Here is a 54,356-nt window from a genome sequence, read left to right as displayed (position 1 = left end):
TGCTCTCTCGCTCACGTCGTCGCTCTCGTTCGGAGGTTGGGAGGGCGGAAGCGGCCCGTCGAGGCAGCCGTGCGTTGCCTTCTGCCGCATGGGATGCCGCTCCTGTGCCGCTCCTGCCGCATCAGCCGTCTCTCGGGCCGCTTCCGTCCCTTCAGTTGCCGCCGGAGGGGGAAGGGTTGCCGCGAGTGCGAGATTCTTTGCGCGCCGATTTTTGTGCGCCGAGGTGGGTTCTCGAGCCGCTGATCACTCAGGCCGTACGGTCGCCCGCCACAACTCCGCTGCCTCGCCCGCCACTCCGGGTGCCGTCAGCAGCAACGGCTCGTTGTACGCCGGGAGTTGTGGCAGCGCCACCGCGCCCGCCTCCGTGGCGATGAGGAGGGCCGGGAGGCTGTCCACGGGGTGGAACTCGCCGATCGCGGTGGCGGAGGCGCGGCCCGCGGCGACCTGGGCCAGGGAGAGGGCGGTGGAGCCCATGACGCGGACGGTGCAGTGGCGGGCGGAGAGTTCGGCGAGGAGGGCGTCCATGCCGGGCCAGTGCGCGTGGGCGGCCCATTCGGTGAGGAAGACATGGCCGGTGAGGGTGGTGTGGTCGGCGGCGTGGGTGGGGGCGCCGTTCAGGTGGGCGCCCCTGCCGCGGGCCGCCGTGAAGATCTCGCGGCGCCACGGGTCGGCCACGACGCCCAGGAGGGGGCTGCCGTCGGGGGCGGCCAGGCCCAGGGAGAAGGAGCACCAGCCGATGCCGTGCGCGTAGTTCGTCGTACCGTCGACCGGGTCGATCACCCAGTGCGGGGCGTCGGCCGCGCCTTCGTGGACGCCGTGTTCCTCGCCCTCGATGCCGTAGGAGGGGAACTTCGAGCGCAGCAGCGACCGTACGTACCTCTCGATCTCCTCGTCCGTGTCCGTGACGATGTCGGCGGGGCTCGCCTTCTCCCGCACCGGACCGTCCGCCGCGCCACGCGGACGGCGGATCACCTCCGACGCCCACTCGGCCAGCTTGGTCGCGACGGTCAGGGCGTGGTCGAGGTCATCGGTCACGGTTCGCTCGCTGTTCTTCGGTTACGTCTCTATGGGCGTTCGGATGCGTCTTTATGGGCGTCGGTCGTGAGGAAGGATCGCACGGCCACGTGCAGGCGTTCCGGCTGGTCCAGATGTACGTCGTGAGCCGCGGCCGGGATCACTTCGAGGACCGTACGGGCCGGGCGGCGGGCCCGCATGTCGCTGTGGTCGCGTGCGGGCATCGTGCCGTCGGCTCCTCGGATCACGAGCGCCGGGCAGGTGATCCGGCTCCAGTCGTCCCAATACTCGTGGTCGGCCAGTTCCGTCACGGCCGCGATCATTGTGTCGCGGTCGACCCTCGGGTACCAGCCGTCCTCCCGCTCCTCCACGTTCGCCGCCCACGCCTCATGACCGAAGAACGCCCGGACCGCGGCCGGCGAGCGGAACGGCGTCGGCCAGCTGTCCAGCCAGGCCCCGATGCGGGAGGGCAGGTCCGGGGCCGGGCCGCCGGGGCCCGCCTCGATGAGGATCAGGGACTTCACGGGGGTGGGGTGCGCGGCGGCCAGCAGCATGGCCGTATGTCCGCCCAGGGACTGGCCGATCAGGGTCACGGGAGCCAGGGAGAGCTCCTCGATCAGCGCCACGGCGTCCGCGACGCAGGCCGCCCGGCTCATCGTCGGCGGGCGGCGCGTGCTCGCGCCATGGCCCCGGGCGTCGTACGTCACCACCCGGCGGCCCTCGTCCAGCAGCCGCCGCGCCAGGTCGTCCCACTCGCCCATGTGGCCCGCGAGGCCGTGCAGGAGGAGTACGGGGTCGGAGGCCTGCGGGGTGGGCGACGGGTTGTGGTCGCGGTAGGCGATGCGGGTGCCGTCCGGGGTGGTGAGCGTCTTCAAACGGGTTCCTCTGTTCCTTTCGGATCCGTCAGTCCGGTGGTGTCAGAGCCGCCCTGCCGAACAACAGGGCGTAGCCCGGCGGGAGATGGCGGACGATGCGGTCGACCAGGTCCTCGCCGGCCAGCCGCGGCAGCACGCTCAGGACCGAGCTCACGTCCCAGCGGGCCGTCGCCGGGGTCGCGCCCTCTATGCGGGCCGCCACCGACTCCACGAACTCCGCCGCGGTGAGCGGGCGCGTGACCGGGATCTGGGAGGCGACCACCCGGGCGGCTTCCTCGGGGAGGGCCCGGGCGAGGTCGACGCGTTCGTCGCCGATGACATGGCCGCCGAGGGCGGAGAGGACGATGCGGGTGACGCGTTCCGCTTCCGCGGTCGTCGTGTACTGGCCGGCGTCCCGTACCTGGTCGATCAGTTCACGCCATGCGAGGCTCGTTCTCGGAATCGTCACGCTGGGTACCGACGTCACGCTCATCGTGCGGGCTCCTCCGGGGCGGGCAGGGGCGGTGCGTCCCGCAGGCGGGTGCGGGGACCGGGGCCTGCGGGACGCTTCTCCTGGATCTTGCGCTTGGATCCTCGGTCAGCTCCTCAGCTGCTTCCGATCGCTGCCGCCGCTGATCTGGATGCGGCGCGGCTTGGCCTGTTCGGCGATCGGGATCTGCAGGGTGAGCACGCCGGCGTCGTACGAGGCGGCGATGCGTTCCGTGTCGAGGGTGTCGCCGAGGAACAGCTGGCGACTGTAGGTACCCGTGGAACGCTCGGCGACCAGCATCTCCGCGCCCTCGGGGGCGGGGGAACGGCGCTCGGCACGGACGTTCAGGACGTTGCGTTCGACGTCCAGCTCGATCGTCTCGGGGTCGATGCCGGGCAGGTCGAAGTGGACGATGAAGTCGTCCCCGGAACGGTAGGCGTCCATCGCCATCGCGGGGCGGGTGTCACCGAAGACCTGCTGCGCGAGGCGATCGAACTCGCGGAAGGGGTCGGTGCGCATGAGCATCACGGGTCACTCCTCTCATCAGGCGCTGCGGGTGCGATGCCCTACGGCTTCTTATATAGCTCCCGGGAGAAAACTTGACAAGCCTCGACTCAGGTTCACGTATTCACGCAGCGTGCGGGTTAGCCTCGCTCCATAGCGGTCGTGAGCGGTTGGAGGCAGGCATGGCGAAGGTTCCCAGTGCGGTGGTCGCCGCGAGCGGGCTCGTCGGCGGGTACGGCGTGGCGCGGTGGACCAGGAAGCGGGAGCTCGGCGGTGCGGTGCTGGCCGTCGCCGGGGCCGCGGCCGCGCTGCAGTGGCGGCAGCAGGCCGGCGGGAAGGCCGCCGGCGCGCTGACGGCCGCCTATGTCGCCGGTTTCGCCGGTTCCCACCCGCTCGCGAAGAAGGTGGGCGCCTGGCCTGCCGTCTTCGGTGTCGCGGGGGCCGTGGCCCTCGCCTCGTGGGCGGTCGCGGACCGGCGGGGCTGACTCACGGTGGGGTGAGGCGGTACAGGGCCGAGCCATGCGCCGGCAACTCCGCGTGGAGGCTGTGGCCGTCGTGGGCGATGTCCGTGTGGGTCCACAGTTCGCGGATGCGGTCGCCGGGCCGGGCGCCTATGGAGCCGAGCGGCACGGTGACCTTCTCCGGGCTGTCCGCCAGCGAGAACACGGCCGCGTAGCGCGTACGTCCGTCGGTGTCGTCGGCGGTCCACAGCACGAGGTCCCTCTCCCGCAGCACCTCGCGGTTGCCCCTGCTGTGCCACAGGACGTCGAGCGCCTCGTCGTTCGTGAGCAGGGCGATGGTCTCCGCCGGGCTGGTGGGCAGATCGCCGCCCATCATCAGGGGGGATCGGGAGATCAGCCACAGGCTCAGCAGGCTGATCTGCTCGTCGTGGGTGAGACGGCAGAGGCGGTCCTCGCCCCGCTCGGCCCGGATGCCGACGCGGCCGAGCGGCAGCATGTCGGCGTCGGCCCAGCCACGTTCGTCCTGCCAGGGTGCCCACCTGGCCATCCGGCCGAACTGCGCCTCCACGTCCTCCCACCGGTCCCACAGGTCGTCGCAGACCCTCCACATCGTGGCCGTCTCCCGCAGATGGCCGAGGTGGGCGAGGGAGACGTCCGTACCGGGTGACAGGCTCAGCTCGATGGGCCGGCCGCTGCGGGCGATGGCCTCGGCGTAGGCGGAGATCTCCCGCTCGTGGTACGGGAAGAGCATGTCGTCGGCCTTGATGAAGTCGACGCCCCAGCGGGCGAATTGGGCGACCTGGCTGTCGTAGTACGCCTGGGCGCCCGGGTGGTCGTGATCGAGGCCGTAGTTGTCGCTGTTCCACGGGCATACGGAGCCGGTGTCGGCGATCTCGTCGGCGGTGAAGGCGGTGCCCGCGACGGGCAGCCGGGCGGCGACGGCGCGGCGCGGGATGCCGCGCATGATGTGCAGGCCGAAACGCAGGCCCAGCCGGTGCACGCGCTCCGCGAGCGGCCCGAATCCGGCGCCGCCGGCCGCGGACGGGAACCGGTTCGGGGCGGGGAGTTGACGGCCGTGGGCGTCGAGGACGAGAGGGGCGTCGGGGTTGTAGCCGTGGGCGCGGGCCGTGGGCTCGTACCACTGGATGTCCACGACGACGGTGTCCCAGCCGTGCGGCAGCAGATGCTCGCGCATGAACTCCGCGTTGGCGAGGACCTCTTCCTCGGTGACGGTGGTGCCGTAGCAGTCCCAGCTGTTCCAGCCCATCGGGGGGCGCAGGGCGCGGTCGGGGAGGGGGCGACGTGCGGGGTGGGTCATGGTGAACGGCTCCTGAGCGGGTGCGACGTCAGTGAATGTGGCTAGGCCTGGTGACTCAGTACATTCACTACCCGCCCGTTCGGATCCCGGACGAAGAAGCGTCGTACGCCCCACTCCTCGTCCCGCAGCTCCCGTACGATCTCCGCGCCCGACGCCGCCACGCGCGCGTACACCGCGTCGACGTCCTCCACCTCCACGCTCAGGTCGGAGACGACGGGTGCGGTGCGCTCCTCGGTGAAGAGGCTGATCTGGGCGGTGGGGTTGGCGGGGGACGCGAGCGTCACCACCCAGCCCATGTTCATGACCTCCTCGAAGCCGAGGAGGCCGTAGAAATCACCGCCGGCCTTCATCGCTTCCTCGGACGCGACCTGCACGTTGGGGACGATCCTGCGAATGGTCATCGGACGCTGCTCCTCATCGGCGTCGGTTTTCTGTTATCGCCCACAGTCTCCTCCCGTCTCCTGACCGTCCCCAGCCGCAGGCACGCGAGGAATGAGTCACGTGACACGACAGATCAGCCGCCGGAGCATGCTCAAGGCCGCGGGTGCGGCAGCCGGAGCGACCGGTATCGGTACGGCCGCGATCCCCACCCCCGCAGCGGCGGCCGGCGCCTACGCGCACCCCGGCCTCCTGCACACCCGTACCGACCTGGCCCGTATGGCGGCCAAGGTGAAGGCGGGTGCCGCGCCCTACACCGCCGGATTCGCCAAGCTGACCGCCAACCGCCACTCGCAGAGCGGCTGGACGGCCAACCCGCAGGCCACCGTCATCCGGGGCGGCGAGGGCCAGAACTACGCGACCCTCTACAACGACATCCACGCCGCCTACCAGAACGCCCTGCGCGGCCACATCAGCGGTGACGACGCGCACCTCGACACCGCCGTGGCGATCCTGAACGCCTGGTCGGCCAAGCTCACCGCGCTCGGGGGCAACGCCGACCGTTTCCTGGCCGCCGGCCTCTACGGCTACCAGTTCGCCAACGCCGCCGAACTCGTCCGCGACCACCCCGACTTCGAGCTCGCCCGCTCCCAGGAGATGCTGTCCTCGGTCTTCGCATCGGTCAGCGACGACTTCCTCGTCCGGCACAACGGCGCCGTCATCTCCAACTACTGGACCAACTGGGACCTCACCGCCATGTGCTGCGTCCTGGCCGGCGGCCTCTTCTGCGACGACAAGGCCCAAGTCGCCCGTGCCGTCGAGTACTTCAAGCACGGCGAAGGGCTCGGCTCCATCAAGAACGCCATCCCCGTCGTGTACGACGACGGACTCGCGGAATGGCTGGAGGCGGGCCGCGACCAGGGGCACGCGCTGCTCGGTGTCGGTCTGATGGGCACGTTCTGCGAGATGGCGTGGAACCAGGGGATCGACCTGTACGGCTATGACGACAACCGGTTCTTCAAGGGCGCGCAGTACGTGGCCAAGTGGAGCATGGGCGGCGACGTTCCCTACACCGCGAACACGCGGGCCAAGGGAGCCATCAACGGGTGGTCGGGCAGCGAGACCGTGACTGAGGCCGCGCCCGTCGATCCCGCGTCGACCCGTCCGATCTGGGCGATGATCGCCAACCACTACACCAAGCGGCGGGGCATGTCCGCGTCCTACCTCACCCAGATCGCCGCGAAGTCCGCGCCGGAGGGCGGCGGCGGGGACTACGGTCCCAACAGCGGGGGCTTCGACCAACTGGGCTTCGGAACGCTGGCGTTCACGCGGGACAGGTCCGAGGACACGTCGGCGTCCCCGAGCCCGTCGGCCACGGCGTCCCCCTCCGCCTCTACATCCACTCCCGCGGCCGGCTCGGACCCCCAACCGCAGGGATCGGCGGGATCGGCAACACCGTCCGCGTCACCGGCCTCCGACGGGGATCTCGCCGCCACGGGCTCCAACGAGGTCGTCGGCTGGACCGCCGCCGCGGGGGTCGCCGCGGTCGCCGGGGGCGTGCTGTTCATGCGCCGGCGTGACCAGGTCCGGCGCGAGAGCCAGTAGTCACCCGGCACGGTGGCTGAGGTGGGGTGGGTCGCGCGGCCCGGCGCTGACGGGGTGCCGCCTGCGCCCACCCGTGCCGCCCTAGGCGGCACGAATGCCCGCAGCTTGGCGGGACGGTGGCCCGCAGCTACAGCGGAGGCGCCCAGTCCTCCCCCTCCCGGCGGAACGCCCGGCCCACCGTCGCCGCGACCAGCACCCCCGCCGCGATCACCAGACTGAAGAAGGCCCAGGCCAGCGGCCAGGCCCCGGCGAAGCCGTCGGGCGGCCCGGGGTGGGTGCGCAGCGAGATGTACATCAGGGTCACGGGCGGGGCGGCGACCAGGACGAGAGGCCAGGCCAGGTCGTCGCGGTGGCCGAAATACGCCGCCAGGAGGAGCAGGGCGACGGCCAGGAGGATCACGCCCACGCCTGTCACCGGCGTCGTCTCATGCGTGGAGCCCGGGCCCTGCACACGGTTGCGCAGGTCCCACGGGATGCAGACCAGGTACGCCGCCGCAGCGAGCCCCGCGCCGAGCGCGCGGGTCAGCCAGCGTTCCGGCCAGGAGCCCGTCCGCAGAGGGCTCAGCAGCTTCTCGGTCTTCTCGGTCATGCATACGAGGGTTCTCCCCCGGACCGGCGTTCGACAGAGTACGCGTACTCAGACGTACGTACTCAGACAGCGCCCCGAAGGGGCGCGGGGCTGTATCAATATGCGGCTCCGCCGCGTGGGCGCGACCAGCCACGACGGCGCCGCAGCGGACCTGCGTGCCCATCGCGGCGCTTCCAGCGGAGCGCTTACGCCCCGACCACCCGCGTCAACGTATAGATCAGCAGCCCCGCCAACGACCCCACCACCGTGCCGTTGATCCGGATGAACTGCAGATCGCGCCCGATGTTCGCCTCGATCTTCCGCGTCGTGTGCTCCGCGTCCCACCCGGCGACCGTGTCGGTGATCAGGGAGGTGATCTCCTTGCGATACGTGGAGACGACGTACACCGCGGCCCCCTCCACCCAGCTGTCGACCTTCCCCTGCAGCCGGGACTCGCCCGCCATCCGCGCCCCGAGGGACAGCAACGAGGCCCGCACCCGAAGCCGCAGCTCACTGCGCTCGTCCTCGGCCGCCGAGACGATCATCGAGCGTACGGCGGTCCAGGCGGACGCGATCAGATCCTGGACCTCGCCCCGCCCGAGCACCTCCCCCTTCAGCCGCTCGACACGCGCCCGCGTGTCCGTGTCGGACTGGAGGTCGGACGCGAAGTCGGTGAGGAAGCGATCGAGCGCACCCCGCGCCGGATGGGACGGCATGTCCCGCATCTCGGTCACGAACCGCAGCAGCTCCTTGTAGACCCGCTCACCGACCTTCTTGTCGACGAACCGCGGCGTCCACCCAGGAGCCCCGCCCTGCACCGCGTCCATCACCTGCTCGTCATGCAGCACGAGCCAGTCATGTGCACGCGCGACGACAAGATCGACGACTCGCTTGTGCCCCCCGTCGGCGACGACCTTCTCCAGCATCTTCCCGATACCGGGCGCGATCTCCTGCGCATCGGCCCGCCGCGTGATCGCCTCCCCCACCACGGCCTGCACATCGGAATCCCGCAACACGGTCAACGCACCCCGCAGCGCGGCGGACAACTCGGCGGTCACCCGATCCGCATGCTCCGGCTCCGCAAGCCACGCACCCAGCCGGCTCCCGATCCCGACGGCCCGCAACCGCTGCCGTACGACGTCCTGGGAGAGGAAGTTCTCGCCGACGAACTCCCCCAAGGAGACGCCCAGCTGATCCTTCTTCGTCGGGATGATCGCGGTGTGCGGAATGGGCAGCCCGAGCGGGCGCCGGAACAGAGCGGTCACAGCGAACCAGTCGGCGAGCGCGCCGACCATGCCCGCCTCGGCAGCCGCGGCGACATACCCCGCCCAGGGACCGGCACCCTCGCCCGCGGCCCACTTCGCCAGGACGTACACCACCGCCACGAACAGCAGCAGCCCGGCAGCGGTGAGCTTCATCCGGCGCACCCCGCGCTGCTTCTCCTCGTCCGCGGCGCTGAACGTCGTCATCGCGCGCGCGGCGGCGGCCGGGACGCCCCGGTTGCCGGCAGCCCCGGGACGGGCATGCTGCTCTACATCAGCAGCACCCGTTTCACCCGGTTCATCAGGTTTGGTACGTTCCATCCACTCCACCCGTTCGCGGCCCCTCGTACTCCTCATTGTCCCTTCCTGACCGACTCCCGGAACGGAACAAGAGTTCCCGCCGTCTGTACGGACGAGGGAACCTCAGGGAGAAATCAGGGTGGCGGAACGGGGGGCCTGTTCCACTACCTCCCTACCCATGCCTCATCATGGGTGATGATCACATCGGAGCCTCGGGCTCCCAATCCACCCGAGGAGTCACGCACCGCATGGCCAGGAAAACCGGTTATGCCTTGCTTGCCGCGATCGTCGCCCTGATCGTGGCGCTTTCGGCTGCCATATATGTCGGCGCCGCCGTCGGTGACGGCAGCGGCGGCAGGGAGAACCTCGCAGGATCCCGTACCCCACGCAGCCCCGCCGAGCCCGCCTCCACCGGCACCTGGGTCGGCACCTGGTCCGCTTCCCCGGTCGGCGCCGAGCCCGGCACGGAGATCACGGGCCTGGCGAACCGTTCGGTACGCAACGTCGTGCACACGAGCGCGGGCGGCACCTTCGCCCGGATCACCCTCTCCAACCTCTACGGCCAGTCCCCGCTGACGATCACGCACGCCTCCATCGCCGTCGCGGCCGGCGACGACACGGCAGCGGCGGACGCCGGGACGATGAGCAGGGTGACCTTCAACGGCAGCACCAGCGTCGTCGTACCGGCCGGGCAGCAGACGATGAGCGACGCCGTCCGCATCACCGTCCCGAACGACAGCGACGTACTGGTCACCACGTACTCCCCCACCGCGACCGGCCCGGTCACCTACCACCCGCGCTCACGACAGATCTCGTACGCCGCCCAGGGCGACCTCACCGAGGACGTGACCGGTGCCCCCTACACCCAGCAGGTCGAGTACTGGCGCTATCTGACCGCCCTCGACGTGCTGAGCAACGAGTCCAACGGCACGATCGTCGCGTTCGGCGACTCGCTCACCGACGGCGTCGGCTCCTCCACCGGCGCCAACAACCGCTGGCCCGACCTCCTTTCGGACCGGCTCCGCGAGGCCGCCGAGGACGGCGACGACGTGCCGCGCTACAGCATCGTCAACCAGGGCATCGGCGGGAACCAGGTCCTCGCCAACGGATTCGGCCGCCCCGCCGAGAACCAGGCCGGCCTCATCCGCTTCGACCGTGACGTCCTCAGCCGCACGAACGTCAAGGTCGTCATCATCGACCTCGGCGTGAACGACATCCTCCGCAACCGCGGCCACGCCGACCCCGACGCGATCCTGGGCGGCCTGCGCGCCCTCGTCCAGCAGGCCCACGCGCGCGGGCTGAAGGTCATCGGGGCGACGCTGATGCCGTTCGGCGGGCACATCGGCTACTCCGCCGAGCGGGAGAGCGTACGCCAGACCATCAACGCCGAGATCCGCGCGGGCCACGTCTTCGACGCGGTCGTCGACTTCGACGAGGCGGTACGAGACCCGTACGACCCCCGCAAGTTCCGCCCCGACTACGACTCCGGGGACCATCTGCACCCCAGCGACAAGGGGTACGAGCGGATAGCGGCCACGTTCAACTTGGACGACCTGAAGGGCGGCGCACCGGCCAAGCTGTAACCCGCGGGCATGCGTGCCGCCTGGGGCGGCACGGGTGGGCGCGGGCGGCACCCCGTCAGCGCCGGGCTGCGCGACCCACGCCCGCCCAGCGCCAACGCCGGGCAACTTGCGGCGCCGGCTCAGTCCTCCCCGCGCCGACGCCGCTCCCGCCGCTCCTCGCGCCGCTCCTCATGCAGGTCGTGCATCAGGCTCCGATGCCCGTCCAGCATCCGCCGATGAGAGTCGTGCGCGTCGTGCATGTCGTCCCGCACGGACTCCCGCAGCTCCCGCTTGGACGCCTTCCGGTCCAGCCGCTCCTGCCGCCGTTCCTCCCGCAGTCGCTGCTTCTCGGCCCGGGTCAGCTTGCGCTCGACGCCCACTCCGCCCCAGAAGGCGAACCCGTTGACGATGACACGAGGCGCCCCGGGCTCCCCGGGCACGCCCTCCTCGCGCTGGTCGAAGCCGCCCATGATGCCGATCCCGCGGACGACGACCTCGACACCGGGCGGCACGATCACACTCATCCCGCCCATGATCGCGATGCAGTTGATCTCGACCTCACGGTCCGCGAAGTTCGCCTCGCGCAGATCGATCTCACCGCCGCCCCAGAAGGCGAAGCAGTTGAACCGCCGGGGCACGGTCCAGCGCCCCTTGCGCTGGAAACCGGACATCACGGCGACGGCCCACGTGGACGAGCCCTCCCCGCCGACGATCCGCTGGTCCCAACTCCCGTCGCCCTCGGGCTTCTTGACCATGTCGATGGTCGGCGGGGTCACCCCGGCGGCGGGCAGGTCACGGGTGATCGGCGTCAGTTCGCCGTACGTCCGTGCCTTGTACGTCGCGTCCAGCCGCTCCTCGAACTCCGTCATGTCGAGCCGCCCCTCGGCCAGGGCGTCCCGCAGTACCTCGGCGACTCGTTCACGATCGGCGTCGGAAGCACGCAGTTCCGGGGCATCGTCCGTCATATCCCTCAGCCTACGAGTTCGACGGCCCGGACACTATGCGGCCGCCCGGTCCGCGTACATCCGCGCGATCACTGCCTCGATGTCCGGCTCCCGCACCGACAGGTCCACCAGCGGATACTCCGCCGCGATCCGCGCCACCAGCGGCGCCGCCGACTCCGACGCCGGGAAGGCGAGCCACTGGCGGGGCCCTTCCACCCGTACGACCCTGGCGGGCGGCGCCTCGATCGGCGGGAGTTCCCGCTCCAGGTCCACCACCAGGGTGCGTTCGCTCTCCCCCGCCTCGTGCAGGCCGGCGAGCGGGCCGTCGTACATCAGGCGCCCGTGGTCGATGACCATCACGCGGGAGCACAGTTGCTCGATGTCCTGGAGGTCGTGCGTGGTCAGCAGGACCGTGGTGCCGCGCTCGGTGTTCAACTCCCGCAGGAATTCCCGCACCTTGGCCTTGGAGATGACGTCGAGGCCGATCGTCGGCTCGTCGAGGTAGAGCACCTCGGGGTCGTGGAGCAGGGCCGCCGCGATGTCGCCGCGCATGCGCTGGCCGAGCGAGAGTTGGCGTACCGGTACGTCCAACAGGGCGTCCAGTTCGAGGAGTTCGACGCAGCGGTCGAGGTTCTCGCGGTAACGGGCGTCCGAGATCCGGTACATGCGGTGCATCAGACGGTACGAGTCGATCAGCGGCAGGTCCCACCACAGCGTCGTACGCTGCCCGAACACCACCCCGATCCGGTGGGCGAGACGCGTGCGCTCACGGGACGGATCGATCCCGGCGACACGCAGCCGGCCGCCGCTCGGGGTGAGGATGCCGGTGAGCATCTTGATCGTGGTGGACTTTCCGGCACCGTTCGGACCGATGTAGCCGACCATCTCGCCGCGCGCCACGGAGAAGGTGATCGAGTCGACCGCCCGCACCTCACGCCGTTCGCGTTTGAGGAAGCCGGCCTTCTTGCGGACGACGAAGACCTTCTCGACTCCGTCGAGCTCGATGAAACCCTTTGTCACTGGCCCTAACTCCCTGTACTCCGGTACGAACGAAGCCCCACTCGCCACGCCACACCCGCCAGCGCACAGCACACTCCGGCGGCGAGCGGCGACAGATACGTCACCCACGTCGGCAGGTCGAGCGGATACGGCCGCCCCAGCACATAGGACGCGGGCAGCCAGTTGACGAAGGCGAGCGGCACCATGAACGTCACCCCACGCACCAGGTCCTTCCCGAACAGCGTCGGGGGGTACTGCAGCAGCGTCGTGCCGCCGTACGTGAACGCGTTCTGCACCTGGGCGGCATCCTGCGCCAGGAACTGGAAGGCCGCGCCCGCGACGAAGATCGCCCCGAAGATCACCGCGCCGCTGACCAGCATCACCGGCACCAGCAGCACCTTCGGCGCACTCCAGTCGACATCGACGGCGAACAGCGCCCAGCCCAGCACCAGCGACCCCTGGATGACCCGGCCGAACCGGCGCAGCGGGAACTGGTCCGCGGCGACCTGGGCGAGCACCGGAACGGGCCGTACCAGCAGGGTGTCGAACGACCCGTCGCGTATCCGGGTGCCCAGGCCCTCCGACGAGCCGAGCAGCAGGTCGGTGATGCCGAACGCCGTCACCGACAGGCCGTACAGAAAGGCCACCTCGGGCAGCGTCCAGCCGCCGAGCGAGTCGACCTGTGAGAACATCAGCAGGATGCCGACGAAGTCCAGGCCGGACAGCAGCAGGTTGCCGAAGACCGTGACGACGAAGGACGCGCGGTAGGTCATGCCGGCCCGGATCCACATCCCGGCGATCAGCAGGTAGGCGCGCACCCCGTCCACCAGGCGGCTCGTCTCACCCACCCTGCACCACCACCCTCCGCGTAGCCGCCGACTGCAAGAGCCGCCCCGTTGCGAGCAGTGCCACCGCCCACGCCGCCTGGAAGGCGAACGCCCCGAGCGGGGCGGTCTCCCCCATCAGCACATCCGCCGGGATCTGCAGCTGCGCGGCCCACGGCAACGCCTGGACCACGTCACCGAGCGCGTCCGGGAAGGCGTTCAGCGGCAGTGTCATGCCCGAGCAGAAGATGCCCGTGACCATCAGGGCCTGCATGACACCCCTGGCGTCCATGAGCCAGAACACGCTCAACGCCGCCAGATAGCGGATCCCGAAGCTGACGACCGCCGCCAGCAACAGCGCGACCAGGAACGCCGCCCAGGTGCCGGCGTCCCCCGGCAGGGCCATCGGGAAGAACAGCGCACCGAAGACGAACGGGATCACGCCCCGTCCCGCCAACTGGAACAGCATCCGCCCCAAGTCGCTCGCCAGCCACCACAGTTGGAGATCGGCCGGCCGGTACAGATCGACCGCGATCTCACCGGTGCGGATGCGTTCCATGAGCTCGGTCTCGAAGCCCCCGCCCTGGATGGCCAGCGCCGCGAACAGCGCCTGCCCCAGCCACACATAGGTCACGGCCTGCGCCTGGTCGTACCCGCCCAGATCCGGCCGCTCGTCCCACAGCGCCAGATACGTGTACACGAGGATCAGCCCGAACACGGTATTGGTGAAAACCCCCGCCGCCGTGGCCACCCGATACGTCGCGTACCGCCGGAAACTCCCCGCCGCCACGGCCGCGTACAACCGCACCGAGCCCACACCCACGCCCTCCTCGCCCGCGCCCGGCGCCGAAGCGCAGGAGCCTAGTGCGCCGTCGACGCGGACTGCCACGTATTTTCCGGGCCCGACGCGTGCCGAGGTCGGGAACTGATCGGCGCGTGCGGCAGTCTTCAACAGGGGGACACAGAAGACGTACGAGGCGTACGGGAACGTACGACGTAAAACAGGAGTCCGTGCACAACATGAACGACCAGCCACAGCCGCACCAGCCGGACCCTGGCAAGAAGCGTCCCAAGCGCACCGGTTGGCGCCGGCTGATCCCGACCTGGCGCATGGTGCTCAGCACCTGCGTCATCGGAACACTGCTGCTGGTCGGCCTGTTCTTCCTCGGCTACTCCCTGGTCAAGATCCCGCCCGCGAACGCGCTCGCGACCAAGCAGAGCAACATCTACCTCTACGCGGACGGCAGTCAGCTCGCCCGCGACGGCGAGGTCAACCGGGAGAACGTCACCCTCGCGCAGATCTCCAAGGCCGCTCAGCACTCCGTACTGGCCGCCGAGGACCGCGACTTCTACTCCGAGTCCGCGATCGACCCCACGGCGATGGTCCGCGCCGCCTGGAACACGGCGACCGGCAAGGGCAAGCAGTCCGGCTCGACGATCACCCAGCAGTATGTGAAGAACTACTACCTGGCCCAGGAACAGACCGTCACCCGCAAGGTGAAGGAGTTCTTCATCTCGATCAAGCTGGACCAGGAGGAGAGCAAGGACGACATCCTCCAGGGCTACCTCAACACCAGCTACTTCGGCCGCAACGCCTACGGCATCCAGGCCGCCGCCCAGGCCTACTACGGCATGGACGCCGACGACCTCGACGCCGCCCACGGCGCCTACCTCGCCGCCCTGCTGAACGCGCCCAGCGAGTACGACGTCGTCGCCCACCCCGAGAACAAGGCCGCCGCCGAGGGCCGTTGGCGGTACGTCCTCGACGGCATGGTCAAGGAGGGCTGGCTCAGCAAGGCCGACCGGGCGGGCCTGAAGTTCCCGATGCCGAAGGAACAGACCGTCTCGACCGGCATGTCCGGGCAGCGCGGCTACATCGTCGCCGCGATCAAGGACTACCTCACCCAGAACAAGATCGTCAGTGCGGAGGAACTGGACGCCGGCGGCTACCGCATCACGACCACCCTGCAGAAGTCCCGGCAGAACGCCTTCGTGAAGGCCGTCGACGACCAGTTGATGTCCAAGCTCGACAAGAAGAACAACAAGGTCGACACCTACGTCCGCGCGGGCGGGGCCGCCGTCGACCCCAAGACCGGCAAGGTCGTCGCCATGTACGGCGGCATCGACTACGTGAAGCAGTACACGAACAACGCCACCCGCCGGGACTTCCAGGTCGGCTCCACCTTCAAGCCGTTCGTGTTCACCTCCGCCGTCGAGAACGAGTCCGTCACCCAGGACGGCCGCCCCATCACCCCGAACACGGTCTACGACGGCACCAGCGAACGCCCCGTCCAGGGCTGGAGCGGCGCCTACGCCCCCGAGAACGAGGACGACGTCAACTACGGCGACATCACCGTCCGCACCGCCACCGACAAGTCCGTCAACTCGGTGTACGCGCAGATGGCCGTCGACGTCGGCCCCGACAAGGTCCGCCAGACCGCGGTCGACCTCGGCATCCCCGGCAGCACCCCCGACCTCACCGCCACCCCGTCCATCGCCCTCGGCCCGGCCACCGCCAGCGTCCTCGACATGGCGGAGGCGTACGCGACCCTCGCCAACCACGGCAAGCACGGCACGTACACCCTGATCGACAAGATCACCAAGGACGGTGCGGACGTCGTGGACCTGCCCAAGCGGTCCACCCGGCAGGTCGTCACCCGCGAGGCCGCCGACACCACGACGTCGATGCTGCAGAGCGTCGTCGACAACGGCACCGCCACCGCAGCGCAGGCCGCCGGCCGCCCGGCGGCGGGCAAGACCGGCACCGCGGAGGAGGACACGGCCGCCTGGTTCGCGGGCTACACCCCCGACCTGGCGACGGTCGTCTCCGTCATGGGCCAGGACCCGGTCACGGCCGCGCACAAGCCCCTGTACGGCGCGATGGGCGAGCCCCGTATCAACGGCGGCGGCCCGCCCGCCGACATCTGGGCCCAGTTCACCAAGGACGCCCTGAAGGGCACCCCGGTCAGCGACTTCGACCTCCAGCTCCAGGCGGGCGCGGACGAGCCGCAACCGCCGACGACCGAGCCGCCCGCCGACCCCGGCACCGACGAACCGACCGACGACGCGACCACCGGACAGCCCACGGACGGCGCCACCACCGGCGGCCAGGACACCCAGGGCCAGACCGACGGCGGCACGACCACCACGGGCGGCACGACGACCGGCGGGACGACAACTGACGGGGGCACCACCGGGGACACCACCACCGGCGGCACCACGACCGACGGCGGTACGACGGGCGACACGACCACGGGCGGTACGACGGGCGACACCTCGACCGGCGGGACGACGGGCGACACGACGGGCGGCGACACCGGCGGCGATACGACAGAGGGGACGTCGGCGGGCGGGGACCCACCGCTCTTCCAGTGACTGAAAAGGGGCTGGTGACGATGGTCACCAGCCCCTCACGCAGTTGTTCTACAAGTTACAAGTACAGCCCCGTGGAGTCCTCGGACCCCTCGAAGCGGTCCGCGGCCACCGCATGCAGATCGCGCTCGCGCATGAGCACGTAGGCGATGCCCCGCACCTCCACCTCGGCCCGGTCCTCCGGGTCGTACAGGACCCGGTCGCCCGGCTCCACGGTCCGTACGTTCTGCCCCACCGCGACGACCTCGGCCCAGGCCAGCCGCCGCCCGACCGCCGCGGTGGCGGGAATCAGGATGCCCCCGCCCGACCGGCGCTCACCCTCACCGGTCTCCTGCCGCACGAGTACACGGTCGTGCAGCATCCGGATGGGCAGCTTGTCGTGGGTGCTGTGCTCGTTTCTGTTGGCGCTCACGCCCCGAACCTACCTGCCTTTGACCCGTCCGTAAGCCGCTGGGTCAGCCCTTGCGGCGCCGGCTGCCCAGGGCCAGCAGCCCCACGAGCCCGACGGCGACGAGAGCGACGGGCACGATGCGCTCGAGCCGGGGCGCACCCTCGCCGTCGACGAACTGCCCCTTCACATCGCTCACGACCCGATTGACGCCCACATAGGCCCGACCGAGGGTGCGATCGACATTGGAGACGACCTTGGCCTTGGCGTCCCCGACGATCGTCTTCGGATGCACCCGCACCCCGATCTCGTCGAGCGTCTCGGCCAGCACGTCACGGCGATGCTTGATGTCCGCCTCGATCTGCGCCGGGGTTCTGGTGTCCGAGGTGTCCGCCACCGTACGGCCTCCGAAGTGTGATGCTGCGCTGTTCCGGACAGTCTGTCAGCTCTTACGCCGACCGCACTGTCAGGACCCCCCGTTACTCTGGCGGAATGAGTGAGCGACTGCAGCCCGGGGACACCGCCCCCGCCTTCACCCTCCCCGACGCCGACGGCACCGAGGTCTCCCTGTCCGACCACAAGGGCCGCAAGGTCATCGTCTACTTCTACCCGGCCGCCCTGACCCCCGGCTGCACGAAGCAGGCCTGCGACTTCACGGACAACCTGGACCTCCTGACCGGCGCCGGCTACGACGTCATCGGCATCTCCCCCGACGCCCCGGAAAAGCTGGCCAAGTTCCGCGAGAAGGAGTCCCTCAAGGTCACCTTGCTGGCGGACCCCGAGAAGACCGTCACCGAGGCGTACGGCGCCTATGGCGAGAAGAAGAACTACGGCAAGACGTACATGGGGGTCATCCGGTCGACGGTCGTCGTGGACGAGGAGGGCAAGGTGGAGCGGGCGTTGTACAACGTCCGGGCTACCGGGCACGTGGCGAAGATCATCAAGGATCTGGGGATCTGAGGGCGCGACGCGTTTGCTGAGCACGAGCGGCTCGTACCGGGGTGACCGGTACGAGCCGCTCCGCATTTCGGGCGTGACTGTCCGATAAACGGATCGTTACTCCGTGCGAGGCCACGAACGGGTGGTCGGGAACGGAGGGGAACGATGGGGGTTAGTGCGTATCCGAGAGAGCGGCTTGAGGAAGCGGCTCGGGGGGCTCGGACTTTGTCGGAGGCGTGCACGAGGCTGGGCGTGGACCCGAAGGGCTGGAAGCGGCGGTACATCCACGAGCGGATGAAGAAGCATGGGGTGGACGTCTCGCACTTCGAGCGCGAGGGGGGTCAAGTGGACGCGGGAGATCCTCGAGCCGGTGGTCGCGGCGTCGACGAGCGTCAACGAGGTCCTGCGGAAGCTCGGACTCGAGGTGGTCGGCGGCCACCACACGAACATCTCCCGGCGCATCAAGGCTTACAGCATCGACACCTCGCACTTCACGGTGATCCGCACAGAGCGGCAGCGATACAACCAGCGCCGCAGGACTGCCGGAGAGATCCTCGCCGAGGAAACGTCCGCACACGCCACGCGGGTCCCGAGCAGCCGCCTGAAGCGGGCGATGGTTGAGCTGGGCGTGGAAGAGCACTGCGCCCTGTGCGGGATCGAAGGTGTGTGGCTCGGGGAGCCACTCCCCTTGGAGGTCGACCACATCGACGGCAACTGGCGGAACAATCGAATCGAGAACCTGAGACTTCTTTGCCCCAACTGTCACTCGACAACGGACAGTTACCGCGGGCGCGGCAAGGGGCGCACCTCGTGACCAACGGCGCGCACTACACCCGCGAGCGTCTGGTCGAGGCAGCAGCTCGGTGTTCCGACCTCGACGAGGTCATTGCCTTCTTCGGCACCCGGCCATACGGCTACCTCCGCAAGTACCTCACCAAGCGATTCGCCCACTTCAGCATCGACATCTCGCACTTCCGCCCCTGCGGCAGGTCCGCCCGGCCCACCCCCGACGAATTAAGGGCGGCCGTCGCCGAGTCCGCCTCCGTGGCACAGGTGCTGCGCCGTTTGGGCCGCACGAACAACGGTGCGCAGCGGAAGAAGCTGCGCAAGTGGATCGACGACGATCACCTCACGACGGAACATTTCCTGGGTCAAGCGCACCAACGGGGAAGGCGAGCCCCGAACAGCAAGCGACCTGAGGATGTTCTGGTACTGCACAAGGGCAGCCAGCGGACGAAGACAAAGCTCCTACGCCGCGCGCTCCACGAGGTCGGCGTAGCCGAAGAGTGCGCCAGGTGCGGCACCGGACCGGAATGGCTTGGCAAGCCCATGACCCTGGAGGTCGATCACATCAACGGGGACTGGCGAGACAACCGGCGCGAGAACTTGCGGCTTCTCTGCCCCAACTGTCACGCGGTCACGAGCACCTGGTGCAGGGGAGGCAAAAGGCAGCGAACAACTCCCGGTACGATGGCAGGCGGCTAGCGGCGGTGGTGCAATGGTGACACAGCAGGTTTAGGTCCTGTGGCCCCTGACCGGGCTTGAGGGTTCGAATCCCTTCCGCCGCACATAAACGGCCTGCGAATCGAAGGATCGATGAGCAGGCCGTTTCCGTACCTAGCTCAGCCCAACAGCTCCCGCACCACCGGCACCAACCCCCTGAACGCCTTCCCCCGATGGCTGATCGCGTTCTTCTCGTCCGCGCTCATCTCAGCGCAGGTTCGCGTCTCCCCCTCCGGCTGCAGAATCGGGTCGTACCCGAACCCGTTCGTGCCGACCGGCGCATGCCGGAGCACGCCCCGCAGCTGCCCCTCGACCACGCGCTCCGTCCCGTCCGGCAGGGCGAGCGCGGCGGCGCAGGCGAAGTGGGCGCCGCGGTGTTCGTCAGCGATGTCGGACAGCTGGGCCAGCAGCAGCTCCAGGTTCGCACGGTCGTCGCCGTGCTTGCCCGCCCAGCGGGCGGAGAAGATGCCCGGTGCGCCGTTCAGGACGTCGACGCAGAGGCCGGAGTCGTCGGCGACGGCGGGCAGGCCGGTTGCCTGGGCGAGGGCGTGGGCCTTCAGCAGGGCGTTTTCGGCGAAGGTGACGCCCGTTTCCTTGACGTCGGGGATGTCGGGGTAGGCGTCCGCGCCGACGAGGTCGTGGGGCAGGCCTGCGTCGGCGAGGATCGCCTTGAGCTCGGTGATTTTTCCGGCGTTGCGGGTGGCGAGGATCAGGCGGGTCATGGCGTCCAGTATCCCGGCCCGGCCGACCGTGTCTTACGGCGTGCAGACCTTCGTCAGTTCGCCGGCCGCGTCGGTGACCGGGCTGATGTCGGGGGTCTCGTCGCCGTTCTTGACGGCGTCGCGGACGTTGGTGACGGCCTGCTGGAGGTCGTCCACCGCCTTGTTGACGTCGGCGTTGTCCGTCTTGTCGCCGATCTTGTCGAGGTTCTTGTCGATGGAGTTGAGGGACTCCTCGAGCTGGGTCGGGTCGTTGGCGGCGCTCTCCACGGCCTGCTGGAGGTCGGTGACGCTGTCGGCGATGGCGTCGGCGGTCTGGACGCAGTCCAGTGCCTTGTTGACGGCGTCGCAGCCGGTGGTGAGTCCGACTGTCAGCCCGACGGCCGCGATGGCGGCGACGATGGCTATGCGCGGACGACGGCTACGGCTCACGGCCATGGTTCGTTTCCTCCCTGGCGCAGGCCTCGGAAGGCCCCCCGTTACTTGGCCGGGCGCACAGTGGTAAGCCGTGCGCCCGTACCCCTAGTGACGCGAGGCCGGGCTGTGGGGTTGCCCGCGGCTGCCTGCTGTCTTGGTACGTCCTTTACTTTTCGAGGACGGTATCAAGTGCCGTGCGCTGGAGGACAGCGAGTTCCGTGCAGCCGGAAACGGCCAGGTCGAGCAGGGCGTTGAGCTCGTCCCGGGCGAAGGGTTCGGCTTCGGCGGTGCCCTGGACCTCGACGAAGCGGCCGTCGCCGGTGCAGACGACGTTCATGTCGGTCTCGGCCTTGACGTCCTCTTCGTAGCAGAGGTCGAGGAGCGGGATGCCGCCGACGATGCCGACGGAGACCGCCGACACGGTGCCCGTGAGGGGCTGGCGGCCGGCCTTGATCAGCTTCTTGCCCTGGGCCCAGGAGACCGCGTCGGCCAGGGCCACGTAGGCGCCGGTGATCGCTGCGGTGCGCGTGCCGCCGTCCGCCTGGAGGACGTCGCAGTCGAGGACGATGGTGTTCTCGCCGAGTGCCTTGTAGTCGATGACGGCGCGCAGTGAACGGCCGATGAGGCGGCTGATCTCGTGCGTACGGCCGCCGATCCTGCCCTTGACGGATTCGCGGTCGCCGCGGGTGTTGGTGGAGCGGGGCAGCATGGAGTATTCGGCGGTGACCCAGCCCTCGCCGCTGCCCTTGCGCCAGCGCGGGACCCCTTCGGTGACGGAGGCGGTGCAGAAGACCTTCGTGTCGCCGAAGGAGACGAGGACGGAGCCCTCGGCGTGCTTGCTCCAGCCACGTTCGATGGTGACGGGGCGGAGCTGTTCAGGGGTGCGGCCGTCGATTCGAGACATGGCGTCGAGCCTAGCCGTAGGGCCGGCCGTCAGACTCCCGGCGTCCGCCCGGAGGGCGGGCCGAGCGGCGTCTGGTGCGTGCGATCGCAAGGCGCCGGAGCGCCCTCGTGGCGGAGCCACGTGGGCGGTTCGGCAACGCGGCGAGCGTGCGTGCCAGGCGTCGCTCGGCAGGCGGGAGTCTGACGGCCGGCCCTCAATGCGGAAGGGGCTCCTCCCGCGTCGGGAAGAGCCCCTCTTCGGTGAGCGGTGGGCTCACATCATGTCTTCGATGTCCGCGGCGATCGGGTCCGCGTCGGTGCCGATGACGACCTGGATCGCCGTGCCCATCTTGACGACGCCGTGTGCGCCGGCCGCCTTGAGGGCTGCCTCGTCCACGAGGGAGGCGTCGTGGACCTCGGTGCGCAGGCGGGTGATGCAGCCCTCGACCTCTTCGATGTTGTCGATGCCGCCCAGCCCGGCAACGATCTTCTCAGCCTTGGTGGCCATGTTGTTTCTCCCTGATCCGAACCGCTTTGTCGCAGTAACCCACAGTTGGCCCATCTTTGCGAGCGGTCATGTCGTACGTGCCGAATGATGGCGACCACGACAGCGGAACCGTCCGTCAGCTGGTCTACACCACCTTACCGAGGGGCGTCCATGAGTTCCGACAGCGCCGCCGCCGCCAGCCCTGTCCGCACCCGCTGGAACAACCTGTTCCAAAGCCTGCAGAAGATGGGCCGCAGTCTTCAGTTGCCCATCGCCGTCCTGCCCGCCGCGGGCATCCTCAACCGGCTTGGGCAGCCTGATGTGTTCGGCGAGGACGGGCTCGGCTGGGACAACGTCTCCAAGGTGATGGGCGGCGCGGGCGGCGCGTTGCTGGATGGCTCGCTGGGGTTGCCGATGCTGTTCTGCGTCGGTGTCGCGATCGGTATGGCGAAGAAGGCGGACGGGTCGACCGCGCTCGCGGCCGTCGTCGGGTTTCTCGTTTACTACAACGTGCTGCGGCAGTTCCCGGAGGGGTGCGGGGACGGTGCGACGAAGGTGGCGACCGGCTGCCAGGCGGCGGACGGCACGGTGACAGCGTTCACGTACCAGAATCCGGGGGTCTTCGGCGGCATCATCATCGGCTTGCTGTCGGCCTACTTCTGGCAGCGCTACCACCGCACCAGGCTGGTCGACTGGCTGGGCTTCTTCAACGGCCGCCGGCTGGTGCCGATCATCATGGCGTTCGTGGCGATCGCGTTCGCGGCGCTGTGTCTGTGGATCTGGCCGCCGGTCGGTGACGCGCTGGAGAACTTCAGCGACTGGATGAGCGATCTGGGCGCGTGGGGCGCGGGTGTGTTCGGTGTCGCCAACCGGGCGCTGCTGGTGATCGGTCTGCATCAGTTCCTGAACGTGCCCATCTGGTTCCAGTTCGGCACGTACACCAGGCCGGACGGCACGGTCGTGCACGGCGACATCAACATGTTCCTGGCGGGCGACCCGGACGCGGGCCAGTTCACCTCGGGCTTCTTCCCGATCATGATGTTCGCCCTGCCGGCCGCGGCCCTCGCCATCACGCACTGCGCCAAGCCGAGCCGCCGCAAGGAGGTCGGCGGCCTGATGCTGTCGGTGGCGCTGACCTCCTTCGTCACCGGCATCACCGAACCGATCGAGTACTCGTTCCTCTTCATCGCGCCCCTGCTGTACGCGGTCCACGCCGTGCTGACCGGTGTCTCGATGGCGGTGACCTGGGGCCTGGGCGTCCACGACGGCTTCAGCTTCTCGGCCGGCCTGATCGACTACGTGATCAACTGGAACCTGGCGACGAGACCCTGGGCGATCATTCCGATCGGTTTGTGCTTCGCGGTCGTCTATTACGTCATCTTCCGCTTCGCGATCACGAAGTTCGATTTGAAGACTCCGGGGCGGGAACCGGAGGAGGAGATCGAGGACGTAACGAAGGTCTGAACGTAACTTCGAGCGGGTTCCTTATCCGCCCTTCACCGTGCTACAAACAGGTCTACACCACTCAGTGGTGTAGACCACCACGTTGGAGGACGTATGAGCACCGCCACCGCTTCGGCGGTCCCCGCGAAGAGGCGGGGATCCGGACTTTTCCAGGGGCTGCAGAAGGTCGGCCGCAGCCTGCAGCTGCCGATCGCCGTACTGCCGGCGGCGGGCATTCTGCTGCGGCTCGGCCAGACCGACGTGCAGGAGAAGCTGAACCTGCCGGACAAGGTCACGGCAGTCTTCGCCACGGCCGGTGGCGCGATCTTCGACAACCTGCCGATGCTGTTCTGCATCGGTGTGGCGATCGGCTTCGCCAAGAAGGCCGACGGCTCGACGGCGCTGGCCGCCCTGGTCGGCTTCCTGGTCTACAGCAATGTCCTGAAGGCGTTCCCGGTCACCGAGGCGAAGGTCCAGGCCGGCGCAGACATAGCCGCGACCTACAACAACCCCGGTGTCCTCGGCGGCATCGTGATGGGTCTGCTGGCCGCGGTCCTGTGGCAGCGCTATCACCGCACCAAGCTGGTCGACTGGCTCGGCTTCTTCAACGGCCGCCGGCTCGTCCCGATCATCATGGCCTTCGTCGGCACCGTCATGGGTGTCTTCTTCGGTCTGGTCTGGGAGCCGATCGGTGAGGTCATCTCCGACTTCGGCGAGTGGATGACCGGTCTGGGCGCCTTCGGTGCGGGTCTGTTCGGTCTGATCAACCGTGCGCTGATCCCGGTCGGCATGCACCAGTTCGTGAACACCGTCTCCTGGTTCCAGATCGGCGACTTCACCAACGCGGCCGGTGAGGTCGTGCACGGTGACCTCAACCGCTTCTTCGCCGGTGACCCGGACGCCGGTCAGTTCATGTCGGGCTTCTTCCCGATCATGATGTTCGGTCTGCCGGCCGCCGCGCTCGCGATCGCTCACTGTGCTCGCCCCGAGCGCCGCAAGGCCGTGATGGGCATGATGATCTCGCTCGCCCTCACGTCCTTCGTGACCGGTGTGACCGAGCCGATCGAGTTCTCGTTCATGTTCATCGCCCCTGTGCTGTACGTGATCCACGCGGTCCTCACCGCCATCTCCATGGCGATCACCTGGGCGCTGGGCGTCCACGCGGGCTTCACCTTCTCCGCGGGCTTCATCGACTACGCACTCAACTGGAACCTGGCAACCAAGCCATGGCTGATCATTCCGATCGGCTTGGTCTTCGCGGCGATCTACTACTTCCTCTTCCGCTTCGCGATCACCAAGTTCAACCTCCCCACCCCGGGCCGCGAGCCCGAGGAGGAGCTCGAGGACCTCACCAAGGCGTGAGTGCCCGCCGTAAGGCATGACGAAGGCCCCGATACCGACTCGGTACCGGGGCCTTCGTCCGCGTAAGGCTCAGATCTCGTACGACACCCTCGGCGCCGCCAGTTCCACCGGGCCGTCGTACACCGCGCGGGCGTCGGCCAGGTTGATCTGGGGGTCGGTCCACGGGGGGATGTGGGTGAGGACGAGGCGGCGGGCGCCTGCCCGGGCCGCCGTCTCACCCGCCTCGCGGCCGTTGAGGTGCAGGTCGGGGATGTTTTCCTTGCCGTGCGTGAACGCGGCCTCGCACAGGAACAGGTCGGTGTCGCGGGCGAGTTCGTCGAGCGTCGGGGTGACGCCCGTGTCGCCGGAGTACGTCAGGGACTTCCCGTCGTGCTCGACGCGGATGCCGTACGCCTCCACCGGATGGGCCACGCGTTCCGTGTGCACCGTGAACGGGCCGATCTCGAAGGTGGACGGCTTGACCGTGTGGAAGTCGAAGACCTCGCTCATCGAGGAGGCCGAGGGGGTGTCCGCGTAGGCGGTGGTCAGCCGGTGTTCCGTGCCCTCGGGTCCGTAGACGGGGAGCGGGTCGCAGCGGCCGCCGTCGTGGCGGTAGTAGCGCGCGACGAAGTACGCGCACATGTCGATGCAGTGGTCGGCGTGCAGATGGCTGAGGAAGATCGCGTCAAGGTCGTAGAGACCGCAGTGGCGCTGCAGCTCGCCCAGGGCACCGTTGCCCAGGTCGAGAAGCAGCCGGAAGCCGTCGGCCTCGACGAGGTAGCTCGAGCAGGCCGATTCCGCGGACGGGAACGACCCCGAGCAGCCGACGACGGTGAGCTTCATGAAGCAGAAACCTCCGCTGGCGGGAATTGACAATGGGGTTGCGTCGGGGGTCGTGCGGTCCGTCGAGCGTAAGGCGCAAAACGTCCGGTCGCTCCTCCGCCAAGGGCTGTTGTGGGCGAACTCACCTGTGCTGTCACCGGTTCGGCTCGACGTGGGGAGCCTGTGCCGGGTGAGAAGGGCGCGCGGCGGTGTGTGCGCGCCGGTACCGTCTGTCGTATGGATACGTCCTGGTGGCTCGCGCTCGCGGCGGTGGTACTGCTCGCGCTGGTCGCCGCGCTCGTCGACGGATGGGGGCGGCGTGGGCCGCGGGGGCGCAGGACGCGGCCGCCGGGGCGGCCGGGCGGGCGGGTGGTGGCGCGGCCGCAGCCTGCGGAGATCTGGTGGGCGAGCGTGCCGTTCGAGGACGGGCCGGGGGGTAAGGACCGGCCGTGTCTGGTGCTCTCGGTGCGGGGGCGGCGGGCGACCGTCGCGAAGATCACCAGCAAGTATCACGATGAGCGGGCCGGGGTGATTCCGTTGCCGCCGGGGGCCGTCGGCGATGCGCAGGGTCGGGCCAGCTTCTTGGAGACGGACGAGTTGCGTGACGTGCCGATGGGGGATTTCCGGCGACGGGTGGGGGTGGTGGACCCGGTCCTTTGGGACCAGGTCCGTCACCTGGCTACGTGAGCGGGCCCTACGCCCAGAGTTGGCCCTGCAACGTCTCGATCGCTTCCTCCGTCGTCGTTGCCGTGTACACGCCCGTCGACAGGTACTTCCAGCCGCCGTCGGCCACGATGAACACGATGTCCGCGCTCTCGCCCGCCTTGACGGCCTTGTTGCCGACGCCGATGGCGGCGTGGAGGGCGGCGCCGGTGGAGACGCCGGCGAAGATGCCCTCCTGTTGGAGGAGTTCGCGGGTGCGGGTGACGGCGTCGGCGGAGCCGACGGAGAAGCGGGTGGTGAGGACGGAGGCGTCGTAGAGCTCGGGTACGAAGCCCTCGTCGAGGTTGCGCAGGCCGTACACGAGGTCGTCGTAGCGCGGTTCGGCGGCGACGATCTTGATGTCCGGCTTGTTCTCGCGGAGGTAGCGGCCGACGCCCATGAGGGTGCCGGTGGTGCCGAGGCCGGCGACGAAGTGGGTGATGGACGGGAGGTCCGTGAGGATCTCGGGCCCGGTCGTCGCGTAGTGCGCGCCCGCGTTGTCGGGGTTGCCGTACTGGTAGAGCATCACCCAGTCGGGGTGCTCGGCCGAGAGTTCCTTGGCGACGCGTACGGCGGTGTTGGAGCCGCCCGCGGCGGGGGACGGGATGATCTCGGCGCCCCACATGCCGAGCAGGTCCCGGCGTTCCTGCGAGGTGTTCTCCGGCATGACGCACACCATGCGGTAGCCCTTGAGCTTGGCCGCCATGGCGAGGGAGATGCCGGTGTTGCCGGAGGTCGGCTCGAGGATGGTGCAGCCCGGGGTGAGGCGGCCGTCCTTCTCCGCCTGCTCGATCATGTGCAGGGCGGGGCGGTCCTTGACGGAGCCGGTGGGGTTGCGGTCCTCCAGCTTGGCCCAGATGCGGACGTCGGCTGACGGCGACAGCCGCGGCAGGCGCACCAACGGGGTGTTGCCCACCGCGGCCAGCGGGGAGTCGTAACGCATGAGGGATCAGACCATGCCGCCGGCCACGGCCGGCAGGATCGTGACGTTGTCGCCGTCGGTGAGCTTGGTGTTGATGCCGTCGAGGAAACGGACGTCCTCGTCGTTGAGGTAGACGTTGACGAAGCGGCGCAGCTGGTCGCCGTCCACGATGCGGGCCTGGATGCCGTTGTGCCGGGACTCGAGGTCGGCGAACAGCGCGGCGAGGGTGTCACCACTGCCCTCCACCGCCTTCTGACCGTCGGTGTACTGGCGGAGGATGGTCGGGATGCGGACCTCGATGGCCATGGCTCAGGGCTCCTGTCGGGAGAAAGTCTGTCGTTGGACGCGCGGCAGCGCAGATACGGCAAGGTGTGGTGCGTGTGTGCGGCGCCGCGGCTCACGGCCGTACGGCGGCAGGGGTCGGCGTCAACAGATGGCGCTGGCGAGCCTGCACAGGTCGACGTGCAGCCGCGCCACGAGCAGCGTGCCCGGCGTCTTTTCGCTCACGTCGTGGAAAACCATGGGGTCATCGTATCGATTCCCGGTCCGGGTCCTGGAATGTGATCTCGCCTTTCGGACACATTTCATCCGCAGTACGAGATCAGTACGCCTCCACCACCTTGACCTCCTCCTCCGTCACCTCGCCCTCGATGATCCGGAACGAGCGGAACTGGAACGGGCCGAGGTCGTCCGTGTCCGCCGTCGAGACGAGGACGTAGTGCGCTCCGGGCTCGTTGGCGTACGAGATGTCCGTGCGGGAGGGGTGCGCCTCGGTCGCCGTGTGGGAGTGGTAGATGACCACCGGCTCCTCGTCGCGGTCGTCCATCTCGCGGTAGAGCTTGAGCAGGTCGCCGGAGTCGAACTCGTAGAACGTGGGCGACATGGCGGCGTTCAGCATGGGGATGAAGCGCTCGGGGCGGTCCGAGCCCGCCGGGCCCGCGATCACGCCGCACGCCTCGTCGGGGTGGTCCTTGCGCGCGTGGGCGACGATCCGGTCGACGAGCTCCTGGGTGATGGTCAGCATGTTCAGCAGGATAAGCAGAAGGCGGCCCCGTACCGAGGGTTGGTACGGGGCGGCTCACATTCCGGACTCCGGAGCGGCAACGCCCCTACAGGGGCGCGGGGAACTGCGCGACCAGCCACGAGGGACCCGCAGCCGGCCGACAGCCTCAACCCCCCCGAGTTCTTAGCCGATCTTCTCCAGCTCCGGCTCACCGCGCTGCGTGATCTCCGGGTTCCGCGACTTCAGTACGGCCCAGCCGATACCCAGCGCGGCGGCCCAGCCGGCCATCACGTACAGGCAGACGCGGGAGTCGGCGTCGTACGCGATCAGGCCGGTGACGAAGAGCAGGAACGCGATGGCCACGTAGGAGAACACCGCGCCGCCCGGGGCCGGGAAGGAGGAGGCGGGCAGCCGGCCCGCGACCACCGCGCGGCGGTACAGGACGTGGCTGATCAGGATCATCAGCCAGGTCCAGATGCCGGCCGCGGTCGCCACCGAGGTGACGTAGCCGAAGGCCTTCTCCGGGACGATGTAGTTGAGGATCACGCCGATGCCCATGAAGAGCACGGAGATGAGGATGCCGAAGGCGGGCGTCTTGGTCGACGACAGCTTGCTGAAGACCTTGGGGGCCTCACCGCTGTCGGCGAGGTTCCGCAGCATGCGGCCCGTGGAGTACATGCCGGAGTTGCAGGACGACAGGGCGGCGGTCAGTACGACGAAGTTGACGATGCCGGCGGCGGCCGGGATACCGATCATCGCGAAGGCCTTCACGAAGGGGCTGACGCCCTCCGCGAACTCGGTCCACTTCACCACGCACAGGATGACGGTGAGCGCGCCGACGTAGAACAGCGCGATACGCCAGGGCAGGGTGTTGATCGCCTTGGGGAGGGTCTTCTCCGGGTTCTCGGACTCGCCGGCCGTGACACCGACCAGCTCGACCGCGAGGTAGGCGAACATGACGCCCTGCAGGGTCATCAGGGACGAGCCGACGCCCTTGGGGAAGAAGCCGTCGAAGGCCCAGAGGTTGGAGACCGCGGCGGTGTCGCCGGCGGCGCTGAAGCCGAAGGTGAGCACGCCGAGACCGATCACGATCATGCCGATCAGCGCGGTCACCTTGACCATCGAGAACCAGAACTCGATCTCGCCGAACAGCTTGACCGAGATCAGGTTGGCCGCGAACAGGACGATCAGGAAGACCAGCGCCGTGACCCATTGCGGGATCGACGGGAACCAGTAGTTCACGTAGATCGCGGCGGCCGTCAGCTCGGCCATGCCGGTGACGACCCACATCAGCCAGTACGTCCAGCCGGTGAAGTAGCCGAAGAACGGGCCGAGGAACTCGCGGGAGTACTCCGCGAAGGAGCCCGAGACCGGGCGGTAGAGCAGGAGCTCGCCGAGCGCCCGCATGATGAAGAAGATGATGACGCCGGCGATGGCGTACATGAAGATGAGGCTGGGGCCGGCCTTGGCGATGTTCGCCCCGGCTCCCAGGAACAGGCCGACGCCGATGGCGCCGCCGATCGCGATCATCTGGACCTGGCGACTGCCGAGCCCGCGCTCGTACCCCTCTTCCGGGGTCTCCGTGCTGACCTGGGCGGAGGTCATGTGTGGTGCGCCTTTCTCCATGCCGACCCGGGCCTTCGTCGGCCTCGGATCGGGTCTCGATCCCCCCGGACTGCTGGAGCGTTGTGCCTAACCGGCGGTCGGCCGATCGGTGGCGCACCCGGCGGAACAATGGGTGGTGTTCGCCGGGCGGTCGTGAAGATTTATCACGGCCGCCATATTGATCACCGGCGCGGGATGTGGCGCACAGCACAAGGAGAAGCGGACAAAGGGCACTCAGGAGGTGCATACGACGCCGCTGCGGTGACGGGATCGTTATTCGGATTTGAGCGTCCGCTGAGCGAACACAACACCGTCACATTCAGGGCATAAGCGTGGAGACAAGCGTCTCCTGGAGCCCGCCCAGCCACAGATACGCCATCACCATCGGCTTGCGCGGATCCTCGTCCGGCAGCCGGTAGAGGAGGTCGGTGTCCTCTTCGTCCGTGATGTCGAGCCGGGAGCCGATCGCCAGGCGCAGGTCGTTGAGGGCTCCGAGCCACTGCCGGGACTCCGCGTCCGACAGCTTGAGGACCGCGCCGCCCTCGTCGACCGGGCGCAGCGCGTCCAGGGAGCGGATCACCGCGAGGGCGTTCTCACGCTTCCCGGCGCGCAGGTCGTTCTCGGTGTAGCGGCGGAACTCGGCGGAGTACGCCTTCTGCTCCGCGGCCTCCTCGGTCTGCGGCGTGCCCTCGGGGTCGCTGTAGGCGTCCGGGAAGAGCCGCTTGAGGACCGGGTCGGCGGGCGGTTCGCTCGGGCCCTCGGCGAACAGCTCGGCCAGCGGGTCCTCGGGGCCGTCCGCCCCGGGACCGGGGCCGATGAGCTCCAGGAGCTGGACGGCCAGCGACCGGATGATGGAGATCTCGACGTCGTCGAGTGCGACGGCCGCGCCGCCGCCGGGGAGCGGTTCGAATTGACCTGGCATGAAGTGAGTTCGCTACTTCCGGTCCTGCGAGCGGGTTCGGATCACGTCCGGTCCTGCCTACGAGTTCGGGTCATTTCCGGTCGTGCTGGAGGGTGGCCCACAGACCGTAGCCGTGCATCGCCTGCACGTCGCGTTCCATCTCCTCGCGGGTCCCGCTGGAGACGACCGCCCGGCCCTTGTGGTGGACGTCGAGCATGAGCTTGGTGGCCTTGTCCTTCGAGTAGCCGAAGTACGTCTGGAAGACATACGTCACGTAGCTCATGAGGTTGACCGGGTCGTTGTGCACGATCGTGACCCAGGGGACGTCCGGCTCGGGTACAGCGAAGACCTCCTCCGCCGTCTCGGGGCGTTCGATCTCTACGGGCGCGGGTGACGTCACATGGCCCATGCTGCCACCGGAGGGGGGTGGTCGCACAAATGCGCCTTGCAATCAGACTCGATCGACCCCAAATCGTCAGAGTGACGAGATGGGGGGTATCATCTTCAGTCATGGACACAGCGGACCTTGGGCTGCCGGTGGATGTTCCCTCGACGGCGCTCTTCACGGACCAGTACGAGCTGACGATGCTGCAGGCCGCGCTGAGGGCGGGCACCGCCGAGCGGCGGAGCGTGTTCGAGGTCTTCACCCGGCGGCTGCCCGACGGGCGGCGCTACGGCGTCGTCGCGGGCACCGGACGGGTGCTGGACGCCGTGGAGAACTTCCGTTTCGACGCGGACGTCCTCGGCTTTCTGCGCGAGCGCGGGATCGTCGACGAGGAGACCCTGACGTGGCTCGCCGGCTACCGCTTCAGCGGTGACATCTGGGGCTACCCCGAGGGCGAGGTGTACTTCCCGGGCTCGCCGATCATGCGGGTCGAGGGCTCCTTCGCCGAGTGCGTGCTGCTGGAGACCGTGATCCTGTCGATCCTCAACCACGACTCCGCGGTGGCCGCCGCGGCGTCCCGGATGTCGGCGGCGGCCGGCGACCGGCCCCTGATCGAGATGGGCGCCCGCCGCACCCACGAGCTCTCGGCCGTCGCCGCCGCCCGCGCCGCGTACGTCGGCGGCTTCACGACTACCTCCGACCTGGCCGCCGGTTTCCGCTACGGCATCCCGACCGTCGGCACCTCCGCCCACGCCTTCACCCTGCTGCACGACCGTGAGCGGGACGCCTTCCAGGCCCAGGTGAACTCGCTGGGCCGGAACACGACGCTGCTGGTGGACACGTACGACGTCGCCGAAGCCGTCCGTACGGCGGTGGAGGTCGCCGGGCCCGAGCTGGGTGCCGTGCGGATCGACTCCGGGGACCTGCTGCTGGTCGCGCACCGGGTGCGGCAGCAGCTGGACGAGCTGGGCGCGCGGGACACGAAGATCATCGTCACCTCGGACCTGGACGAGTACGCGATCGCCTCGCTGGCTGCGGCGCCGGTGGACGCGTACGGCGTCGGCACCCAGCTGGTGACGGGATCCGGCCATCCCACGTGCTCGATGGTCTACAAGCTGGTAGCCCGTGCCGAGTCAGCCGACCCGAAGGAACCCCTGGTACCGGTCGCGAAGAAGTCCAGCGGCGGTAAAACGTCCATCGGCGGCCGCAAGTGGGCCGCTCGACGGCTGGACGAGGAGGGGGTCGCCGAGGCCGAGGTCGTCGGCACCGGAGCCGTCCCCGGCGAGCTGGCCGGCCGGCAGCTGCTCGTGGAGCTGGTCAAGGGCGGTGACGTGGTCGCACGTGAACCGCTGGACGTCCCGCGCGACCGGCACATGGCCGCCCGCGCGAATCTGCCGCTGTCCGCTACGCAGCTGTCGCGGGGGGAACCCGTGATTCCGACCGAGTACGTGCACGGGCGCTCGGGTAGTTAGAGGCGGCGCTCCGGCGCAAGCCCTGAAATGCCCCCTCCCCTAGGGCCCTCCCAGTCTCTAGGCTCGTAACTTCACACCGGCGAGCCCGCAACCCTGTTCCACCCCGACCCCATAGTCGAAGGACACCGACCATGCGCCGCGCCTTGATCGTCGTAGACGTGCAGAACGATTTCTGCGAGGGGGGCAGCCTCGCGGTGGCCGGGGGTGCCGATGTGGCCGCCGCCATCACCGAGCTGATCGGGCAGGCGCCCGCCGGCTACCGGCATGTGGTGGCCACGCGCGACCACCACATCGCGCCCGGCGGACACTTCGCCAGCAACCCCGACTACGTCCACTCCTGGCCGGCGCACTGTGTCGCCGGCACGGAGGGCGTGGGCTTCCACCCCAACTTCGCGCCCGCCGTCGCCTCCGGCGCCGTCGACGCCGTGTTCGACAAGGGGGCGTACTCGGCGGCGTACAGCGGCTTCGAGGGCGCCGACGAGAACGGGGTGCCGCTGGCGGACTGGCTGCGGGCGCGGGAGGTCACCGAGGTGGACGTGGTCGGGATCGCCACCGACCACTGCGTGCGCGCCACCGCGCTGGACGCGGCGCGGGAGGGGTTCCGTACGCAGGTGCTGCTGGACCTGACCGCGGGGGTCACCGAGGAGACCACGGAGCGGGCGCTGGAGGAGATGCGGGAGGCGGGCGTGGAGCTTTCGGGCAAGCCCGTCGTCTAGCGCGTCACGCCGGTGCCGCCGGACGCCGCCTCAGTGCCCTGATCGGGTGCCACAGCTCCTGTGACAGGGTCGGTACGCCGTCGTCCGGGGCCGTGCGCCATATCAGGCCGTCGGGGTGGTGGAGGACCGCGGTGATCTCGTCCGGGGTCGGCGGGGCCGCGTTGCCGCGGAGGTAGACCGCGCGCATGCCCAGGTTGCGGAGCCTGGTCAGGGCGCGGGCCCGGTTCTGGGCGTGTACCAGGACACGTACACAGTTCGTGCCGTCGACGGTGGGGCTGGGCAGGTTCAACGCCACCACCACGCTGCCGGACGGCAGCCTGCAGAAACCTCCTACGGCCATTCAGTCACTTCCCCGTTCCCAGCGGTGTCAATAAGAGAATCACAGGACGCACCTAAACACGATCGGCGGCAACCCGCCAGGGGCTGCCGCCGAATCGCGCTCTGACCTGCGAAAACGTTGACTACTTCACTGCGGGGCCGACTTCGAGCGAGATCGTCGAGCCGTTCTTGGCCTCCTTGACGATCTTGATCTTGGTGTTGGTGTCAGTGATCTTGACGCCCGCGAGCGGGGTGCTCTCGTCGTAGTAGGTGCTGGTGTGGTCGTTGAAGACCGGCACCCCCTTCTTCGCCGGGATCTTGGTCTGCACGCCCGCGTTGTGCAGCGTCAGACCGTCCGTGCGGTAGAGGCTGAACGGCGAGTCGTACGACTGGATGCGGCTGCGCATCAGCGTGCCGTCGGACCACTTCATCGCCGTCGGGTGGGCGTCGACCGGCAGGAGCAGCCCGGTGCCCTTGTGCTGGCTGGTGTTGTTGTCCGCCTGGGAGGTGTCCCACTTCCAGATCAGCAGCCCGTTCTGGTACGGGAAGTGCTCCACCCAGGACGGACGGGTCGTCGAGAAGCCGAAGTTGTACGGGCCGACCTTGAGGGTCTTGTCGTACGACACGTACTGGCGGTTCTCGGCGATGTAGTACTGCGCGTACTTCTTGGTGAACGAGGCGCCGATGCGGGAGAAGCCGGTCGCGGTCCACGCGGCGTCCGCCGTCTCGGCGTTGTCCGAGAAGAGCGGGCTGCCGTCGGCGGTCAGGGTGATCGCGTCGGCCGCGAAGCCCTTCAGCGCCACACCGCCGTCGGAGTAGTAACGGAAGCGGAGTTGGATGTTCTGGCCCGCGTACGCGTCCAGGGAGTACGACAGCTTCTTGTAGCCGTCGACCGAGCCGGTGAGGGCGGGGTTGCCGCCGCCGTCGCGCGGGATGGCCTGTCCGTCCACCGTGCCGTCCACGGGGGTCCACTTGGCGCCGCCGTCGGTGGAGACCTCGGTGTAGAGGTAGTCGTAGTCCTTCTCGATGTCGTAGAAGCCGTCGAGGGTCAGCGTGGCCGAGGACTTGCCCGTCAGATCGACGGAGCGGGTCAGGGTGTTGCGGAGGTCGTTGCCGCTGCCGCTCCACCACTGGCTCGCGCCCTCGGCGGGGGCGACGATCTCGGTGGTGACCGCCTTCTCGGGCAGCGTGACCACGAGGGCCTGCTTGTTCTTGGTGTTGTACTCGGCGACGCCCAGCTTGTGCTTCGACTTGGTCGCGGCCTTCGCCGTGTCGTAGTCGAGCCAGCCGAGTTGGAGCTTGTCCCAGGCGGTCATGTCGCCGGGCAGGTCGCCGATGGTGTCCTTGCCGGTGCCGAGCCAGGAGCCGGAGGACATCAGGGTCCAGAAGCCGGTGGAGTTCTCGCCGCCGCCGGAGGTGTCGTAGTGGTCCGGCAGACCGAGGTCGTGGCCGTACTCGTGGGCGAAGACGCCGAGTCCGCCGTTCTCCGGCTGGATGGTGTAGTCGCCGACCCAAATGCCGGTGCTGCCGATCTGGGTGCCGCCGAGCTTGTTGTTGTCGGGGCCGGTGGAGCCGGCGTCGGTGCCGAAGGCGTACCAGCGGTGCGCCCAGATCGCGTCCTCGCCCTGTGCGCCGCCGCCCGCGGACTCGTCCTCACCTGCGTGCACGACCTGGAAGTGGTCGATGTAGCCGTCGGACTCGTTGAAGTCGCCGTCGCCGTCGAAGTCGTAGCGGTCCCACAGGTCGTACTCGGCGAGCTTGGCCTTGATCTCGGCGTCGGTCTTACCAGCTGCCTTCTGCTGGTCGGCCCACGCGGTCACGCCGTCCTGCACCGCGAACCAGGCGCAGTTGTCGGGGTCGCACTTGTTGGAGCCGTAACGGGCCTCGTTGTAGGGGACCTTGACCCAGTCGGCGACCTCGCCCTCGATGGAGTAGCGGCCCGAGGACTGCTTCTCGTAGTAGGTCTTCATCGAGGCGGTGCCCTCGCCGAAGTACAGGTCCTGGAAGTGCTCCTGGTTGTAATCCGCCTGCCAGGCCGTGCTGTTGTCCTCAGCACGGTCCGGCTCGGCTATCTGGTTGTGCAGCGGGCCGGGCGTGCCGCCGTAGCGGGGGTCCGTCTGGTCGCCGAACTCGACGAGGATCGTGAAGATCTTGTCGGTCTTCTCTCGGCCCAGCTCTACGTACTTGCTGTCGCCCTTCTTGCTCTTCAGCTGGACGACCTTGGAGCCGTCGCGCTCCTTGACCTGGGCGTCGCCGGAGAGAACCTGGTTGAGGGCCTCCTGGCGCTGCGCCTCCTGGGTCTTGGTGAACGGGCCGTCGAGGTCGTGCTCTTCCTGGTGCCGATCCGTGAGCGGGTCGTGCCGGTTCACGGCGGCCGGCTCCGCGGCGGTGTCGGCCTGTGCCACGGTGAAGGCGGAGATCGTGGCGGTGGCCGCGGCGAGCGCGACGGTCGTGGCCGCGGCTCTGAACGTCCAGGGTCTTCTGGTCACTTGAGATCCTCCCCCGCGTCCGGGCACGCGGAAGGGGCTCCTGGGTCTGGAAGGTCCGCGTGCGCGTGAGAGACGCGTGTAGTCAAGTGACGACATTTGACTAGAGGTTGAACTGAAAAGACAGACCTTGACTTGAGCAAGTCAAGTGCATTACTGGGGCCTTACTAACGGGCGCGTGGGTCCGTCCACTTGCTGGACGGTGTGACTCGATGCGCCCCCCATGCACCGATACTGTTGGTTAGGTCACGCTTACCGTTCGTTCCACTCGGGCATCCCTGCGATTAGAGTCGGTTGGCGGCTCGCCCGGAAGACCGACGCAATGCCAGGCCGGCGCCCCTTCTCACCCCCATTTCCGAGGACACGATTGCCATGCCTCGTCCGACTGCGCCTCGACCGACCGCCGCACAGCTCGCCTACGGTTCATGCACCGTGATCTTCTCGACCCTCGCCATGCTGCTGCTGTCACAGACGAGTTCGGGTGTGGGGATCGCGGTCATCGCCGTCGCGGCGCTCGCTCTCGGGCTCCTGGTCGCCATGACGGTTCCCCTGCCGAAGCCGAGCGCGACCGCCGCGCCATCGGCCGAGGCCCCCACCACCACACCGGAGCGCGTACCGGTGAATTCCGGCAAGGCTGCCTGAATCCCGCAGCCTGATCTCGTACGTACGACCGGCGGGCCCGTGCTGCACGGGCCCGCCGGTCGTTTGCCGTGCCGTCAGGTGGTGACCACGACGGTCTTGGCCGCCTTGTCGTGCAGGCCCTGCTTGTACGGCTTGTCGAAGTAGCTCACGCCACCCGAGATCGCGGTCCAGATGCAGGCGCAGCAGAAGGCGAACGGGATCCACAGCACCAACGACCGCACCAGCGCCGTCTGCACCGAAGGCGTGGAGCCGTTGTCGAGGTTGGCCACGCGCATCTTCAGCCACTTCTTGCCCAGGGTCTGCCCGGTCTTGGCCATCAGGAAGGTGTCGTAGGCGATGTAGAGCACGGCGGCGACCGCGGACTGCGCGAACGACTTGCCGTACTCCACCTCGTCGGCGTCGACGTCGTACTCGCTGACACCGAAGCCCCAGGTGAGCAGCCAGACGACGATTCCGACGAGGATCATGTCGATGATGCGGGCGAGCGTGCGTTTGCCGCTGTCGGCGAGCGGCGGCATACCGGCGAGCGGATCACTCGGGTACGAGCCGCCGCCGTAGGGGTCACCGCCGTAGGGCGGGGGCTGGGCGCCGCCGTGCGGGGCGTTGTACGGCGAGCCCGATCCCTGTTCTGGCGGGGGCTGCTTCCTGAACGGGTCGTCTTCCGGCGGCTGCTGGCCGGAGCCGGGGGGCGGTTCGCTGCTCATGGCCCGAGTCGACCGCGAACTTTCCGGCTCCGCATCCGGCGAGCGGCCGTCCGGAGTACTAAATCAACTGGTCCTTCTGGAGTACACGTCACCCGGCGACGAACGTATGCGCCGCCTTGTCATGCCAGCACTGGCGCCAGGGCCGGTCGAACAGACCCCACATGACACCCACCACACCGACGACGAGCAGCCCGGGCACGCTGTAGACGAGCCAGCGGCGGACGGCCGCGCCGAACGACGGGGGCTCATGGCCCTCGATGTCCCGCACGTCCAGACCGAGCAGCTTCTTGCCGAGGGTGCGGCCCCATTTGTGGGTGGGCAGCGCCTCGTAGGCGACACCGAAGAGCAGCAGGACGGCCAGCACGATGCCGAGATACGTCGATGTCGTGCCGTCGAGCAGCCAGACGGTGACGGTCTCGCCGGACAGCTTGGCCGCGTCGATCTTCTCGTTGACGTGGTCCATCGCCTTGGTGCCGAGAGGGACGGCGGCGACGGAGGTGACGGCGGCGAGCACGAGGGTGTCGACGAGCCGGGCGGCGAGCCGCTTGCCGAGCGCGGCCGGACGGGCCGACGCCTGGCGCCTGGCCGCCGCCTGGAAGATGTCCTCCACCGGCGGCTTCCAGGGCGCCACGGGCCGGTCCTCGCCGGGCACTCCGGCGAGCAGGTGCACCTGCTGCGCCCAGGAGGGCTGCCCGCCACCGGAGCCGCTCGTCACGGGCGTGCCGGACTGGGGGGCGCCGGGCTGCTGGGGGACGGCGGGGGACGGCTGCTGGGGGGCCATGGGGGCGGGCGTGGCCGCGGCGGGTGGGGCGGGCTGCTGCACGGCCGCGGCACGGGCGGCGGCGGCCTTTCCGGCGCCGAAGCCGGGGCTTCCGGGGGTGCCGGAGGAAGGCTCGGCGGCGGGGGCGGAGGAGGCCGGGGCGGCACCGGCCGACGCGGCCGCACCGCCCGAGCCCTGGGCGCCGAACCCGGGCGTCCCGGAGCCACCACTCGGCGCCCCCGTACCGGCAGAACCGGTTCCGCCCGGGGCTGTTCCGGCTGTGCTCCCGCTCTGCGCCCCCGCTCCCCTGGTCTGCTGTGGGGTGCGCGGGGAGAGCGCGCGGAACTTCATCGTGCCGTCGGGGGCCTCGTCGGTGCCGGGGCTCGCGGACGCGGCCGCCGCGCCGGGGCCGGGTGTCGGCCGGCGGAAGACGAACGTGTTGCCGGAGGCGACGCCGTCCGACTCGGCGGGCGGGATGGTCGCCGTGCCGTCCGTGCTGGCGGTGGCCTGGCCGTCCGGCTGGGCCTGGGGGTCCGCGGGCACCCTCGGGTCGGCGTCCTGCGCGGCGCCCCAGGAGACACGGCGGTCCTGGTCGCCGCCGAAGCCGGTCTGCCGGGAGCGGTCGGCGCCCCACGCGGACGCGGGCTCGGGCCGGCTGCCGTACTGGGCGTCGCCCGGACTGGGGGCACCCGACGCACCCGCCGGGTCCTCGTCGAAGAAGTGCGGGCCCGTCTCCTCGACCTGCGCCGAAGCCGGGTCGGAGCCGGTCGGCGGGGCGAGCGGCTCGCCGTCCGTCGGGGCCGGACGGCTGGTGCCCGGGACCCAGGAGGTGCCGTTCCAGTACCGGACATATCCGGGAATGGAGGGGTCCGGGTAGTAGCCCTCGCGGGGCCTGTCGTCACCTGGGGCCGGGGTTGGGGCGCTCATGTCCGTCGTCCCGTATCTGCTCGGGGGTCATCTGGGGGCCTCCACATCTATCAGACCGGCGCAACAACCACCGCCAGTCCCGTAGGACCCACCCCTTTCCGGGCAACCTCGTACACGTACTTCACACGCCCCGGAGCCAAGCGACCCCACTCGGCGAAAAAAGTTACGGGAACCCTCGTAATGGTTCCAGCCCTCCCCCCTCTCCACTCGTACGGGCCCACGCCAGGGCCCACGAGAGCGCCATGAGAAGCGACATGAGAGAGGAAACACGCCCTATGTACAGCGTGGTAGAGCGGGAGCTGGAGCTGAGGCTCATCCTGTCGCCGGAGCGGAGCATCCCGGTCCCGGCCCGGCTGAGCTTCCGCAGCGACGACCCGTACGCCGTCCACATCTGCTTCCACATCAACTCCGATGCCCCGGTGCACTGGACGTTCGCCCGTGAGCTGCTCGTCGAGGGCGTGTTCCGGCCCTGCGGTACCGGGGACGTACGGGTGTGGCCGACGAAGGCCGAGGGGCGCAGCGTCGTCCTGATGGCGCTGAGTTCACCCGACGGGGACGCCCTGCTGGAGGCGCCCGCGGCCCAGGTGTCGGCCTGGCTCGAGCGCACGCTGCGGGTGGTGCCCCCGGGGACTGAGGGCGAGCAGCTGGGGATCGACGACGCGCTCGACCAGCTGCTCGCCCGGTGACCGTAGGAGAACTCGCAGGTCAGAAGAGCTTGCCCGGATTCAGGATGCCCAGCGGGTCGAAGACGGACTTCACCGCCCGCTGCATCTCCACCCCCACCGGGCCGATCTCGCGGGCCAGCCACTCCTTCTTCAGCACGCCCACGCCGTGTTCGCCGGTGATCGTGCCGCCGAGTTCCAGGCCAAGCGCCATGATCTCGTCGAAGGACTCGCGGGCCCGCCGGGACTCGTCGGGGTCCTGGGCGTCGAAGCAGACGGTCGGGTGCGTGTTGCCGTCACCGGCGTGGGCGACGACGCCGATGGTGAGCTGGTACTTCTCGGCGATCCGCTCGGTCCCTTCGAGCATGTCGCCCAGGCGCGAGCGGGGCACGCACACGTCGTCGATCATCGTCGTGCCCTTGACCGCCTCCAGCGCGGTGAGCGACAACCGCCGTGCCTGGAGGAGGAGTTCCGACTCGGCCAAGTCGTCCGCCGGTACGACCTGGGTGGCGCCGGCCGCCTCGCAGAGCGCGCCGAGGGCGGCGAGGTCGGCGGAAGGGTCCGGAGTGTCGAAGGCCGCCAGCAGCAGCGCCTCCGTCGTCTCGGGCAGTCCCATGTGCGCCATGTCGTTGACGGCTTTCACCGTCGTACGGTCCATCAGTTCGAGGAGGGACGGCACGTGTCCTCCCGCCATGATCCGGCATACGGCATCGCACGCGGCGCTCCCGGACGCGAACTCGGCGGCCAGCACCAACTGCTGCGGCGGCTGCGGCCTCAGCCCCAGGATCGCCCGTACGACGATGCCGAGCGAGCCCTCCGAGCCCACGAACAGGCGGGTCATGTCGTACCCGGCGACGCCCTTCGCCGTGCGGCGGCCGGTGGTCATGAGCCGCCCGTCGGCCAGGACGACGTCCAGTCCGAGGACGTACTCGGCGGTGACCCCGTACTTCACACAGCACAGGCCGCCCGACGCCGTCCCGATGTTGCCGCCGATCGTGCACATCTCCCAGCTGGAGGGGTCCGGCGGGTAGTACAGGCCGTGTTCGCCGACCGCGCGGGACAGCGCGGCGTTGATGACGCCGGGTTCGACGACGGCGATACGGTCCACCGGGTTGATCTCGAGGATGCGGTCCATCTTGGTGAGGGACAGCACGATGCAGCCGTCGGAGGCGTTCGCCGCGCCCGACAGGCCGGTACGGGCACCCTGCGGGACGACCGGGACGCGCAGCTCGGTGGCGATGCGCATGACGTGCTGCACCTCTTCGACCGTGCGCGGCAGTACGACCACGGCGGGGGCGCCGGCCGGGCAGAAGCTGGCCATGTCGTTGGCGTAGGAGGCCGTGACGTCGGGGTCGGTGAGGACGGTCTCAGCGGGCAGGCCGCTGAGCAGGCGGTCGAGAAGGTTGCCGGTCACTTCGTCACGAGGCGCTTCGATACGGCTCATGATCACAGGTTCGCACCCGGGGCCATCGGTGTGAACCCCGTCCGCACAAGGCTTCGGGTGCGGGGATGCGGTCGTCGTGTTGACGCACAGTGAGCGCCATGGGGAACCAAGAGGAAGCGCCTGCCGAGGTGCGCAAGCCTGTCGCCCGGTGGCTGCCGCTCGCGGCCGTCGCCGCGTGCGCCGTACTCGGTGTGGTGCTGATGCTGCTGCCCGGGGAACGGCCGGAATCGCGGGCGCCGGCTCCGGCGCCGGGGGCGCAGGCGCTGACGGCGGTCGGTTCCGGGGTGCCGGCCGCGCTGCCCGGCCTGGCGGCGCTGATCGGCGAGCACGAGGCACGGGTGCGGGTGCATCCCGAGGACGCGCGGTCCTGGGCGGTGCTCGGGACGGCGTACGTCGAACAGGGGCGGCGGATCGCGGAGCCGTCCTACTTCCCGCGGGCCGAGCAGGCGCTGCGTATGTCCTTGCGGACCCGGGCGGAGGGGAATGTGCAGGCGCTGACCGGGATGGCGGCGCTGGCGAACGCGCGGCGTGACTTCCCGGCGGCGCGGAAGTGGGGGCAGGACGCGCTGGAGCTGGACGCGAAGCGCTGGGCGACGTATGCGGTGCTCATCGACGCCTATACGGGCCTTGGCGATCACAAGGCGGCCGAGCGGACGCTGGACCGGATGCTGGAGCTGCACTCCGGGCCCGCCGCCCTCGCGCGGGCCGGGGCCGTCTACCGCGACCAGGGCCGGCGCGAGGACGCCGCCGCCGCGCTGGCCGACGCGGCGGCCGGAGCCGAGGCGCCCGCCGAGAAGGCCGCGTATCTGGAGCGGGGCGGGCAGCTGGCGTTCGAGCGCGGGGGCCTCGAGGTCGCGCTGCTCCACTTCCAGCAGGCGGTCCGTATCGACCCCGACCAGCGGGCCGCACAGGCCGGGCTGGGGCGGGCGCTGGCGGCGCTGGGACGGACGTCGGAGGCGCTGAACGCGTACCGGATGGCCCTCGCCAAGCAGCCGCTGCCGCAATACGCCCTCGAACTGGGCGAGTTGTACGAGTCGCTGGGGCTCCATCAGGCGGCGCGTGTGCAGTACGACCTGCTGCGGGAGCGGGTGCGGAGTGCCACGGCGGGCGGGGCCGACGAGGAGCTGGTCCTCGGGCAGTTCGAGGCGGACCACGGGGACCCGGAGGCGGCGGTACGGCGACTGCGCGCCGAGTGGCAACGCCAGCCCGGGATCGCCGTGGCCGACGCGCTGGGGTGGGCGCTGCACCGGGCCGGGCAGCACGAGGAGGCACTGAAGTTCGCGACACGGGCGACGGACGAGAAGCACGGGGGTGGGGTGCGCAGCGCCCTGTACGCGTATCACCGGGGCATGATCGAGGGCGAGTTGGAGCTGTACGGGCCGGCCCGCCGGCACCTTCAGGAGGCACTGCGGATCAACCCGTACTTCTCGCCGTGGCGGGTTCCCACGGCACGGGAGGCGTTGCAGGGACTCGGCGACCTGCCGGCCGACGAGCCCCTACCTGCATAGTTTCCTGGTTACAGGTTGCCCCGCTTCTCCTGCTCCCGCTCGATCGCCTCGAACAGGGCCTTGAAGTTGCCCTTGCCGAAGCCCATCGAGCCATGGCGTTCGATCAGCTCGAAGAAGACGGTCGGGCGGTCCTGGACCGGCTTGGTGAAGATCTGCAGCAGGTAGCCGTCCTCGTCGCGGTCGGCGAGGATCTTCAGTTCGCGGAGGGTCTCGACGGGGACGCGGGTGTCGCCGACCCACTCGCCGAGGGTGTCGTAGTACGAGTCGGGGGTGTCGAGGAACCGCACGCCGGCCGCCCGCATCGTCCGTACCGTCTGGACGATGTCGTTGGTGTTGAGCGCGATGTGCTGGACGCCCGCGCCGCCGTAGAACTCCAGGTACTCGTCGATCTGGGACTTCTTCTTGGCGAGGGCGGGCTCGTTGATCGGGAACTTGACCTTGAGCGTGCCGTCGGCGACGACCTTGGACATGAGCGCGCTGTACTCGGTGGCGATGTCGTCGCCCACGAACTCCTTCATGTTCGTGAAGCCCATGACCTTGTTGTAGAAGCCGACCCATTCGTTCATGCGGCCGAGTTCGACGTTGCCGACGCAGTGGTCGATGGCCTGGAAGGTGCGCTGCGCGGGCGGCTGGACGAGCGGGGTGGCGGCGGTGAAGCCGGGGAGGTACGGGCCGTCGTAGCCGCCGCGTTCGACGAGGGTGTGGCGGGTCTGGCCGTACGTGGCGATCGCGGCGAGGGTGACCGTGCCGTGCTCGTCCTTCAGCTCGTACGGCTCGGTGACCGAGCGCGCGCCGTGCTCGACGGCGTACGCATACGCGGCACGGGCGTCCGGGACCTCGATGGCGAGGTCGATGACACCGTCGCCGTGCTCGGCCACGTGCTCGGCGAGGAAATGGCCCCAGGTGGTCGCGGGCTTGATCACCGAGGTGAGGACGAAGCGGGCGGAGCCGTTGGTGAGGACGTAGCTCGCGGTCTCGCGGCTGCCGGTCTCCGGTCCGGAGTAGGCGACGAGCCGCATGCCGAAGGCGGTGGAGTAGTAGTGCGCCGCCTGCTTGGCGTTGCCCACGGCGAAGACGACCGCGTCCATTCCCTTGACCGGGAAGGGGTCGGCCTGCCGGGCGGTGTCGGGAGTGTGGTGTGTGGTCTGCGTCATAGCGGAAGCCTCGCGCCGGCTTGCAAGGTGCGCAATAGTTTGCGAAATGGCTGAGCAATCTGACCAGTGAAGCGCCCGGACCGGCGGGCTTCCTGTACAGGATGACCACCCTGGAGGACCGTATGGCGATCGATCATCTGGACGGGCGGATCATCGGGCTGCTGGCGCGGGAGCCGCGGATCGGGGTGCTGGAGATGTCCCGGCGGCTGGGGGTGGCCCGGGGGACGGTGCAGGCGCGGCTCGACCGGCTTCAGTCGAATGGCGTCATCCGGGGGTTCGGGCCCGAAGTGGATCCGGCGGCGCTCGGCTATCCGGTCACGGCGTTCGCGACGCTGCAGATCCGGCAGGGGCAAGGGGCCGACGTACGGGCGCACTTGGCGACCGTGCCGGAGGTGCTGGAGCTGCACACGACCACCGGCACCGGGGACATGCTGTGCCGGCTCGTGGCCCGGTCGAATGCCGATCTTCAGCGGGTGATCGACCTGGTTGTCGGTTTTGATGGCATCGTCCGGGCCTCCACCGCGATCGTCATGGAGAACCCTGTTCCGCTGCGGATCATCCCGCTGGTGGAGCAGGCGGCGCTTCCTGAGTGAGCCGAAGGGGCTGCAAGCGCCCCGCAGGTGAACGAGCGATCAAAGGGGACCTGGGCAACCGACGGGAGTGATACCGAGCCTCTGAGGTGACCGCGGGTGAACTTCTGGGAGTACCTGGGCAACCGGCATCAGCAGTTGCTCGCGGATGCCGGGCAACACGCCAGCGCGGTCTTCCAGTGCATGGTCGTGGCGACCGCGCTGGGCGTCCTGATCGGGATCGTGACCTACCGGAGCGAGTGGGCCGGAAGCCTCGCCACGACGACCACCTCGACCATTCTGACCATCCCGTCGCTCGCCATGATCGGTCTGCTCATCCCGATCGTCGGGCTGGGCGTGCCGCCCACGGTGATCGCGCTGACGCTGTACGGGCTGCTGCCGATCGTGCGCAACTCGATCGTCGGGCTGCGCGGGGTCGATCCGACGCTGGTGGACGCAGCGACCGGCATCGGGATGTCGCGCGTGGCCCGGCTGGTGCGGATCGAGCTGCCGCTGGCCTGGCCGCCGATCCTGACCGGGATCCGGGTCTCGACGCAGATGCTGATGGGCATCGCGGCGATCGCGGCGTACGCCTCCGGGCCCGGCCTCGGCAATGTGATCTTCCGTGGGCTGGCCTCGCTGGGCAGCAAGAACGCGATCAACCAGGTGCTCGCGGGAACGCTCGGGATCATCATCCTGGCGTTGTTGTTCGATGCCGCGTACGTCCTCATCGGGCGGCTGACCATCCCCAGGGGGATCCGTGCCTGAGACCTCCGTAGCCGCGACCTCCGAAGCCTCCGTAGCCGAGAAGGCGACCTCCGGTGCCTCCATCGAGCTGGAGCACCTCACCAAGCGGTATCCGGGGGCCCCACAGCCTGCCGTGGACAGCGTGAACATGGAGATCAAGGCGGGCGAGATCGTCATCTTCGTCGGGCCCTCCGGCTGCGGGAAGTCCACGACACTCAAGATGATCAACCGGCTGATCGAACCGACCGGCGGACGCATCCGCATCAACGGCGAGGACGTCACCGACATGGACCCGGTGAAGCTGCGCCGCAACGTCGGGTACGCCATCCAGGCGTCCGGCCTCTTCCCGCACATGACGGTCGCCCAGAACATCGCGCTGGTGCCGAAGATGATCGGCTGGCCGAAGGCGCGGATCAGAGCGCGGGTGGAGGAGATGCTGGATCTCGTCGGGCTCGACCCGGGCGAGTTCCACGGCCGCTATCCGCGCCAGCTCTCCGGCGGTCAGCAGCAACGCGTGGGCGTGGCACGGGCGTTGGCGGCCGATCCGCCGGTGCTGCTGATGGACGAGCCGTTCGGCGCGGTCGACCCGATCACCCGCGATCACCTCCAGGACGAGCTGATCAGGCTGCAGCACGAGCTGCACAAGACGATCGTCTTCGTCACCCATGACTTCGACGAGGCGATCAAGCTCGGCGATCGCATCGCCGTGCTGCGCGAACGGTCCCACATCGCTCAGTTCGACACCCCGGAGGCGATCCTCACCAACCCGGCCGACGACTTCGTCTCCGGGTTCGTCGGCGCCGGGGCGGCGCTGAAGCGGCTGAACCTCACCCGCGTACGGGATGTGGAGATCAGGGACTATCCGACGGTCACCGTCGACGACCCGCTCCAGCAGATCTTCAACAAGCTGCGCGCCAGCGGCACCAACGAGATCCTCCTGCTCGACAAGCGCGGACGGCCGTACAAGTGGCTCCGGCGCGGCGACATGATGCGCGCCCGGGGCTCGCTGGCCCGCGCGGGCACGCTCGTGCACGACACGGTGACCCGGGACGCGACCCTCCGCGACGCGCTGGAGGCGGTCCTCACCGACAACGCGGGGCGGGTCGCGGTGACCGGTCGGCGCGGCGAGTACACGGGCGTCGTCGACATGGAGACGCTGATGAACTCCGTGCACGAACTGCTGGAGGCCGACCGGCTGGACGCCATGGAGCACCAGCACGAACTGGAGGAGGTCCGGGCCCAGCAGACGCACGCCGAGCAGGAGGGCGTCGGAGGGGAGAAGGCGTGAGAGGAGAAGGCCTGACCACCTCTTCCGACCGGCGCCCCCAAGGCGAGCACGAGGTCAAGGGGCACGCCTTCCGGGACGAGGGCGAGGCCCCCGGCGACCAGGAACCGCCGCCGCCACGGGCGGTGACGCGGCGCCTGATCGGCTGGCAGAAGCTCACCTTCCTGCCCGTCGTCCTCATCGCCGTGCTGCTGGCGACCTGGCTGTGGTTCGAGCAGGCCGACCTGGACCCCCTCTCCGAGAACGCGCTGTCGGACGGCCAGGTGTCCAAGGCCCTGTGGCAGCACATCGAACTCACGGTGATCTCCACCTTCTTCGTGCTGATCATCGCGATCCCGCTGGGCATCCTGCTGACCCGCAAGGCGATGCGGAAGGCGACCCCGGTGGCGATGGCGGTCGCCAACATGGGTCAGGCGACACCCGCGATCGGCCTGCTCGCCCTGCTGGTGATCTGGCTGGGCATCGGCCGGAAGGCGGCCCTGATCGGCATCATCATCTACGCCATCCTGCCGGTGCTGTCGAACACGATCGCCGGCCTGAAGGCCAACGACCCGACCCTGCTGGAGGCCGCCCGCGGCATCGGCATGTCCCCGCTCGGCGTGCTCTCCCGCGTCGAACTGCCGCTGGCGGTCCCGCTGATCCTGGCGGGCGTGCGGACGGCGCTCGTCCTGAACGTCGGTACGGCGACGCTGGCGACGTTCGGCGGGGGCGGCGGGCTGGGCGTACTGATCACGACCGGTATCACCAACCAGCGGATGCCCGTGCTGATGCTGGGTTCGATCCTCACGGTCGTACTCGCCCTGCTGGTGGACTGGCTGGCCTCGCTGGCCGAACTGCTGCTGCGGCCGCGGGGGCTGGAGGTGGGGACATGAGGCGGCGACTGGGCGCGGTGCTGGCTGTGGCCGTCATGGTGAGTGGCTGCGGTCTGACGAGCGGGTCGCCGATGGTGGACGACGTGCGCCCCGGTTCGATCGGACAGGGCGAGCCGCTCAAGGGCGCCGACCTCACTGTCACCTCCAAGGAGTTCACCGAGCAGCTGATCCTCGGCGCGATCATGGGCATCGCCTTCGAGGCGGCCGGCGCGGACGTGCTCGACCGCACCGGCATCCAGGGCTCCGTCGGCGCCCGCGAGGCGGTCAAGGGCGGCGACGCGGACGGGATGTACGAGTACACGGGCACCGCCTGGATCACCTACCTCGGCAACAGCGAGCCCATCGACGACCCGCAGAAACAGTGGGAGGCGGTGCGGGACGCGGACGCGAAGAACGGGCTCACCTGGCTGCCGCCGGCCTCGCTCAACAACACCTACGCCCTCGCCATGAACCAGGCCAACTTCAAGAAGTACGGCACCAAGACCCTCTCCGACGTGGCCGCCCTGTCCAAGTCCGACCCGAGCGCGGTGACGCTCTGCGTCGAGGGCGAGTTCGCGAACCGGGCGGACGGGTTGCCGGGCATGCAGAAGGCCTACGGCATGGACGTACCGGCGGGCAACATCACGCAGATGGACACCGGGATCATCTACACCCAGGCGGCGAAGGGCAGTTGTACCTACGGGGAGGTCTTCACCACCGACGGCCGCATCAAGTCGATGAACCTGGCGGTGATGCAGGACGACAAGAAGTTCTTCCCCAACTACAACGCGGCGCCCGAGATCAACTCCAAGACGCTGAAGGAGTATCCGGCGATCGCGGATGTCCTCGACCCGATCACCAGGCGGCTGGACAACGCGGTGGCGCAGGAGCTGAACGCGAAGGTGGATGTCGAGGGGGAGGATCCGCATCAGGTGGCGTTGGAGTGGATGGTGGAGGAGGGGTTTGTCAGGGAGGGGTGAGGAGGGGCGGAGGGGCGAAGTTCCAAAGGTTTCGCTGCAAAGAATCCGTTGCAAAGGTCTCTTTGCAACGCTACCTTTGTACGCGTGCCCGAGCCCGAAGAATCCAAGGTGCGCGACCTTGATGCCCGTTCGCTGCGCGGGCTCGCGCATCCCCTGCGCATGCAGCTGCTGATCGCGCTGCGGCGCCATGGACCTGCCACCGCATCGATGCTCGCCGAGCGGCTGGGCGAGTCGAGCGGCGCCACCAGCTACCACCTGCGCCAGCTCGCCGCGCACGGCTTCATCGAGGACGCGCCGGAGCATGGCAAGGGGCGGGAGCGGTGGTGGCAGGCGGCCGACGGTGGCCTGCGGTTGGACGAGAAACTGCGCAGGGACCCGGACCCCAGTGTGCGCGGCGCGGCCGCGCTGTTCATGCACGAACTGGCGAACGTCCACACCCGGGAGGTCTCGACCTGGGTCGGCGACCAAGCCAACTGGTCCGTCGAGTGGAACCGCGCGAGCGACATCAGCGACTTCACCTTGCGGCTCACGCCCGAGCTCGCCGAGGAGCTGGTCAAGAAGATGCACGACCTGGTGGACAGCTACGCGTCACTGCCGTCCCTGCCCGAGGACACCCCTGACGCGGAGACGGTACGCGTCCATACGCACGTCTTTCCCAGCCCGACGCAGTGAGAGGCGACGACCCGATGCACCCCGAGATCCATCTCGCCCTGCACCACGTACGCGCCGCCGAGCTGCACGCCGAGGCAGCGGCCCACCGCCTCGCGAGCGCCGCCGCGAAGCCCGGCCGTCCCTTGCGGACCCGCGTCGGCTGGACCCTCGTAGAAGTGGGCCTGCGCCTGGCCACCCCGAGGCCGTCCCCGGCGCCCAGCGTTAGCAGCTAGGCACGGAACCCTTCCCACTCTCCAACGCCACCAGCGCACTGACCGCGCCCTTGAGCGTGGTCACCGGAATCAGCCGCAGCCCCTCCGGCAGCTCCGACTTCGCGTCGCCGCACTCGTCCTTGGGAACCAGAAACACGGTCGCCCCGTCGCGCCGCGCGGCCTGCGTCTTCAGGGCGACGCCGCCGACCGCGCCGACCGTTCCGTCGGCCTCGATCGTCCCCGTGCCGGCGACGCTACGACCGCCGGTGAGGTCGCCGCCGCTGCCGTTTCCGTTGAGCTTGTCGATGATGCCGAGGGAGAAGAGGAGCCCGGCGCTGGGGCCGCCGACGTCGGCGAGCCTCAGGGTGACCTTGACGTTCTTGTCGCCGAGGTCGAGATAGTTCAGCGCGGCCTCGGTCGCCGCGTCCTGCGACGCGCGCATCTGCTCCGTGTTGTGCCGCTCGATCTCCTTGACGCTCTCACCGCTCGGATAGACCGAGTCGCGCGGCATGACCGCCCGGTCCGTACGGAACCAGGAGTCGATCACGTCCCCGAGCGAAACGTTCGTATCCGGGTTGGTCGCCTCGATCGTCGTCATCCGCAGCTGCCCGCTCGTGTCCCGAGTCGACGCCCCGGAGATCGTGATCACCGGCGTCCCCCGGTTCTCCCCGAGCACATCCGCGGTCAGCCCCGGCTGCGTCAACGAAAACGGCAGCGGCGCGAACACCGCCGCCCCGATCAGACCGACGACAGGCAGAGCACAGACCACCAGGGCCTGCGGGCGCGTGAGACGAGAGAGGAACACGGGATCAATCTAACGGGCGAGGTTGGGGGTGGTGACCGAGGGCAGCACGTAGGCCGCGGGCAGTCGTGCCACCGTAGCTGCGGGCATGCGTGCCGCCTGGGGCGGCACGGGTGGGCGCAGGCGGCACCCCGTCAGCGCCGGGCCGCGCGACCCACCCCCGCTTCAGCCACCGCGCCGGGCGCACGACCCACCCCACGGCACCCAGCCCCACCGCACCTCGCTGAAACGCCGGTCAGCGCAACGCCTCCGCAACCTCCCGCGCCGCGTCCACCACCCGCGGCCCCACCCGCTCCGGCACCGCATCCGCCAGCATCACGACCCCCACACTCCCCTCGACCCCGGTCACCCCGATCAACGGCGCCGCAGCCCCACTCGCCCCCGCCTCCAACTCCCCGTGCGTCAGGGTGTACCCCGGCTCCGCCACCGTCCGCTGCCGCGCGGCGAGGATCGCCTTGCCCGCGGCCCCCCGGTCCAACGGATGCCGGAACCCCGCCCGATACGCCACGTGATAGTCGGTCCACGTCGGCTCGACGACCGCGACGGCCAACGCCTCCGCCCCGTCCACCAGCGTGAGATGCGCGGTCGCGCCTATGTCCTCGGCCAGCGACCGCAGAGCGGGCAACGCCGCCTCCCGCACCAACGGATGCACCTGCCGCCCCAGCCGCAGCACCCCGAGCCCGACCCGGGCACGTCCGCCCAGGTCACGTCGTACGAGTGCATGCTGCTCAAGCGTGGCGAGCAGCCGGTACACCACGGTCCGGTTCACGCCCAGTTTGTGGGAAAGCTCGGTGACGGTCAGCCCGTGGTCCGTGTCGGCCAGCAGCTTGAGGACACGCAGTCCCCGGTCGAGCGTCTGGGAGGTCTCCGCGGTCACGACGCCCACTCCTTAGTGGTGAGGTCGACGGCCCCCTCGCGGCGATGCGTCACCGAGTCCCGTCGGTGACGCGCTTCAGAGGCCGCCGATCGGTCGGCGGCCCGGACCGACTGTCCGAACCGCGTCGCTTCACGGCTGCGCTCCGCGGCGGCGCTGCCACGGGGCGTGTGCGTAGCGGGACAGTAGCGAAGGGAGTCCGCTGAGCGGAAGGATCCGTCCAGAATCCGGTCACCGCCCGGTACGGACTACTTTGATTTGCGGTGGTATGCGCGCCCCAAAGGGGCGCGGGGAACTGCGCGACCAGCCACGTACGACCTGCAGCCGAAGTACGACAGGTCGGCCCCAGAACACCGGCTCAGGCACAGCGCCCAGCGTCACCGCATCCGGGTGGCCCACTCCTGCACCTTCGCGATCCGCTGCCGCAGCTGACCCGCCGTGGCCTCCGCGCTCGGCGGCCCACCGCACACGCGCCGCAACTCCGTATGGATCACCCCGTGCGGCTTGCCGCTCTGGTGGACGTACGCGCTCACCATGGTGTTGAGCTGCTTGCGCAGCTCCATCATCTCCTTGTGGCTGACCACCGGCCGCCGCTCGGCGGGCAGTTCGAGCAGATCGGCCTCGGAGTCCGGCTTCTTACGGCTGTGCGCGATCTGCCGGGCCTGCCGCTTCTGCAGCAGCATTTGCACCTGGTCGGGCTCCAACAGCCCAGGAATACCGAGGTAGTCCTGCTCCTCTTCGCTGCCGGGGTGGGCCTGCATGCCGAACTCGGCCCCGTCGTACAGGACTCGGTCGAAGACGGCGTCGGACTCCAGCGCCTCGAAGGGCAGTTGGTCCTGTTCGCCGGTGTCCTCGTCCTGCTGCTGCTCGGCCTCCTGGAGCAGCTTCTCCTCCTCGGCGTACGGGTCCTCCTCGCCCTCCTTCTTGGGCTTGTCGAGGGCGTGGTCGCGCTCGACCTCCATCTCGTTGGCGAAGGTGAGGAGATCGGGGATGGTGGGGAGGAAGACCGAGGCCGTCTCGCCGCGCCGCCGGGACCGTACGAAACGGCCGACGGCCTGCGCGAAGAACAGCGGCGTGGAGATGGTCGTGGCGTACACCCCGACCGCGAGCCGCGGCACGTCGACGCCTTCCGACACCATCCGGACCGCGACCATCCACCGGTCGTTGCTGCCGCTGAACTCGTCGATCCGGCCGGACGCGCCGGCGTCGTCGGACAGGACGAGCGTCGCCTTCGTGCCCGTGATCTCGCGGATGAGCTTGGCGTACGCACGCGCCGAGTCCTGGTCGGACGCGATGACGAGCGCGCCCGCGTCCGGGATGGCCTTGCGGACCTCGGTCAGCCGCTGGTCGGCGGCGCGCAGCACGCTCGGCATCCACTCGCCGCGCGGATCGAGGGCGGTGCGCCAGGCCTGGCTGACCGCGTCCTTGGTCATCGGCTCGCCGAGCCGGGCGGCGACCTCGTCACCGGCCTTCGTGCGCCATCGCATGTTGCCGCTGTAGGAGAGGAAGATGACGGGCCGGACGACGCCGTCGGAGAGGGCGGAGCCGTAGCCGTACGTGTAGTCGGCGGCGGAGCGCCGGATTCCGTCGTTGCCCTCCTCGTAGGCCACGAAGGGGATGGGGTTGGTGTCGGACCGGAACGGCGTACCGGTGAGCGCGAGCCTGCGCGTGGCCGGTTCGAACGCCTCCAGGCACGCCTCGCCCCAGGACTTGGAGTCACCGGCGTGATGGATCTCGTCGAGGATGACGAGGGTCTTGCGCTGCTCGACACGGTTGCGGTGCAGCATGGGGCGCACGCCGACACCGGCGTACGTCACCGCGACGCCCTGATAGTCCTTGCCGAGCGGCCCCGCGCTGTACTCCGGATCGAGCTTGATCCCGATACGCGCCGCGGCCTCCGCCCACTGCTTCTTCAGATGCTCGGTCGGCGCGACGACGGTCACCTGCTGCACGACGTGATGGTGCAGCAGCCAGGACGCCAGCGTCAGCGCGAACGTCGTCTTTCCGGCACCGGGCGTCGCCACGGCCAGAAAGTCACGCGGCTGCTCCTGGATATACCTCTCCATCGCCCCTTGCTGCCAGGCACGCAGCTTGCTGGCCGTACCCCAGGGGGCACGGCCGGGGAACGCGGGTGACAGGTGATGCGACGACGAGGAACTGGCGGCGGTGGTAGTCACGGTCTCCGGTGGGGGTTGGGCGGCTCGGCTGGGTACGACAACCGGGCCACCCTACCGGCGCCGGGTTTCCGCCAACGGACGGACTGTGCCGGGGCTGCCTTGGATGGGACTGAGGTCACAGTGGGCCTTGGGATCAGCGTGCGAAGCGCGGCAACTGAGCCGCGATCTTCGGTACGTCCAATGCCCCCTGACAGACGTCGAGCACTAACGCCTCGGCCTCGTCCACGTCGAAGTCGGCGTCGAGGGGGTGTCCGTTCATATGCAGGAAGACCCAGGTCGCATACCAGGCGATGCGCTTGTTCCCGTCGACGAGGGCGTGATTGCGGGCGAGAGACTCCATCAGGGCCGCGGCCTTCTGCCAGACGTCCGGATACGCGTCCTGCCCGAACACGCTCGATTGGGGACGCGCCAGTGCCGAATCCAGGAGCCCGTAGTCGCGCACCTCATCCGCCCCGAGCCGCTTTGCGAGGTTCAGCAGCTCGGGCAGCGTGAGGTAGTGCATCAGGCGAGCCTCCGGTTCAGCTCGGCGCTGGCCTTCAGCACGTGCTCGGCAGCCTCGTTGAACAGGCGTGAGTGCTCGTTTATGGCCGCGATCACGGCGTCATGCGCGAAGGCCTGCATGCTGCGCCCTTCTGCTGCCGCACGCTCGCGGAGTGCGTCGAGCTCGTCGTCCGTAAACCGCAGGTTCAGTCCAGCCATGCTTCGACGGTACTACGCGGTACCACTCGGTGTCACCGCGCATCATCCATCAGCGACCTCCGCGCGCGGGGCACGTAGCCGCGTTGTCACCCAAGCCCCCACCAACGCCACCCCCGCCATCGGCAGGAACACCGCAGCGAACGCGGCCGGATGGGCCCCCGCCCCGGCCGCCTCCGTCGCCGCGTGCGACACCGTGCCGCCACCCAGCGCCGCGAAGGCCGCGCCGCCCGCCGCGAGGAGGATGACGTTGGAGAGGCCGTCGGATATCTGGAGGGCGGCGGAGTTGGTACCGGCCTCCTCGGGGCCGGAGAGCTTCAGCAGCAGCACACTGGTGGAGGAGATCACCAGCCCCATGCCGAAGCAGCCCACGGCCCAGGCGACGGCAACGGTCCAGGCCGGCACCGACTCGATCAGCACGCTCGGCGCGGCGGCGATCGCGGCCGCCACCAGCACCATCCCGAGCGTCATCAGCCGCTCCCGGTACGGCGCCACCCGCGCCCGCGACTGCACCCACGACCCCAACGCCCACGTCCCCCCACCCGCCGCGAGCGAGAACCCGGCCAGCGTCGGCGACAGCCCCCGCTGGGTGACCAACATCAACGGCACGAACGACTCCGCAGCGATGAAGGAGCCCGCGGCCACCCCACGCAACAACACAACGGACGGCAGCCCACGGGCCGCCCGATACGTACCGCGCGGCAACAACCCCAGGGCAGCCGGCACGAGCAACACGGCACCCACCACACCAGGCACCAGCGACAGCCACCGCAGATCCTGCGCGGCGTACTGCAGCAGCCCCGCA

The 54,356-nt window shown here is 69.3% G+C and carries 59 protein-coding genes, 1 tRNA gene and 1 pseudogene (1 of these 61 only partly in view); 23 read left to right on the top strand and 38 right to left on the bottom strand.

Going from position 1 to position 54,356, the window contains the following annotated elements; all coding sequences use genetic code 11:
* Positions 1 to 243: 243 nt before the first annotated feature.
* The 4 genes from AB0I98_RS02410 to AB0I98_RS02395 all read right to left on the bottom strand — a co-directional run bounded on the left by AB0I98_RS02410 (position 244) and on the right by AB0I98_RS02395 (position 2,883).
* Positions 244 to 1,035, bottom strand: coding sequence for an inositol monophosphatase family protein (locus tag AB0I98_RS02410; RefSeq protein WP_362934050.1), 792 nt, complete (start codon positions 1,033 to 1,035; stop codon positions 244 to 246).
* A 29-nt stretch (positions 1,036 to 1,064) separates the two neighbouring features.
* Entirely contained in the window at positions 1,065 to 1,889 is an 825-nt protein-coding gene (locus AB0I98_RS02405; protein WP_362934047.1) for an alpha/beta hydrolase, read from the bottom strand.
* 28 nt (positions 1,890 to 1,917) lie between these two features.
* Positions 1,918 to 2,361, bottom strand: coding sequence for a DUF2267 domain-containing protein (locus AB0I98_RS02400; protein ID WP_362934044.1), 444 nt, complete (start codon positions 2,359 to 2,361; stop codon positions 1,918 to 1,920).
* Positions 2,362 to 2,466: 105 nt separating this feature from the next.
* A complete protein-coding gene (locus AB0I98_RS02395) occupies positions 2,467 to 2,883 on the bottom strand; it encodes an Hsp20/alpha crystallin family protein (RefSeq protein ID WP_362934042.1) in 417 nt (138 codons plus the stop codon).
* A 161-nt stretch (positions 2,884 to 3,044) separates the two neighbouring features.
* On the opposite strand from AB0I98_RS02395, the gene AB0I98_RS02390 reads away from it, so the two are divergent.
* Entirely contained in the window at positions 3,045 to 3,347 is a 303-nt protein-coding gene (locus AB0I98_RS02390; protein WP_362934039.1) for a hypothetical protein, read from the top strand.
* A 1-nt stretch (position 3,348) separates the two neighbouring features.
* Here AB0I98_RS02390 and AB0I98_RS02385 read toward each other — a convergent pair whose 3' ends face one another.
* On the bottom strand, positions 3,349 to 4,641 hold the full coding sequence (locus tag AB0I98_RS02385; RefSeq protein WP_362934036.1) for a glycoside hydrolase family 27 protein: 1,293 nt from the start codon (positions 4,639 to 4,641) through the stop codon (positions 3,349 to 3,351).
* A gap of 41 nt (positions 4,642 to 4,682) precedes the next feature.
* Complete coding sequence (locus AB0I98_RS02380; RefSeq protein WP_362934033.1) at positions 4,683 to 5,042, bottom strand: VOC family protein; 360 nt, start codon at positions 5,040 to 5,042, stop codon at positions 4,683 to 4,685.
* A 91-nt stretch (positions 5,043 to 5,133) separates the two neighbouring features.
* Between AB0I98_RS02380 and AB0I98_RS02375 the strand changes: the two genes are divergently transcribed.
* Positions 5,134 to 6,624, top strand: coding sequence for an alginate lyase family protein (locus tag AB0I98_RS02375; protein WP_362934030.1), 1,491 nt, complete (start codon positions 5,134 to 5,136; stop codon positions 6,622 to 6,624).
* 127 nt (positions 6,625 to 6,751) lie between these two features.
* On the opposite strand, the gene AB0I98_RS02370 is transcribed toward AB0I98_RS02375, so the two are convergent.
* A complete protein-coding gene (locus AB0I98_RS02370) occupies positions 6,752 to 7,213 on the bottom strand; it encodes a hypothetical protein (protein WP_362934027.1) in 462 nt (153 codons plus the stop codon).
* A gap of 185 nt (positions 7,214 to 7,398) precedes the next feature.
* Positions 7,399 to 8,811, bottom strand: coding sequence for a DUF445 domain-containing protein (locus tag AB0I98_RS02365; RefSeq protein ID WP_362934024.1), 1,413 nt, complete (start codon positions 8,809 to 8,811; stop codon positions 7,399 to 7,401).
* Positions 8,812 to 9,002: 191 nt separating this feature from the next.
* Between AB0I98_RS02365 and AB0I98_RS02360 the strand changes: the two genes are divergently transcribed.
* Positions 9,003 to 10,337, top strand: a complete 1,335-nt coding sequence (locus tag AB0I98_RS02360) for an SGNH/GDSL hydrolase family protein (RefSeq protein ID WP_362934021.1) — start codon at positions 9,003 to 9,005, stop codon at positions 10,335 to 10,337.
* 119 nt (positions 10,338 to 10,456) lie between these two features.
* Here the strand turns inward: AB0I98_RS02360 and AB0I98_RS02355 are convergent, their stop codons facing one another.
* The 4 genes from AB0I98_RS02355 to AB0I98_RS02340 are packed head-to-tail and all read right to left on the bottom strand — an operon-like array spanning position 10,457 to position 13,900.
* On the bottom strand, positions 10,457 to 11,281 hold the full coding sequence (locus tag AB0I98_RS02355) for a DUF1707 domain-containing protein (protein ID WP_362934018.1): 825 nt from the start codon (positions 11,279 to 11,281) through the stop codon (positions 10,457 to 10,459).
* Positions 11,282 to 11,314: 33 nt separating this feature from the next.
* Positions 11,315 to 12,280, bottom strand: coding sequence for an ATP-binding cassette domain-containing protein (locus AB0I98_RS02350; protein WP_362934015.1), 966 nt, complete (start codon positions 12,278 to 12,280; stop codon positions 11,315 to 11,317).
* A 5-nt stretch (positions 12,281 to 12,285) separates the two neighbouring features.
* The gene (locus AB0I98_RS02345) at positions 12,286 to 13,107 is read right to left on the bottom strand and encodes an ABC transporter permease (protein WP_362934012.1); all 822 of its coding nucleotides are present in this window, start codon (positions 13,105 to 13,107) and stop codon (positions 12,286 to 12,288) included.
* Complete coding sequence (locus tag AB0I98_RS02340; RefSeq protein ID WP_362934825.1) at positions 13,100 to 13,900, bottom strand: ABC-2 family transporter protein; 801 nt, start codon at positions 13,898 to 13,900, stop codon at positions 13,100 to 13,102. Before AB0I98_RS02340 ends, AB0I98_RS02345 begins: the two co-directional genes overlap by 8 nt.
* A 203-nt stretch (positions 13,901 to 14,103) precedes the next feature.
* On the opposite strand from AB0I98_RS02340, the gene AB0I98_RS02335 reads away from it, so the two are divergent.
* Positions 14,104 to 16,458: a transglycosylase domain-containing protein gene (locus AB0I98_RS02335; RefSeq protein ID WP_362934009.1), complete on the top strand. Its 2,355-nt coding sequence runs from the start codon at positions 14,104 to 14,106 to the stop codon at positions 16,456 to 16,458.
* Positions 16,459 to 16,513: 55 nt separating this feature from the next.
* Here AB0I98_RS02335 and AB0I98_RS02330 read toward each other — a convergent pair whose 3' ends face one another.
* The gene (locus AB0I98_RS02330; protein ID WP_362934006.1) at positions 16,514 to 16,867 is read right to left on the bottom strand and encodes a co-chaperone GroES; all 354 of its coding nucleotides are present in this window, start codon (positions 16,865 to 16,867) and stop codon (positions 16,514 to 16,516) included.
* A 43-nt stretch (positions 16,868 to 16,910) separates the two neighbouring features.
* On the bottom strand, positions 16,911 to 17,240 hold the full coding sequence (locus tag AB0I98_RS02325) for a DUF3618 domain-containing protein (protein WP_362934003.1): 330 nt from the start codon (positions 17,238 to 17,240) through the stop codon (positions 16,911 to 16,913).
* Between the two features lie 95 nt (positions 17,241 to 17,335).
* Between AB0I98_RS02325 and bcp the strand changes: the two genes are divergently transcribed.
* The 4 genes and pseudogenes from bcp (at position 17,336) to AB0I98_RS02305 (ending at position 19,350) form a co-directional block, all read left to right on the top strand.
* On the top strand, positions 17,336 to 17,803 hold the full coding sequence (gene bcp, locus AB0I98_RS02320; protein ID WP_362934000.1) for a thioredoxin-dependent thiol peroxidase: 468 nt from the start codon (positions 17,336 to 17,338) through the stop codon (positions 17,801 to 17,803).
* A gap of 144 nt (positions 17,804 to 17,947) precedes the next feature.
* Positions 17,948 to 18,596, top strand: a pseudogene (locus AB0I98_RS02315) (HNH endonuclease signature motif containing protein).
* The gene (locus AB0I98_RS02310) at positions 18,593 to 19,267 is read left to right on the top strand and encodes an HNH endonuclease (protein WP_362933996.1); all 675 of its coding nucleotides are present in this window, start codon (positions 18,593 to 18,595) and stop codon (positions 19,265 to 19,267) included. The pseudogene AB0I98_RS02315 and the gene AB0I98_RS02310 overlap by 4 nt, the downstream one beginning before the upstream one ends.
* Positions 19,267 to 19,350: transfer RNA gene (locus AB0I98_RS02305), tRNA-Leu, on the top strand. The genes AB0I98_RS02310 and AB0I98_RS02305 overlap by 1 nt, the downstream gene beginning before the upstream one ends.
* A gap of 54 nt (positions 19,351 to 19,404) precedes the next feature.
* Here the strand turns inward: AB0I98_RS02305 and rdgB are convergent.
* The 4 genes from rdgB to AB0I98_RS02285 all read right to left on the bottom strand — a co-directional run bounded on the left by rdgB (position 19,405) and on the right by AB0I98_RS02285 (position 21,811).
* The gene (gene rdgB / locus AB0I98_RS02300) at positions 19,405 to 20,007 is read right to left on the bottom strand and encodes an RdgB/HAM1 family non-canonical purine NTP pyrophosphatase (protein ID WP_362933993.1); all 603 of its coding nucleotides are present in this window, start codon (positions 20,005 to 20,007) and stop codon (positions 19,405 to 19,407) included.
* Positions 20,008 to 20,040: 33 nt separating this feature from the next.
* The gene (locus AB0I98_RS02295) at positions 20,041 to 20,442 is read right to left on the bottom strand and encodes a hypothetical protein (RefSeq protein WP_362933990.1); all 402 of its coding nucleotides are present in this window, start codon (positions 20,440 to 20,442) and stop codon (positions 20,041 to 20,043) included.
* Between the two features lie 145 nt (positions 20,443 to 20,587).
* Complete coding sequence (gene rph, locus AB0I98_RS02290) at positions 20,588 to 21,325, bottom strand: ribonuclease PH (protein WP_362933987.1); 738 nt, start codon at positions 21,323 to 21,325, stop codon at positions 20,588 to 20,590.
* Positions 21,326 to 21,577: 252 nt separating this feature from the next.
* Positions 21,578 to 21,811, bottom strand: coding sequence for a PTS glucose/sucrose transporter subunit IIB (locus AB0I98_RS02285; protein ID WP_210581781.1), 234 nt, complete (start codon positions 21,809 to 21,811; stop codon positions 21,578 to 21,580).
* A gap of 150 nt (positions 21,812 to 21,961) precedes the next feature.
* Here AB0I98_RS02285 and AB0I98_RS02280 point away from each other — a divergent pair, with 150 nt between their 5' ends.
* Together AB0I98_RS02280 and AB0I98_RS02275 are read left to right on the top strand one after the other, a co-directional pair.
* Complete coding sequence (locus AB0I98_RS02280) at positions 21,962 to 23,254, top strand: PTS transporter subunit EIIC (protein ID WP_362933984.1); 1,293 nt, start codon at positions 21,962 to 21,964, stop codon at positions 23,252 to 23,254.
* 93 nt (positions 23,255 to 23,347) lie between these two features.
* The gene (locus AB0I98_RS02275) at positions 23,348 to 24,595 is read left to right on the top strand and encodes a PTS transporter subunit EIIC (RefSeq protein ID WP_362933981.1); all 1,248 of its coding nucleotides are present in this window, start codon (positions 23,348 to 23,350) and stop codon (positions 24,593 to 24,595) included.
* A gap of 69 nt (positions 24,596 to 24,664) precedes the next feature.
* Here AB0I98_RS02275 and AB0I98_RS02270 read toward each other — a convergent pair whose 3' ends face one another.
* On the bottom strand, positions 24,665 to 25,417 hold the full coding sequence (locus AB0I98_RS02270; protein ID WP_362933978.1) for an MBL fold metallo-hydrolase: 753 nt from the start codon (positions 25,415 to 25,417) through the stop codon (positions 24,665 to 24,667).
* A gap of 216 nt (positions 25,418 to 25,633) precedes the next feature.
* Between AB0I98_RS02270 and AB0I98_RS02265 the strand changes: the two genes are divergently transcribed.
* Positions 25,634 to 26,083: a type II toxin-antitoxin system PemK/MazF family toxin gene (locus AB0I98_RS02265; protein ID WP_210581773.1), complete on the top strand. Its 450-nt coding sequence runs from the start codon at positions 25,634 to 25,636 to the stop codon at positions 26,081 to 26,083.
* Positions 26,084 to 26,090: 7 nt separating this feature from the next.
* Here the strand turns inward: AB0I98_RS02265 and AB0I98_RS02260 are convergent, their stop codons facing one another.
* The 7 genes from AB0I98_RS02260 to clpS all read right to left on the bottom strand — a co-directional run bounded on the left by AB0I98_RS02260 (position 26,091) and on the right by clpS (position 30,938).
* Positions 26,091 to 27,041 (bottom strand): cysteine synthase, encoded by a 951-nt coding sequence (locus AB0I98_RS02260; RefSeq protein WP_362933975.1) that lies wholly within the window; start codon positions 27,039 to 27,041, stop codon positions 26,091 to 26,093.
* Between the two features lie 6 nt (positions 27,042 to 27,047).
* Entirely contained in the window at positions 27,048 to 27,326 is a 279-nt protein-coding gene (locus AB0I98_RS02255; RefSeq protein ID WP_210581769.1) for a MoaD/ThiS family protein, read from the bottom strand.
* A 120-nt stretch (positions 27,327 to 27,446) separates the two neighbouring features.
* Positions 27,447 to 27,542: a putative leader peptide gene (locus tag AB0I98_RS02250; protein ID WP_328363763.1), complete on the bottom strand. Its 96-nt coding sequence runs from the start codon at positions 27,540 to 27,542 to the stop codon at positions 27,447 to 27,449.
* Between the two features lie 79 nt (positions 27,543 to 27,621).
* Positions 27,622 to 28,044, bottom strand: a complete 423-nt coding sequence (locus tag AB0I98_RS02245) for a M67 family metallopeptidase (protein WP_362933972.1) — start codon at positions 28,042 to 28,044, stop codon at positions 27,622 to 27,624.
* Between the two features lie 162 nt (positions 28,045 to 28,206).
* Positions 28,207 to 29,628 (bottom strand): amino acid permease, encoded by a 1,422-nt coding sequence (locus tag AB0I98_RS02240; protein WP_362933969.1) that lies wholly within the window; start codon positions 29,626 to 29,628, stop codon positions 28,207 to 28,209.
* Between the two features lie 319 nt (positions 29,629 to 29,947).
* Entirely contained in the window at positions 29,948 to 30,550 is a 603-nt protein-coding gene (locus AB0I98_RS02235) for a DUF2017 domain-containing protein (protein WP_362933966.1), read from the bottom strand.
* A gap of 70 nt (positions 30,551 to 30,620) precedes the next feature.
* A complete protein-coding gene (clpS, locus tag AB0I98_RS02230; RefSeq protein WP_362933963.1) occupies positions 30,621 to 30,938 on the bottom strand; it encodes an ATP-dependent Clp protease adapter ClpS in 318 nt (105 codons plus the stop codon).
* Between the two features lie 101 nt (positions 30,939 to 31,039).
* On the opposite strand from clpS, the gene AB0I98_RS02225 reads away from it, so the two are divergent.
* Together AB0I98_RS02225 and AB0I98_RS02220 are read left to right on the top strand one after the other, a co-directional pair.
* On the top strand, positions 31,040 to 32,386 hold the full coding sequence (locus AB0I98_RS02225; protein WP_362933960.1) for a nicotinate phosphoribosyltransferase: 1,347 nt from the start codon (positions 31,040 to 31,042) through the stop codon (positions 32,384 to 32,386).
* A 131-nt stretch (positions 32,387 to 32,517) separates the two neighbouring features.
* Positions 32,518 to 33,102 (top strand): nicotinamidase, encoded by a 585-nt coding sequence (locus tag AB0I98_RS02220; protein WP_362933957.1) that lies wholly within the window; start codon positions 32,518 to 32,520, stop codon positions 33,100 to 33,102.
* Between the two features lie 4 nt (positions 33,103 to 33,106).
* Here AB0I98_RS02220 and AB0I98_RS02215 read toward each other — a convergent pair whose 3' ends face one another.
* Both AB0I98_RS02215 and AB0I98_RS02210 read right to left on the bottom strand, forming a co-directional pair.
* Positions 33,107 to 33,442 carry a hypothetical protein gene (locus AB0I98_RS02215; RefSeq protein ID WP_362933954.1) on the bottom strand — a complete coding sequence of 112 codons (336 nt, stop codon included), beginning with the start codon at positions 33,440 to 33,442 and terminating at the stop codon, positions 33,107 to 33,109.
* 121 nt (positions 33,443 to 33,563) lie between these two features.
* The gene (locus AB0I98_RS02210) at positions 33,564 to 35,909 is read right to left on the bottom strand and encodes an immune inhibitor A domain-containing protein (protein ID WP_362933951.1); all 2,346 of its coding nucleotides are present in this window, start codon (positions 35,907 to 35,909) and stop codon (positions 33,564 to 33,566) included.
* A 369-nt stretch (positions 35,910 to 36,278) separates the two neighbouring features.
* Here AB0I98_RS02210 and AB0I98_RS02205 point away from each other — a divergent pair, with 369 nt between their 5' ends.
* The gene (locus tag AB0I98_RS02205; RefSeq protein ID WP_328363737.1) at positions 36,279 to 36,548 is read left to right on the top strand and encodes a hypothetical protein; all 270 of its coding nucleotides are present in this window, start codon (positions 36,279 to 36,281) and stop codon (positions 36,546 to 36,548) included.
* A 74-nt stretch (positions 36,549 to 36,622) separates the two neighbouring features.
* On the opposite strand, the gene AB0I98_RS02200 is transcribed toward AB0I98_RS02205, so the two are convergent.
* Positions 36,623 to 37,252: an RDD family protein gene (locus AB0I98_RS02200; protein ID WP_362933948.1), complete on the bottom strand. Its 630-nt coding sequence runs from the start codon at positions 37,250 to 37,252 to the stop codon at positions 36,623 to 36,625.
* An 88-nt stretch (positions 37,253 to 37,340) separates the two neighbouring features.
* Positions 37,341 to 38,939 carry an RDD family protein gene (locus tag AB0I98_RS02195; RefSeq protein ID WP_362933945.1) on the bottom strand — a complete coding sequence of 533 codons (1,599 nt, stop codon included), beginning with the start codon at positions 38,937 to 38,939 and terminating at the stop codon, positions 37,341 to 37,343.
* A gap of 275 nt (positions 38,940 to 39,214) precedes the next feature.
* On the opposite strand from AB0I98_RS02195, the gene AB0I98_RS02190 reads away from it, so the two are divergent.
* On the top strand, positions 39,215 to 39,625 hold the full coding sequence (locus AB0I98_RS02190; RefSeq protein WP_362933942.1) for an SsgA family sporulation/cell division regulator: 411 nt from the start codon (positions 39,215 to 39,217) through the stop codon (positions 39,623 to 39,625).
* Positions 39,626 to 39,644: 19 nt separating this feature from the next.
* Here AB0I98_RS02190 and AB0I98_RS02185 read toward each other — a convergent pair whose 3' ends face one another.
* Entirely contained in the window at positions 39,645 to 41,051 is a 1,407-nt protein-coding gene (locus tag AB0I98_RS02185) for an FAD-linked oxidase C-terminal domain-containing protein (protein WP_362933939.1), read from the bottom strand.
* 92 nt (positions 41,052 to 41,143) lie between these two features.
* Here AB0I98_RS02185 and AB0I98_RS02180 point away from each other — a divergent pair, with 92 nt between their 5' ends.
* The gene (locus tag AB0I98_RS02180; RefSeq protein WP_362933936.1) at positions 41,144 to 42,553 is read left to right on the top strand and encodes a tetratricopeptide repeat protein; all 1,410 of its coding nucleotides are present in this window, start codon (positions 41,144 to 41,146) and stop codon (positions 42,551 to 42,553) included.
* An 8-nt stretch (positions 42,554 to 42,561) separates the two neighbouring features.
* Here AB0I98_RS02180 and hppD read toward each other — a convergent pair whose 3' ends face one another.
* Entirely contained in the window at positions 42,562 to 43,707 is a 1,146-nt protein-coding gene (hppD, locus tag AB0I98_RS02175) for a 4-hydroxyphenylpyruvate dioxygenase (RefSeq protein WP_362933933.1), read from the bottom strand.
* Between the two features lie 122 nt (positions 43,708 to 43,829).
* Between hppD and AB0I98_RS02170 the strand changes: the two genes are divergently transcribed.
* The 7 genes from AB0I98_RS02170 to AB0I98_RS02140 all read left to right on the top strand — a co-directional run bounded on the left by AB0I98_RS02170 (position 43,830) and on the right by AB0I98_RS02140 (position 49,023).
* Positions 43,830 to 44,300, top strand: coding sequence for an Lrp/AsnC family transcriptional regulator (locus AB0I98_RS02170; protein ID WP_362934822.1), 471 nt, complete (start codon positions 43,830 to 43,832; stop codon positions 44,298 to 44,300).
* A gap of 96 nt (positions 44,301 to 44,396) precedes the next feature.
* Positions 44,397 to 45,044, top strand: coding sequence for an ABC transporter permease (locus AB0I98_RS02165; protein ID WP_362933930.1), 648 nt, complete (start codon positions 44,397 to 44,399; stop codon positions 45,042 to 45,044).
* Positions 45,037 to 46,311 (top strand): betaine/proline/choline family ABC transporter ATP-binding protein, encoded by a 1,275-nt coding sequence (locus AB0I98_RS02160; protein WP_362933927.1) that lies wholly within the window; start codon positions 45,037 to 45,039, stop codon positions 46,309 to 46,311. The genes AB0I98_RS02165 and AB0I98_RS02160 overlap by 8 nt, the downstream gene beginning before the upstream one ends.
* On the top strand, positions 46,308 to 47,180 hold the full coding sequence (locus AB0I98_RS02155) for an ABC transporter permease (protein ID WP_362933924.1): 873 nt from the start codon (positions 46,308 to 46,310) through the stop codon (positions 47,178 to 47,180). Before AB0I98_RS02160 ends, AB0I98_RS02155 begins: the two co-directional genes overlap by 4 nt.
* Positions 47,177 to 48,139 (top strand): glycine betaine ABC transporter substrate-binding protein, encoded by a 963-nt coding sequence (locus AB0I98_RS02150; protein WP_362933921.1) that lies wholly within the window; start codon positions 47,177 to 47,179, stop codon positions 48,137 to 48,139. Before AB0I98_RS02155 ends, AB0I98_RS02150 begins: the two co-directional genes overlap by 4 nt.
* Before the next feature lie 84 nt (positions 48,140 to 48,223).
* Positions 48,224 to 48,811, top strand: coding sequence for a winged helix-turn-helix domain-containing protein (locus AB0I98_RS02145; protein ID WP_362933918.1), 588 nt, complete (start codon positions 48,224 to 48,226; stop codon positions 48,809 to 48,811).
* Positions 48,812 to 48,825: 14 nt separating this feature from the next.
* On the top strand, positions 48,826 to 49,023 hold the full coding sequence (locus tag AB0I98_RS02140; protein ID WP_362933915.1) for a hypothetical protein: 198 nt from the start codon (positions 48,826 to 48,828) through the stop codon (positions 49,021 to 49,023).
* Here AB0I98_RS02140 and AB0I98_RS02135 read toward each other — a convergent pair.
* The 6 genes from AB0I98_RS02135 to AB0I98_RS02110 all read right to left on the bottom strand — a co-directional run.
* Complete coding sequence (locus AB0I98_RS02135; protein ID WP_362933912.1) at positions 49,013 to 49,807, bottom strand: S16 family serine protease; 795 nt, start codon at positions 49,805 to 49,807, stop codon at positions 49,013 to 49,015. The genes AB0I98_RS02140 and AB0I98_RS02135 overlap by 11 nt on opposite strands.
* 232 nt (positions 49,808 to 50,039) lie before the next feature.
* Positions 50,040 to 50,681: a helix-turn-helix domain-containing protein gene (locus AB0I98_RS02130; protein ID WP_362933909.1), complete on the bottom strand. Its 642-nt coding sequence runs from the start codon at positions 50,679 to 50,681 to the stop codon at positions 50,040 to 50,042.
* A gap of 374 nt (positions 50,682 to 51,055) precedes the next feature.
* Positions 51,056 to 52,855: a DEAD/DEAH box helicase gene (locus AB0I98_RS02125; RefSeq protein WP_362933906.1), complete on the bottom strand. Its 1,800-nt coding sequence runs from the start codon at positions 52,853 to 52,855 to the stop codon at positions 51,056 to 51,058.
* Positions 52,856 to 52,988: 133 nt separating this feature from the next.
* Positions 52,989 to 53,357, bottom strand: coding sequence for a Fic family protein (locus AB0I98_RS02120; RefSeq protein ID WP_362933903.1), 369 nt, complete (start codon positions 53,355 to 53,357; stop codon positions 52,989 to 52,991).
* The gene (locus AB0I98_RS02115; protein WP_301981431.1) at positions 53,357 to 53,554 is read right to left on the bottom strand and encodes a hypothetical protein; all 198 of its coding nucleotides are present in this window, start codon (positions 53,552 to 53,554) and stop codon (positions 53,357 to 53,359) included. The genes AB0I98_RS02120 and AB0I98_RS02115 overlap by 1 nt, the downstream gene beginning before the upstream one ends.
* A gap of 42 nt (positions 53,555 to 53,596) precedes the next feature.
* A protein-coding gene (locus AB0I98_RS02110) for an MFS transporter (RefSeq protein WP_362933900.1) crosses the window boundary here: on the bottom strand, positions 53,597 to 54,356 show its 3' portion. Its footprint extends 752 nt past the window's final position; the window shows 760 of its 1,512 coding nt (coding positions 753-1,512); its start codon lies beyond the right edge, outside the window; the stop codon is at positions 53,597 to 53,599.

This window comes from Streptomyces sp. NPDC050211, from assembly GCF_040656035.1.
In the GTDB taxonomy this organism is placed as follows: Bacteria; Actinomycetota; Actinomycetes; order Streptomycetales; family Streptomycetaceae; genus Streptomyces.
The sequence above is the reverse complement of the archived record's forward strand: the minus strand, read 5'-3'. Positions and strand labels throughout refer to the sequence as shown.

Bases quoted from the DNA above. Each gene is read 5' to 3' on its own strand.
- AB0I98_RS02245 (WP_362933972.1), bottom strand. From the start codon at position 28,044: ATGCTGACCATCACCCAGGAGCTCGTCGACCGGATCGTCGCCCACGCG.
- rdgB (WP_362933993.1), bottom strand. From the start codon at position 20,007: ATGACCCGCCTGATCCTCGCCACCCGCAACGCCGGAAAAATCACCGAG.
- AB0I98_RS02385 (WP_362934036.1), bottom strand. From the start codon at position 4,641: ATGACCCACCCCGCACGTCGCCCCCTCCCCGACCGCGCCCTGCGCCCC.
- AB0I98_RS02215 (WP_362933954.1), bottom strand. From the start codon at position 33,442: ATGGCCGTAGGAGGTTTCTGCAGGCTGCCGTCCGGCAGCGTGGTGGTG.
- AB0I98_RS02150 (WP_362933921.1), top strand. From the start codon at position 47,177: ATGAGGCGGCGACTGGGCGCGGTGCTGGCTGTGGCCGTCATGGTGAGT.
- clpS (WP_362933963.1), bottom strand. From the start codon at position 30,938: ATGGGCCATGTGACGTCACCCGCGCCCGTAGAGATCGAACGCCCCGAG.
- AB0I98_RS02365 (WP_362934024.1), bottom strand. From the start codon at position 8,811: ATGAGGAGTACGAGGGGCCGCGAACGGGTGGAGTGGATGGAACGTACC.
- bcp (WP_362934000.1), top strand. From the start codon at position 17,336: ATGAGTGAGCGACTGCAGCCCGGGGACACCGCCCCCGCCTTCACCCTC.
- AB0I98_RS02375 (WP_362934030.1), top strand. From the start codon at position 5,134: ATGAGTCACGTGACACGACAGATCAGCCGCCGGAGCATGCTCAAGGCC.
- AB0I98_RS02255 (WP_210581769.1), bottom strand. From the start codon at position 27,326: ATGGCCATCGAGGTCCGCATCCCGACCATCCTCCGCCAGTACACCGAC.
- AB0I98_RS02380 (WP_362934033.1), bottom strand. From the start codon at position 5,042: ATGACCATTCGCAGGATCGTCCCCAACGTGCAGGTCGCGTCCGAGGAA.
- AB0I98_RS02190 (WP_362933942.1), top strand. From the start codon at position 39,215: ATGTACAGCGTGGTAGAGCGGGAGCTGGAGCTGAGGCTCATCCTGTCG.
- AB0I98_RS02140 (WP_362933915.1), top strand. From the start codon at position 48,826: ATGCACCCCGAGATCCATCTCGCCCTGCACCACGTACGCGCCGCCGAG.
- AB0I98_RS02115 (WP_301981431.1), bottom strand. From the start codon at position 53,554: ATGGCTGGACTGAACCTGCGGTTTACGGACGACGAGCTCGACGCACTC.
- AB0I98_RS02395 (WP_362934042.1), bottom strand. From the start codon at position 2,883: ATGCTCATGCGCACCGACCCCTTCCGCGAGTTCGATCGCCTCGCGCAG.
- rph (WP_362933987.1), bottom strand. From the start codon at position 21,325: ATGTCTCGAATCGACGGCCGCACCCCTGAACAGCTCCGCCCCGTCACC.
- AB0I98_RS02355 (WP_362934018.1), bottom strand. From the start codon at position 11,281: ATGACGGACGATGCCCCGGAACTGCGTGCTTCCGACGCCGATCGTGAA.
- AB0I98_RS02205 (WP_328363737.1), top strand. From the start codon at position 36,279: ATGCCTCGTCCGACTGCGCCTCGACCGACCGCCGCACAGCTCGCCTAC.
- AB0I98_RS02260 (WP_362933975.1), bottom strand. From the start codon at position 27,041: ATGCGTTACGACTCCCCGCTGGCCGCGGTGGGCAACACCCCGTTGGTG.
- AB0I98_RS02200 (WP_362933948.1), bottom strand. From the start codon at position 37,252: ATGAGCAGCGAACCGCCCCCCGGCTCCGGCCAGCAGCCGCCGGAAGAC.
- AB0I98_RS02390 (WP_362934039.1), top strand. From the start codon at position 3,045: ATGGCGAAGGTTCCCAGTGCGGTGGTCGCCGCGAGCGGGCTCGTCGGC.
- AB0I98_RS02295 (WP_362933990.1), bottom strand. From the start codon at position 20,442: ATGGCCGTGAGCCGTAGCCGTCGTCCGCGCATAGCCATCGTCGCCGCC.
- hppD (WP_362933933.1), bottom strand. From the start codon at position 43,707: ATGACGCAGACCACACACCACACTCCCGACACCGCCCGGCAGGCCGAC.
- AB0I98_RS02280 (WP_362933984.1), top strand. From the start codon at position 21,962: ATGAGTTCCGACAGCGCCGCCGCCGCCAGCCCTGTCCGCACCCGCTGG.
- AB0I98_RS02275 (WP_362933981.1), top strand. From the start codon at position 23,348: ATGAGCACCGCCACCGCTTCGGCGGTCCCCGCGAAGAGGCGGGGATCC.
- AB0I98_RS02250 (WP_328363763.1), bottom strand. From the start codon at position 27,542: ATGGTTTTCCACGACGTGAGCGAAAAGACGCCGGGCACGCTGCTCGTG.
- AB0I98_RS02120 (WP_362933903.1), bottom strand. From the start codon at position 53,357: ATGCACTACCTCACGCTGCCCGAGCTGCTGAACCTCGCAAAGCGGCTC.
- AB0I98_RS02400 (WP_362934044.1), bottom strand. From the start codon at position 2,361: ATGAGCGTGACGTCGGTACCCAGCGTGACGATTCCGAGAACGAGCCTC.
- AB0I98_RS02360 (WP_362934021.1), top strand. From the start codon at position 9,003: ATGGCCAGGAAAACCGGTTATGCCTTGCTTGCCGCGATCGTCGCCCTG.
- AB0I98_RS02265 (WP_210581773.1), top strand. From the start codon at position 25,634: ATGGATACGTCCTGGTGGCTCGCGCTCGCGGCGGTGGTACTGCTCGCG.
- AB0I98_RS02225 (WP_362933960.1), top strand. From the start codon at position 31,040: ATGGACACAGCGGACCTTGGGCTGCCGGTGGATGTTCCCTCGACGGCG.
- AB0I98_RS02285 (WP_210581781.1), bottom strand. From the start codon at position 21,811: ATGGCCACCAAGGCTGAGAAGATCGTTGCCGGGCTGGGCGGCATCGAC.
- AB0I98_RS02335 (WP_362934009.1), top strand. From the start codon at position 14,104: ATGAACGACCAGCCACAGCCGCACCAGCCGGACCCTGGCAAGAAGCGT.
- AB0I98_RS02170 (WP_362934822.1), top strand. From the start codon at position 43,830: ATGGCGATCGATCATCTGGACGGGCGGATCATCGGGCTGCTGGCGCGG.
- AB0I98_RS02180 (WP_362933936.1), top strand. From the start codon at position 41,144: ATGGGGAACCAAGAGGAAGCGCCTGCCGAGGTGCGCAAGCCTGTCGCC.
- AB0I98_RS02195 (WP_362933945.1), bottom strand. From the start codon at position 38,939: ATGAGCGCCCCAACCCCGGCCCCAGGTGACGACAGGCCCCGCGAGGGC.
- AB0I98_RS02220 (WP_362933957.1), top strand. From the start codon at position 32,518: ATGCGCCGCGCCTTGATCGTCGTAGACGTGCAGAACGATTTCTGCGAG.
- AB0I98_RS02240 (WP_362933969.1), bottom strand. From the start codon at position 29,628: ATGACCTCCGCCCAGGTCAGCACGGAGACCCCGGAAGAGGGGTACGAG.
- AB0I98_RS02370 (WP_362934027.1), bottom strand. From the start codon at position 7,213: ATGACCGAGAAGACCGAGAAGCTGCTGAGCCCTCTGCGGACGGGCTCC.
- AB0I98_RS02235 (WP_362933966.1), bottom strand. From the start codon at position 30,550: ATGCCAGGTCAATTCGAACCGCTCCCCGGCGGCGGCGCGGCCGTCGCA.
- AB0I98_RS02270 (WP_362933978.1), bottom strand. From the start codon at position 25,417: ATGAAGCTCACCGTCGTCGGCTGCTCGGGGTCGTTCCCGTCCGCGGAA.